General features: G+C 72.1%; 50 protein-coding genes and 1 pseudogene (1 of these 51 cut by a window edge). 35 read left to right on the top strand and 16 right to left on the bottom strand.

Going from position 1 to position 55,793, the window contains the following annotated elements; all coding sequences use genetic code 11:
* Positions 1–119 precede the first annotated feature (119 nt).
* A pseudogene (locus tag ACIQPR_RS24450) lies at positions 120–956 on the bottom strand (fructosamine kinase family protein); the annotation flags it as partial.
* 160 nt (positions 957–1,116) lie between these two features.
* Between ACIQPR_RS24450 and ACIQPR_RS24455 the strand changes: the two are divergent.
* On the top strand, positions 1,117–2,346 hold the full coding sequence (locus tag ACIQPR_RS24455; protein ID WP_403651761.1) for a PP2C family protein-serine/threonine phosphatase: 1,230 nt from the start codon (positions 1,117–1,119) through the stop codon (positions 2,344–2,346).
* A 21-nt stretch (positions 2,347–2,367) separates the two neighbouring features.
* Here ACIQPR_RS24455 and ACIQPR_RS24460 read toward each other — a convergent pair whose 3' ends face one another.
* Genes ACIQPR_RS24460 through ACIQPR_RS24470 form a run of 3 tightly spaced genes read right to left on the bottom strand, consistent with a single transcriptional unit; the run spans position 2,368 to position 8,123 of the window.
* Positions 2,368–5,367 (bottom strand): hypothetical protein, encoded by a 3,000-nt coding sequence (locus tag ACIQPR_RS24460; protein ID WP_403651764.1) that lies wholly within the window; start codon positions 5,365–5,367, stop codon positions 2,368–2,370.
* Between the two features lie 3 nt (positions 5,368–5,370).
* Positions 5,371–6,678 (bottom strand): hypothetical protein, encoded by a 1,308-nt coding sequence (locus ACIQPR_RS24465; RefSeq protein ID WP_403651766.1) that lies wholly within the window; start codon positions 6,676–6,678, stop codon positions 5,371–5,373.
* Positions 6,678–8,123 carry a hypothetical protein gene (locus tag ACIQPR_RS24470; RefSeq protein ID WP_403651768.1) on the bottom strand — a complete coding sequence of 482 codons (1,446 nt, stop codon included), beginning with the start codon at positions 8,121–8,123 and terminating at the stop codon, positions 6,678–6,680. The genes ACIQPR_RS24465 and ACIQPR_RS24470 overlap by 1 nt, the downstream gene beginning before the upstream one ends.
* 126 nt (positions 8,124–8,249) lie before the next feature.
* On the opposite strand from ACIQPR_RS24470, the gene ACIQPR_RS24475 reads away from it, so the two are divergent.
* The 5 genes from ACIQPR_RS24475 (at position 8,250) to mftR (ending at position 11,608) form a co-directional block, all read left to right on the top strand.
* A complete protein-coding gene (locus ACIQPR_RS24475; protein WP_403651771.1) occupies positions 8,250–8,672 on the top strand; it encodes a hypothetical protein in 423 nt (140 codons plus the stop codon).
* Positions 8,669–8,947 (top strand): hypothetical protein, encoded by a 279-nt coding sequence (locus tag ACIQPR_RS24480; protein ID WP_403651772.1) that lies wholly within the window; start codon positions 8,669–8,671, stop codon positions 8,945–8,947. The genes ACIQPR_RS24475 and ACIQPR_RS24480 overlap by 4 nt, the downstream gene beginning before the upstream one ends.
* A 1-nt stretch (position 8,948) precedes the next feature.
* The gene (locus ACIQPR_RS24485) at positions 8,949–9,425 is read left to right on the top strand and encodes a hypothetical protein (protein WP_403651775.1); all 477 of its coding nucleotides are present in this window, start codon (positions 8,949–8,951) and stop codon (positions 9,423–9,425) included.
* A 96-nt stretch (positions 9,426–9,521) separates the two neighbouring features.
* Positions 9,522–10,970, top strand: a complete 1,449-nt coding sequence (locus ACIQPR_RS24490) for a hypothetical protein (protein WP_403651778.1) — start codon at positions 9,522–9,524, stop codon at positions 10,968–10,970.
* Positions 10,971–10,978: 8 nt separating this feature from the next.
* Positions 10,979–11,608 (top strand): mycofactocin system transcriptional regulator, encoded by a 630-nt coding sequence (mftR, locus tag ACIQPR_RS24495; protein ID WP_403651781.1) that lies wholly within the window; start codon positions 10,979–10,981, stop codon positions 11,606–11,608.
* A gap of 6 nt (positions 11,609–11,614) precedes the next feature.
* Here the strand turns inward: mftR and mftG are convergent, their stop codons facing one another.
* Positions 11,615–13,159: a mycofactocin system GMC family oxidoreductase MftG gene (gene mftG, locus ACIQPR_RS24500; RefSeq protein WP_403651784.1), complete on the bottom strand. Its 1,545-nt coding sequence runs from the start codon at positions 13,157–13,159 to the stop codon at positions 11,615–11,617.
* Between the two features lie 136 nt (positions 13,160–13,295).
* Between mftG and mftA the strand changes: the two genes are divergently transcribed.
* The 9 genes from mftA (at position 13,296) to ACIQPR_RS24545 (ending at position 20,937) form a co-directional block, all read left to right on the top strand.
* Positions 13,296–13,433, top strand: coding sequence for a mycofactocin precursor MftA (mftA, locus tag ACIQPR_RS24505; protein ID WP_403651786.1), 138 nt, complete (start codon positions 13,296–13,298; stop codon positions 13,431–13,433).
* Positions 13,434–13,444: 11 nt separating this feature from the next.
* Complete coding sequence (gene mftB / locus ACIQPR_RS24510) at positions 13,445–13,720, top strand: mycofactocin biosynthesis chaperone MftB (RefSeq protein WP_403651789.1); 276 nt, start codon at positions 13,445–13,447, stop codon at positions 13,718–13,720.
* Positions 13,717–14,925 carry a mycofactocin radical SAM maturase gene (gene mftC, locus ACIQPR_RS24515; RefSeq protein ID WP_403651792.1) on the top strand — a complete coding sequence of 403 codons (1,209 nt, stop codon included), beginning with the start codon at positions 13,717–13,719 and terminating at the stop codon, positions 14,923–14,925. Before mftB ends, mftC begins: the two co-directional genes overlap by 4 nt.
* A gap of 34 nt (positions 14,926–14,959) precedes the next feature.
* Positions 14,960–16,174, top strand: a complete 1,215-nt coding sequence (gene mftD, locus ACIQPR_RS24520) for a pre-mycofactocin synthase MftD (protein ID WP_403651795.1) — start codon at positions 14,960–14,962, stop codon at positions 16,172–16,174.
* Positions 16,171–16,905 (top strand): mycofactocin biosynthesis peptidyl-dipeptidase MftE, encoded by a 735-nt coding sequence (mftE, locus tag ACIQPR_RS24525; RefSeq protein WP_403651798.1) that lies wholly within the window; start codon positions 16,171–16,173, stop codon positions 16,903–16,905. Before mftD ends, mftE begins: the two co-directional genes overlap by 4 nt.
* Positions 16,902–18,287 carry a mycofactocin biosynthesis glycosyltransferase MftF gene (gene mftF, locus ACIQPR_RS24530; RefSeq protein WP_403651801.1) on the top strand — a complete coding sequence of 462 codons (1,386 nt, stop codon included), beginning with the start codon at positions 16,902–16,904 and terminating at the stop codon, positions 18,285–18,287. Before mftE ends, mftF begins: the two co-directional genes overlap by 4 nt.
* A 119-nt stretch (positions 18,288–18,406) precedes the next feature.
* Positions 18,407–19,588 (top strand): hydroxylase, encoded by a 1,182-nt coding sequence (locus ACIQPR_RS24535; RefSeq protein ID WP_403651804.1) that lies wholly within the window; start codon positions 18,407–18,409, stop codon positions 19,586–19,588.
* A gap of 40 nt (positions 19,589–19,628) precedes the next feature.
* On the top strand, positions 19,629–20,147 hold the full coding sequence (locus ACIQPR_RS24540; RefSeq protein ID WP_403651806.1) for a flavin reductase family protein: 519 nt from the start codon (positions 19,629–19,631) through the stop codon (positions 20,145–20,147).
* Between the two features lie 46 nt (positions 20,148–20,193).
* On the top strand, positions 20,194–20,937 hold the full coding sequence (locus tag ACIQPR_RS24545; protein ID WP_403651809.1) for a hypothetical protein: 744 nt from the start codon (positions 20,194–20,196) through the stop codon (positions 20,935–20,937).
* A gap of 64 nt (positions 20,938–21,001) precedes the next feature.
* On the opposite strand, the gene ACIQPR_RS24550 is transcribed toward ACIQPR_RS24545, so the two are convergent.
* The 3 genes from ACIQPR_RS24550 to ACIQPR_RS24560 all read right to left on the bottom strand — a co-directional run bounded on the left by ACIQPR_RS24550 (position 21,002) and on the right by ACIQPR_RS24560 (position 23,771).
* A complete protein-coding gene (locus ACIQPR_RS24550) occupies positions 21,002–21,760 on the bottom strand; it encodes an SDR family NAD(P)-dependent oxidoreductase (RefSeq protein ID WP_403651812.1) in 759 nt (252 codons plus the stop codon).
* Between the two features lie 95 nt (positions 21,761–21,855).
* Complete coding sequence (locus ACIQPR_RS24555; protein WP_403651815.1) at positions 21,856–22,620, bottom strand: SDR family NAD(P)-dependent oxidoreductase; 765 nt, start codon at positions 22,618–22,620, stop codon at positions 21,856–21,858.
* 26 nt (positions 22,621–22,646) lie between these two features.
* Positions 22,647–23,771 (bottom strand): acyl-CoA dehydrogenase family protein, encoded by a 1,125-nt coding sequence (locus tag ACIQPR_RS24560; protein WP_403651818.1) that lies wholly within the window; start codon positions 23,769–23,771, stop codon positions 22,647–22,649.
* A 131-nt stretch (positions 23,772–23,902) separates the two neighbouring features.
* On the opposite strand from ACIQPR_RS24560, the gene ACIQPR_RS24565 reads away from it, so the two are divergent.
* Complete coding sequence (locus ACIQPR_RS24565; RefSeq protein WP_403651821.1) at positions 23,903–25,075, top strand: thiolase family protein; 1,173 nt, start codon at positions 23,903–23,905, stop codon at positions 25,073–25,075.
* Between the two features lie 15 nt (positions 25,076–25,090).
* Here ACIQPR_RS24565 and ACIQPR_RS24570 read toward each other — a convergent pair whose 3' ends face one another.
* Complete coding sequence (locus tag ACIQPR_RS24570) at positions 25,091–26,569, bottom strand: aldehyde dehydrogenase family protein (RefSeq protein ID WP_403651824.1); 1,479 nt, start codon at positions 26,567–26,569, stop codon at positions 25,091–25,093.
* 188 nt (positions 26,570–26,757) lie between these two features.
* On the opposite strand from ACIQPR_RS24570, the gene ACIQPR_RS24575 reads away from it, so the two are divergent.
* Positions 26,758–28,017 (top strand): amidohydrolase family protein, encoded by a 1,260-nt coding sequence (locus ACIQPR_RS24575; RefSeq protein WP_403651827.1) that lies wholly within the window; start codon positions 26,758–26,760, stop codon positions 28,015–28,017.
* Between the two features lie 77 nt (positions 28,018–28,094).
* Here ACIQPR_RS24575 and ACIQPR_RS24580 read toward each other — a convergent pair whose 3' ends face one another.
* The gene (locus ACIQPR_RS24580; RefSeq protein ID WP_403651830.1) at positions 28,095–29,099 is read right to left on the bottom strand and encodes an LLM class flavin-dependent oxidoreductase; all 1,005 of its coding nucleotides are present in this window, start codon (positions 29,097–29,099) and stop codon (positions 28,095–28,097) included.
* Between the two features lie 63 nt (positions 29,100–29,162).
* Positions 29,163–29,936 carry an enoyl-CoA hydratase/isomerase family protein gene (locus tag ACIQPR_RS24585; RefSeq protein WP_403651833.1) on the bottom strand — a complete coding sequence of 258 codons (774 nt, stop codon included), beginning with the start codon at positions 29,934–29,936 and terminating at the stop codon, positions 29,163–29,165.
* 156 nt (positions 29,937–30,092) lie between these two features.
* Between ACIQPR_RS24585 and ACIQPR_RS24590 the strand changes: the two genes are divergently transcribed.
* The 3 genes from ACIQPR_RS24590 to ACIQPR_RS24600 are packed head-to-tail and all read left to right on the top strand — an operon-like array spanning position 30,093 to position 32,959.
* Entirely contained in the window at positions 30,093–30,401 is a 309-nt protein-coding gene (locus ACIQPR_RS24590; protein ID WP_403651836.1) for a hypothetical protein, read from the top strand.
* Between the two features lie 18 nt (positions 30,402–30,419).
* On the top strand, positions 30,420–31,934 hold the full coding sequence (locus tag ACIQPR_RS24595; protein WP_403651838.1) for a class I adenylate-forming enzyme family protein: 1,515 nt from the start codon (positions 30,420–30,422) through the stop codon (positions 31,932–31,934).
* Complete coding sequence (locus tag ACIQPR_RS24600; RefSeq protein WP_403651841.1) at positions 31,931–32,959, top strand: phosphotransferase family protein; 1,029 nt, start codon at positions 31,931–31,933, stop codon at positions 32,957–32,959. The genes ACIQPR_RS24595 and ACIQPR_RS24600 overlap by 4 nt, the downstream gene beginning before the upstream one ends.
* On the opposite strand, the gene ACIQPR_RS24605 is transcribed toward ACIQPR_RS24600, so the two are convergent.
* Positions 32,956–33,735, bottom strand: a complete 780-nt coding sequence (locus ACIQPR_RS24605) for an SDR family NAD(P)-dependent oxidoreductase (RefSeq protein ID WP_403651843.1) — start codon at positions 33,733–33,735, stop codon at positions 32,956–32,958. The two genes, ACIQPR_RS24600 and ACIQPR_RS24605, sit on opposite strands and share 4 nt — an antisense overlap.
* Positions 33,732–35,051: an acyl-CoA dehydrogenase family protein gene (locus ACIQPR_RS24610; protein WP_403651845.1), complete on the bottom strand. Its 1,320-nt coding sequence runs from the start codon at positions 35,049–35,051 to the stop codon at positions 33,732–33,734. Before ACIQPR_RS24610 ends, ACIQPR_RS24605 begins: the two co-directional genes overlap by 4 nt.
* Before the next feature lie 113 nt (positions 35,052–35,164).
* On the opposite strand from ACIQPR_RS24610, the gene ACIQPR_RS24615 reads away from it, so the two are divergent.
* Genes ACIQPR_RS24615 through ACIQPR_RS24655 form a run of 9 tightly spaced genes read left to right on the top strand, consistent with a single transcriptional unit; the run spans position 35,165 to position 45,234 of the window.
* Positions 35,165–36,397 (top strand): CaiB/BaiF CoA transferase family protein, encoded by a 1,233-nt coding sequence (locus ACIQPR_RS24615; RefSeq protein ID WP_403651848.1) that lies wholly within the window; start codon positions 35,165–35,167, stop codon positions 36,395–36,397.
* Between the two features lie 40 nt (positions 36,398–36,437).
* A complete protein-coding gene (locus ACIQPR_RS24620; protein WP_403651850.1) occupies positions 36,438–37,637 on the top strand; it encodes a cytochrome P450 in 1,200 nt (399 codons plus the stop codon).
* An 8-nt stretch (positions 37,638–37,645) separates the two neighbouring features.
* On the top strand, positions 37,646–38,122 hold the full coding sequence (locus tag ACIQPR_RS24625; RefSeq protein ID WP_403651853.1) for a VOC family protein: 477 nt from the start codon (positions 37,646–37,648) through the stop codon (positions 38,120–38,122).
* A complete protein-coding gene (locus tag ACIQPR_RS24630) occupies positions 38,119–39,243 on the top strand; it encodes an acyl-CoA dehydrogenase family protein (RefSeq protein ID WP_403651856.1) in 1,125 nt (374 codons plus the stop codon). The genes ACIQPR_RS24625 and ACIQPR_RS24630 overlap by 4 nt, the downstream gene beginning before the upstream one ends.
* A gap of 29 nt (positions 39,244–39,272) precedes the next feature.
* Positions 39,273–40,817: a class I adenylate-forming enzyme family protein gene (locus tag ACIQPR_RS24635; protein ID WP_403651859.1), complete on the top strand. Its 1,545-nt coding sequence runs from the start codon at positions 39,273–39,275 to the stop codon at positions 40,815–40,817.
* Positions 40,814–42,064, top strand: a complete 1,251-nt coding sequence (locus ACIQPR_RS24640; RefSeq protein WP_403651862.1) for a MaoC family dehydratase N-terminal domain-containing protein — start codon at positions 40,814–40,816, stop codon at positions 42,062–42,064. The genes ACIQPR_RS24635 and ACIQPR_RS24640 overlap by 4 nt, the downstream gene beginning before the upstream one ends.
* A gap of 33 nt (positions 42,065–42,097) precedes the next feature.
* Positions 42,098–42,862: a crotonase/enoyl-CoA hydratase family protein gene (locus tag ACIQPR_RS24645; RefSeq protein ID WP_403651865.1), complete on the top strand. Its 765-nt coding sequence runs from the start codon at positions 42,098–42,100 to the stop codon at positions 42,860–42,862.
* Between the two features lie 60 nt (positions 42,863–42,922).
* Entirely contained in the window at positions 42,923–44,071 is a 1,149-nt protein-coding gene (locus tag ACIQPR_RS24650) for a CaiB/BaiF CoA transferase family protein (RefSeq protein WP_403651867.1), read from the top strand.
* Between the two features lie 17 nt (positions 44,072–44,088).
* On the top strand, positions 44,089–45,234 hold the full coding sequence (locus tag ACIQPR_RS24655; RefSeq protein ID WP_403651870.1) for a thiolase family protein: 1,146 nt from the start codon (positions 44,089–44,091) through the stop codon (positions 45,232–45,234).
* Between the two features lie 33 nt (positions 45,235–45,267).
* On the opposite strand, the gene ACIQPR_RS24660 is transcribed toward ACIQPR_RS24655, so the two are convergent.
* Both ACIQPR_RS24660 and ACIQPR_RS24665 read right to left on the bottom strand, forming a co-directional pair.
* Positions 45,268–46,509 (bottom strand): cytochrome P450, encoded by a 1,242-nt coding sequence (locus tag ACIQPR_RS24660; RefSeq protein ID WP_403651872.1) that lies wholly within the window; start codon positions 46,507–46,509, stop codon positions 45,268–45,270.
* Positions 46,510–46,626: 117 nt separating this feature from the next.
* Entirely contained in the window at positions 46,627–47,847 is a 1,221-nt protein-coding gene (locus ACIQPR_RS24665) for an acyl-CoA dehydrogenase family protein (RefSeq protein ID WP_403651875.1), read from the bottom strand.
* Positions 47,848–48,039: 192 nt separating this feature from the next.
* Between ACIQPR_RS24665 and ACIQPR_RS24670 the strand changes: the two genes are divergently transcribed.
* The 5 genes from ACIQPR_RS24670 to ACIQPR_RS24690 all read left to right on the top strand — a co-directional run bounded on the left by ACIQPR_RS24670 (position 48,040) and on the right by ACIQPR_RS24690 (position 53,753).
* Positions 48,040–49,512 carry a FadR/GntR family transcriptional regulator gene (locus tag ACIQPR_RS24670; protein WP_403651877.1) on the top strand — a complete coding sequence of 491 codons (1,473 nt, stop codon included), beginning with the start codon at positions 48,040–48,042 and terminating at the stop codon, positions 49,510–49,512.
* Positions 49,513–49,651: 139 nt separating this feature from the next.
* Complete coding sequence (locus ACIQPR_RS24675) at positions 49,652–50,800, top strand: acyl-CoA dehydrogenase family protein (protein ID WP_403651880.1); 1,149 nt, start codon at positions 49,652–49,654, stop codon at positions 50,798–50,800.
* A gap of 27 nt (positions 50,801–50,827) precedes the next feature.
* Complete coding sequence (locus ACIQPR_RS24680) at positions 50,828–51,595, top strand: SDR family NAD(P)-dependent oxidoreductase (protein ID WP_403651883.1); 768 nt, start codon at positions 50,828–50,830, stop codon at positions 51,593–51,595.
* Positions 51,592–52,779, top strand: coding sequence for an acyl-CoA dehydrogenase family protein (locus ACIQPR_RS24685; RefSeq protein WP_403651886.1), 1,188 nt, complete (start codon positions 51,592–51,594; stop codon positions 52,777–52,779). The genes ACIQPR_RS24680 and ACIQPR_RS24685 overlap by 4 nt, the downstream gene beginning before the upstream one ends.
* Entirely contained in the window at positions 52,776–53,753 is a 978-nt protein-coding gene (locus tag ACIQPR_RS24690) for an NADPH:quinone oxidoreductase family protein (protein WP_403651889.1), read from the top strand. Before ACIQPR_RS24685 ends, ACIQPR_RS24690 begins: the two co-directional genes overlap by 4 nt.
* A gap of 9 nt (positions 53,754–53,762) precedes the next feature.
* Here ACIQPR_RS24690 and ACIQPR_RS24695 read toward each other — a convergent pair whose 3' ends face one another.
* Positions 53,763–54,626 carry a mycofactocin-coupled SDR family oxidoreductase gene (locus ACIQPR_RS24695; RefSeq protein WP_403651891.1) on the bottom strand — a complete coding sequence of 288 codons (864 nt, stop codon included), beginning with the start codon at positions 54,624–54,626 and terminating at the stop codon, positions 53,763–53,765.
* A gap of 181 nt (positions 54,627–54,807) precedes the next feature.
* On the opposite strand from ACIQPR_RS24695, the gene ACIQPR_RS24700 reads away from it, so the two are divergent.
* Positions 54,808–55,793: the 5' portion of an amidohydrolase family protein gene (locus tag ACIQPR_RS24700; protein ID WP_403651894.1), read on the top strand. Its footprint extends 160 nt past the window's final position; 986 of the gene's 1,146 nt are visible here — the first part of the coding sequence; the start codon lies at positions 54,808–54,810; the stop codon falls past the right edge of the window.

Here is a 55,793-nt window from a genome sequence, read left to right on the forward strand (position 1 = left end):
CCGCGGGCGCGGGGGCGGGCTCCGCCCCCCGGGGGCCCCGGGGCCCCCCCCCCCCCGGCCCCCCGGGGGGGGGGGGCCCGGGGGGCCCCCCCCCCCCCCCCGGGGCCCCCCCCCCCCCCCGACAGTGCCCAGTCCGCGTAGCCGCGTCCGAACAGCACGACATGCACCAGCAGCGGAAACAGCTGGTGCAGTCCGACGCGGCCGGTCCAGCCCGGGGCGAGAGGGGCTGCCTCGTCGTAGGCGGCCAGTACCTCGGGCAGACCGGGGCAGCCGAAGAGGCGGAGCATGGCGAGGTCCGTCTCCCGGTGTCCGCCGTGCGCGGCCGGGTCGATCAGACGGACCTGGCCGTCCGCGCCCCACAACACGTTGCCGTTCCACAGATCGCCGTGCAGCCGGGCGGGCGGCTCGGCGGGACCGGCGAGTTCGGGCAGCCGTGCGCAGACGCGCTCCACCACCTCGGCCTCGGCGTGCTCCAGGGTGCCCGCGTCGACCGCCCGCCGCAGGTAGGGCAGCACCCGCTCGCCGGCGTACCAGTCGGGCCAGTCGGCGGCGGGAGCGTTGCGCATCGGGGCCGGCCCGATGTACGCCCGCGTCGGACCCCCGGGCGGCGGCGCGCCGAACGCCGGGGCGCCGGAGGCGTGCAGGGCGGCCAGCTCCCGGCCGAACCGCACTGCGGCTCGCGTACTCGGCGGCCCGGTGCGGACACGCTCGGTGATCAGCCACCGCTCGTCCAGCCCGCGCACGGCCGGCACACGGACCGCACCGGCGGCACCCAGCCACCGCAGCCCCGCCGCCTCCGCCCGCACCGCACCGACCGCCTCGGCCCGCTTCACCACCACCGAATGCCCATCGCCGAGGGCGACCTCGCTGACCGCCCCGGACAGGGGACGCACACCGCTCACCACGCACCCGGTCAGCCGGGCGGCGGCAGCGCCCGGAGTCTCGCTCTCGATCACGCGGACAGCGTATGACCGGCCGATCGGCCGACCGGCCCCTCGGGGCGAGCGGGCCACTGTCCGCGGAGTCACCGCGCGTGCACGGTACGTCTCCCCTGCCCCATCCACTCAACTCATATCGTGAGAAAATGGTGTGACAGCGGTGATGGGTGGCAGGGCCATGACGGACGCGGCGATCGACTACTCGGCGGTGTTCCAAGGGCTGCCCGGCATGGTGGCGCTGCTGACGCCCGACCTCGTGTACGCGGACGTCAACGAGGAATATCTGCGCATGTCGGGCCGCACTCGCGCACAGGTCGTCGGCCGCTTCCTCTTCGACGTCTTCCCCGACAACCCGAACGACCCCGCCGCCACCGGCATGCGCAACCTGGAGACCTCATTGCGCCGCGTGATCGCCACCGGCGAGCGCGACGCCATGGCCCTCCAGCGCTACGACGTCGAGTCCGCGGCCTGCCCCGGGGAGTGGGAGGAGCGCTACTGGAGCCCGGTCAACACCCCGCTCCTCGGACCGGACGGCAAGGTCGTGCTGCTGGTCCACCGCGTCGAGGAGGTCACCGAACTGATCCGGGCCCGAGGCCGCTCCGGCGGCGGTCGCGCCCGCGTGCTGGAGGCCGAGCTGTACACCCGCGCCCGCGAACTCCAGGAGGTCAACGAACGCCTGCGCGGCGCCCACGCCCGCGAACGCGAGGTCGCCCTCGCCCTCCAGGAAGCGATGCTGCCCACCCGCCGCCAGGGCGCGAGCCGTCAGATCGCCGTACGCTACCGGCCCGCGGTCGGCTCACTGAACGTGTGCGGGGACTGGTACGACGTCGTCGACCTGGTCGGCGGCAACCGCATCGGCGTGTCCGTGGGGGACGTCGTGGGCCACGGCCTGGCCGCCGCCGGCGTCATGGGCCAGCTGCGCAGCGCGCTCACCGCCACCTCCCGCGTCGCGGCCGGTCCCGCCCAGGCCCTCGACATCCTGGGCCGCTACGCCAACGTCGTCGACGGCGCCGAGTCCGCCACCGTGGTCACGACCTTCGTCGACTTCGACGACCACACCATCACCTACAGCAGCGCCGGACACCCGCCGCCCGTCCTGATCCGCCCCGACGGCGGCGTGGAGTTCCTGGACCTGGCCACCGACCCGCCCCTCGACGCCCGCCCCGACCCGACGCCCCGACCGCAGGCCGGCACCACGTTCGCACCCGGCACCACCCTGGCCCTCTACACCGACGGCCTGATCGAACGCCGTCACGAAGACATCGACCGGGGCCTGCTCCGCCTCGCCGACTCCCTCGTCCGCCACCGCCACACCGACCCCGAAACCCTCGCGGACGCCGTACTCCTCGAACTCCTCCCGCACGGCGGCGCCACCGACGACACGGCCCTGATCATCGTCCGCCTCTGACCACGGACAGAACCCGCCCGGTCATACGACGATGCAGGTCAGCGCCGCCCACAACAGCGGCGAGTGCTCGACGCGGCCCTCGGCGCGCCAGCGGTCGAGCTGCTCCCGCTGCCAGCGGCCGAGCCGGCACACCGGGTCCGCGTCCTCGTGCGCCGCGTCGACCGCGACGATCGCCTCCGTCAACGGGCGCACGGAATCCGGCAGTTGGGCCAGCCGATGGAAGGCGAAGCTGGTCGGCAGCACCCAGCGGGTGGCGGTGACCAGCTCGGCGCCGTTGTGAAGCATCGCCGTCGCGGGCCCGAACGACTCGGCGAAGCGCAGATCACCGCCGCTCTCACAGCCGATCAGGGCGACCCGGGCCGGCGCCGGCCAGATCCGCGCGCCCGGCTCGCCGTCCGCACGCAGCGGGAGCGTCCCCAGCAGCAGGTCCTTGGCCGACAGCGGCCGATGCGTGCGCAGGGGCGCGGCCAGGCCCGTGGTCCCCGCCGCGCAGGCCAGGTGCAGCGTGCCGTCCTCGCTCTGCCCGCCCTCGACCGGCGCACCGCTGACATGCCCCACGTACAGGAGCCTGCGCGCGCCCGCGCGGAGCGCGCCGCCCAGCCAGTCCCGGTCCAGGTCGGTACGGCGGAAGGCCTCCGCCGGGGTGGCGACGGACGGTACGACGGCACCCGCGTCGAGATGGCGGCCGACCAGCGACAGCAGTTCCGGGTCGGACCCGGGCGGCCCCAGCACCGAACCGAGCGGGGAGTCGGCGCGGAAGCCGGGCACGCGGGGGTCGAGGACGAGGACGACGGGGCCCGTGTCCGCGCTTCGGGTCGCGGCGGCCGACTCCTCTGGTTCCTTTGGTTCCTTTGGGACCTTGCGTGGTCGCAAGGACGCCGGTGCGGTGGTCACCACGTCCGCCAGCTCGATGAGCCGCACATCCTCGTCGTCGACGGCGAGCAGTTCCCAGGGGACCTGGGCGACCCGGGGCGACGGCTGGATCCGTACCAGCGGGCGGCCCGCGCGCTCCGCCACCTGACGGATCTGCGCCGTCAGTCCCTCCGGCCACAGCGCCTCGGCCAGTGTCCGCGCGAGCCGGCGCTCGCCGTCGTGGTCGGCCAGCGCGCCCGAGGTCAACGCCCGCCGCATCCCCTCCGCGCCGTCGCCCGCGCCCGGCAGCGCGTCGGCGAGTGCGCGGACCGCGCGGTCGACCTCGTCGCGGGGGCCGTGGCCGGTGCCGAAGCCCCGGGCCCCACCGGCCCAGGTCCAGGTCATGAACAGATCACCGGCATCGGCCAGCCGGACCTGGACCACCGGGCGGCTCGTCATGTCGTCGGTGACCCAGAACGGCACCTCCTCCTGATCCACGATCCGCCGCCCGTACCGGAACTCGGCCGCCTCGATGTACTCCTGGAGCGCCACGCGCCCCGGGCCCGACCGCGCCGACATCCGCACCTTCGGCGGCGGCGCGACCCGCAGCCCGGCGGAGGCGGCGGCCTCGGCGGCCACCCCGCCGAGCGTCGTCGTGCCGTCCGCGTGCCCGTACGTCTTCATCGCCGCGTTGGGGAAGACACCAGCGCGGTCCGCGACCGGGGCGGTGCCCGCCGGGACGGTGTCCGCGCTCGGAGTCAGCGCCAACGACGCGCCCGCGCAACGGTGTTCGGCCAGCTCGAAGAGCAGCCCCTGATCCTGCCGGCGCAGCACCAGACGGAACACCAGCTCCACGGCGTCCTCGGCGAGCCGCAGCCACTCGCTCCGCGCGTGGGCCGTGGCGAAGCCGTAGCGTGCCGCCTCCAGGGCCAGCGCGGCGGGCAGCGCGAGGGAGAGCGCGTTGTCGACGGACTCCCGCTCCCGCTCGCCGTGGTCCGCCCGGTTCAGGTTGTCCTCAAGCGTGCGCGCGAGCATGAGGTCGACCTGCGCGCACCGCTCGTACACCCCCCGCTCCTGGTACACGTCCCGGGCGCCCTGGGCCAGCCGCTTCATCTCCTTGATGTCGCCCTGGGCGTAGGCGTGCTGGGCGCCCAGCAGCATGCTGTCGGCGGCGGCGATCGAGGCACCGAGCCGCTCGAACCGCTCCAGGCTCGCCGCCAACAGGCTCTCCGCGCCGCTGTCGTCGCCGCGCCGACCGGCGAGGAACGCGCGTGCCTGCTCACAGACCGCGAGATCGCCCGACCACCCCTGCTCCTCGAAGAACGCCGACGCCTGCGCGAACAACCGCTCCGCGAGGTCGAGTTCACCCCGGTGCAGCGCCGCGTACGCGCGGTGCGCCAGCAGCACCCGCTGCTCACCGGTGTCGCCCAGCGACGTGAAGTGCTCCTCGGCGCGCGCGAAATGGTCCTCGGCCGCGTCGAAGCGCCCGGTCGACGAGCAGATCAGACCGAGGGCCACCAGCAGCCGCGGGACGGTCTCCCGCGCTGTCGGCGGTGTGGTCGACAGCAGTGCCGACGCCTGTTCCTCGGCGGCTCCCCACGCGCCCCGGTCCATCAGCAAGTGCACGCGGTTCAGGCCGAGTTCGGCGGTGCGCAGGCCCTCGGGGTCGTCGAACTCCGGCAGTCTGCGCGCCGCCTCGTCCAGACAGGCCAGCGCCTCGTCCAAGTGCCCGGTCCTGCGCAGCAGATCGGCCCGGGCGATCAGCGTCCGCAGCACCAGCTCCAGCCACAACTGACGGCCGCGCGGCCCCATCGGCGCCGCCGCGATGCCGTCGAGCAGGGCGTGGGAGCGGTCGAGGGCGTCCCGCGCCGCCACGAAGTCCGTGGCGGCGAGCTGGACGCTCGCGATGTTCGCCAGCAGGTGCGCGCGCAGGAACCGTACGTCGGGGGAGTCCTCAAGGGACTCGGCCAGTGCGAGCGACTCCGCGTAGACGGCGACCGCGTCGGCGATCTCGGCGTTGAGCTGATGCTCCTCGGCCCGGGCCAGAGCGCTGTCGAACGGTTCGCCGTAGAGCGGTGTCACCGCCTCGGCGCGGTCCGCCGTGCCGCCGTCCGTCGTGCTGTCGTCCGTCGTGCCGTCGTCCGTCGTGCCGTCGTTCTGGTCCCGCATCCGTCAGTAGTCCTCATCGGTGTCGGCGGCGATCTCGGCGAGGAAGGGGGCGCGGGAATCGGAGTCCGGTGCCGTGTCGTACGGGTCCGGCCGGGCCGCCGCCGCGAGGCGCCGCCGGACCAGCGCACGGATCGCCTCGCGTTCGGTACCGGTGTCGGGGCCCGGGCCGGGGTCGAAGCCGGGCAGCAGCACACCGAGTTCGACGCGCGGCCGGGTCTCACCGGGCGGCAGGTCCAGGTCCGTGCGGCCGGTCCAGACGTCGTCGCGTCTGGCGAGGGCGACCCGTTTGCGCGGACCGTCGTTCACCCGGACCTCCGCCGCGAGGGGTGCGCCGGTCGCGGGTGCCGTGCCGTGGGCGACGACATCGACCTCGAACTGGCGTCGCGCGCCGAGGGCCCGGGCGGTCCAGGACACCGCGGTCTCGGAGGCGTCGACGAGGCCGGGCGGATAGCGGCGCCAGTCGTTGGTCCCCGCGCCCCGGGCGATCAACCGGCCGCCGGTCACGAGCGGTTCGCCCGCCGCGAGGGCGTAGCCGCCGGACCGGGCGAACAGCGCGCCGGGCTCGGACGGAGCGGTGGCCGGACCGGGCCGGTCCAGGAGCGCGCGCAGCCGGCGCAGCTCGGGGCCGTCCAGCCCGGCGCAGTCCGCCGCGCCGTCGATCAGCCGCAGCACGCTCTCCAAGCGGCGGGCCGTGCCCGTCGAGGACTCCGCCGAGGCCCGCCACCACTGGATCAGCGGGTCGAGGGCGGTCAGGTGATCCTCGATCAGCTCGGCCGCACGGCTGTCGGGCTGATCGTCGAAGTCACCGAGATCATCGAATTCGCTCAAGGCGCCGAAGTCAGCGACGCCCTCGCCGCTCCCGTCGAACAACTGCTGGCACTGATGCGTCAGCGCAGCCAACTCCAGCCCGAGCAGGTCGGGTTGGAGCGCCGGTATGCCGTCCAGGTAGGAGGCGGGCCACCAGCGGGCCGCCCAGTGCCCGAGCCCGAGCCGGGCGGCGTCGGCGGCGAGCGCGGTCGGGACGACCGGCACACATGCCTCGGTCGGCTCGGCCGGCCGGCCCGTGGCGCAAGCCTGCACGGCGGCGGCGACACGCTCGCCGTGGACCGCCCACAGCCACTGCTGCGCCCGCGCCACGTCGTGGATCTCGGCGCTCGGCGGCACCGGCTCCCCGAGGACGGGCCAGGACAGCACCGCTCCGGCGACGTCGAGCACCGCCAGCGTGAAGTCGCGGCCGGTGCCCGGGGCCGCGACCCGCACGACGCCGTCGTCGTCCCGCGCGACGCGGACCTCCACGGGCTGCGGCGCCATCACGCGCTCCTCGGCTCGGACGCCGTGACCGCCCCGGCCGTCGCGGGTACGACGGACGGCGCCGCTGTGGGTGCCGCAGGAGCCGACAGCGCGCGCAGGGCCGACCGGACCCTGGCCCGGTGGTCCATCATCACCGAGCGGGCGACCCCGTCGAGCACCGCCCAGGCCGCCGCGGCGTCCGCCAGCGGCGCGTCGCGGACGTCCCGTCCGTGCAGCCGCACCCACAGCCGCCGCATGTAGGCGGCCCAGGGCGTGCGCAGGTCCTGGGCGAGGGCGTCCAGCACACCGCCGTCCGGATCGGGGCGGGGCGAGACGGTCATCCGGCGGGCGCGCAGCACCGATGCCTCGCGTCGCCAACGACTGTTGACCGCGCGGTGCGCCGAGGTCCGCCCCGACGCCGGTTCCCCCGTGCCCAGCGGGTCGAGGCCCACCGCGAGCCGCCCGCCGAGCACGACGGCGACGCGCAGGCTCTCGTCGTACAGGCCGAGCGGGGCGCAGCTACGGCCGACCTCGCGCCGGACGAGTTCCGGGACCGGCGGAAGTTCCTCGCGCCGGGCCGAGGACTGGAGCACGACGAAGAGCCGCTCGAAGAGGGTGCGGTCCAGCGGTGCGGGGAGCGTGGCCGTCGAGGCACCCCGACCGACCAGCGGACGTGACGGGGACCGCCGTTCCGTCAGACCGAGATGGACCGGCAGACCGGCCCGTCCCCAGAGCCCGCCCGTGCCCATGTCGGCTTCGGCGTCCGCGCCCGGGTCCGCCCACAGCGCGCGGCCGGTCAGCTCGCCGTCGCCCGTCTCGACCATGACCCCGTACTCCGGCGTGTCCCGTGGCCCGTCCGGTCCGCCGCAGGCTTCGAGCACCTCGGCCGCCCGCGCCGCCACCGCGGCGGTACCGTCGCTCGCGGCCCGCCCGCGACTCTCCCATGCGAGGGCCAACTCCCGCTCGACCCGAGCGTGTTGGGCGTCATCGGTCAGACAGCGCCTCAGGGCGTCCACCGTACGGCCGCCGTCCGCGTCCGCCACGTCCTGCACCACGGCCCTGGCCAGCGCGCCCGCGCCCGTACCCGGCGCCCCGTGCTCGGCGGCCAGTTCGAAGCACCGCTGGAAATACAGGTCCTGCGGATTTCCCGCCACCACGCCCAACGCCCGGCGGGTCCGCTTGAGCAGGGTGAACCACTGCGCCGTCGCGAGCAGCCGGGCGCCCGACTCCCGTATCCGCGCGTCGAGTTGGGCGGACTGCTCCGGCGCGAGGAAGTCGGCGGCGAGTTCGGGGTGCAGGCCGGGCCGTAGGACCAAGGGCAGCAGGATCAGCTTCACGGTCCGGGTCAAGGGGGCGCCACCGGGACCGCTGAGCGGTTCCAGGCCCGGTCCGAGGGCGCGCCAGGAGCCGTCGATGACCATGGCGCGCGGACGGCGCTCATCGGTCGGCTGGCTCGGAAGCGGCATGTCAGGAGGGTACGTCGTCCGGGATCGGGCGGTCGAACCTGGGATCGGTAGGCGAACGGGGCCCCGTAGCGTCCGCCGGGACAGCGGGAACCACGCAGTACCGACCGATCAGAAGGAGGAGCCGTCATGGGACTCTTCGGACGACGCAAGAGCCGCGCGGAGCGGGCCGCGGAGATCGCGGCGCAGGTGACCGAGGGCAAGGGCTTCTACGGCCGTGCCACCCGCGCCTTTCTCGGCAAGGAGGACTACGCCCGGGTCCAGGACTCGATGGGGGCGTACAACTCGGGCCTCGGAGCACAGCAGTTGCTCGCCGCGGGCGCGCCGACCACGTCCGCCGTCGTGCTCTCGATCGACGACACCGGCCAGCTCGTCAACCACGACCCGGTCGTCGACCTGGTGCTCCAGCCGTCCGGCGGCACCGAGCGGATCACCCTGCGGGCCATCGTCTCCAAGGTGCGGATCCCGCGCACCGGCGACGAGGTGCTGCTGGTCGCCGACCCTGCCCGGCCGGGCGCCTACCTCTACGCCGGACACGGAGCGACCCCGTGACACCGGCCCTGCCCTACGACGCCCCGGTGAGCGAGACCGCCCTGCTCTCCTTCGACGGACGGGTGCTGGAGGTGTTCGGCTACGCCGACGCGGCCCGGTACCACATCTGGGAGGAGCCCCGGATCGAGTTCCGCACCGGCCGGATCGGCCGGCTGACGATCATCACCAGGTCCGGCAGGAAGCACAGCGTCCTCTACGGCGAGCCCTTCCTCCCCGGGCTGCGCGTCCTGGCGGACCTGCTGGAACGGAGCCGGCCCCGGTCCCCGGAGCGCTGACATGGCGGACGACGGGGAAGGCGCCGCCGCTCCGGCGCGGATGTCCGGGGTCGACCGGGTCGGTCCGGGGGACGCCGTGATCCTGTACTCCAGCGCCGCGGCGCTGTGTCTGTGCGGCCCGGTCGTGCTGGCCTGCGCGGTCCTCGGCGGTGCTGAACTCCTGCTCCTGGGCGGTGTGTTCACGGTGGTCTTCCTGCCCGTGGGCCTCGGGCTGTGGCTGCACACGAACGTCGAGCGGGAGCACAACCGGCGGCTCGACGCCGTAGGGGTCCCGGCGACCGCGGAGATCCTCGACCTGACCGACCTGGAGGGGAACGGCGAGGAGTCCGGCGTCCTGGTCGAACTGCGGATCAGCGGGCCGGGGCTGCGGACATTCGAGACGACGTGGAAACGCTCGCACCACCCCTTCCTGCGCGTGGGCCTGCGGTGCGGGGCGGTGGTCGACCCGGCCGGCAGACGGTTCCGGGTCGAGTGGTGAGCGGTCGCGGCGAACCGGGCCCGCGGGGAGACGGAAAGACAGAGACGCAGAGACACAGAGAGACAGAGACACGGAGAGAGGAAGCGGGGAACGTCCATGCGTAGCCGTACCGGTGTGTTCATCGGCAATCTGTTGTTCGCCGCGCTCTGCTGTTGCACGGGCCCGCTGTTCCTCGCCGTCGGGTACTCCGCCTGGGCCGACGACCCGGGCTGGGGCTGGCCGGCGGCCGTGGCGGCGGCCGGGGCGGCCATCACGCTCACGATCCCCGTCGCCGCGATCAAGTCGACGCGGGCGGAGTTTCCCGGGATCACGCGAAGGGACCGCCTCAAGGGCGGCGGCTTCCCGTACCCGGACGACACCTTCGTGCTGTTGGCGCCCCGGTCCGGGCAGGGTTCGCCGCGGGCGCGGCTGACGCGGGCGGACGTACTGGAGGCGGCACTGCTCCGGTACAACCCGGACGGCGAATCGACCTTCACCACCCACGTGGGCAACTACACCCCCGACGAGTTCACCCCGCTGGTACGGCTGAGCCTGCGGGTGCGCGCCACCGAAGAAACCGAAGAAACCGAAGAAACCGAAGAAGCCGAAGAACCCGACGAGACCGACACGTCGGCGGAGTTCGAGGTCACCGGCGAGTGGCGGGTCCCGTCCGTGTGCCTGTCGGCGATCACGGCGGGCCGGCTGGTCGTCCTCGTCGAGCCGGCCGCTCCGGGAGAGCCGCCCGTCGTCGTCCCCGACTGGCCGCGCAGCGCCCTCCTGGCGGGCACGCGGACCAGCCGGCTGATCGACCTCGAAGGCCGCCCGGCGGAGGTGACCCGGCGCGTGGACCGCCAGCTCCGGCAGATGCGGATCTCACGGGAGGCCGGAGGCGTCGTCATGACCGGCGACACGATCGACCTGCGACGGCTCGACCCGTACACGGCGGCACGCTACGCCGCCCTGGCCGACCGGTACCGGGCCCACCCCGAGGAGCAGGCCCCCGTCAGCGAGCCGGGCGAGGAGAGGCGTCGACTGGCGGACCAAATGCCGGGTGAGGAGGGCGAGTTCGGCTGGGTCGGCCGCCGTTGGTCGCGGCGCGGCGGGGTGCTGGTGCGCGCCCGCTTCCTGGAGATGCGCGGCACGACCACCTTCCAGGACCACGGCCCGGTCCTCGACACGGTCCTGCGGGTCCGGCCGGCCGACGGCACATCGTCGTTCGACGCCGCCCGGCGGCTGACGGTGCCGATGAACTATCTGACGGCCCTGCACCGGACCAAGGAGGTGGTCCTCCTCGCCGCCCCGAACGGCCGCTCCCACGTGGTCGACTGGGCCCGCACCAACCTTCTCGCGGGCGTCACCGAGGCCAGGGTCATCACCCCGGACGGCCGGGAACTCCCCGTGGCGGGACGCCCCGAACTCGTCTGGGCCCTGATGAACCTGCTGGCGTCCCGGGGCCTGTCGGTCACGTCACCCGTCCTGGACCTTCGCAAGCGCCGCCTGCGCGCGGTGGCGGGCGAGGTGACGCGGGTGCTGGGGGAGCACACCGACGCCCGCACATGTGCATGATGTGCGCTGTGGATGGTGCGAACGGCGACAACGGACAGCGACCGACCCGAACGGGCCGGCCGCCCGCGACCTCGCGGGCCGTCCTCGAACGGGTGGGCTTCGAACTGTTCGCGCGGCGCGGCTTCGACCGGACGACCGTCGAGGACATCGCCGCCGCCGCGGGCATCGGCCGCCGCACCTTCTTCCGCTACTTCGCCTCCAAGAACGACCTGGTGTGGGGCGACTTCGCGGCCGAACTCGTCAAGCTGGACGCCCTGTTGGCGGCCACCGATCCGGCCGCCCCGATGATGGACGCGCTGCGCGGCGCGGTCGTCGAGTTCAACCGCTTCGACCCGGCGGTGGTGCCCTGGCACCGGCAGCGCATGGCGCTCATCCTGCGGGTGCCGACGCTTCAGGCCGACTCGACCGTGCGGTACGCGTCGTGGCGGACCCTGGTCACGGAGTTCGCCGCCCGGCGCACGGGCCGGGCCCCCTCCGACCTGCTGCCCCGGGTGATCGGCCACACCGTCCTGGCCGCGTGCATCGCTGCCTACGAACACTGGCTGACCGACGAACAGGCAAGCCTCGCCGACCTGTTGGACCAGGGACTACGGCAACTCGCGGCAGGCTTCGAGGGTCCGGCACCGGCCTCCGCCTGATCCCGGTCACGGCAGCCCGCGCCGCATGGCATCGGCGATCAGCTCGCCGATCAGGACGGCGGTGGCCGCGGGGCCGCGCGAGGGCGGGGTCGGCAGGATCGACGTGTCCGCGACGCGCAGCCCCGTCACACCGTGCACCCGCCCGTAGTGGTCCACGCCGGCCCCGGGGTCGTCGGCCGGGCCCATGGGAACCGTGCCGCAGGTGTGCTGCGCGGTGCCGAGCCGGGCCTCGATCCACCCGTCGAGCAGCCGGTTGTCCGCCAGCACTTCCGGCCCCGGCTCCATGAGCCCGCGCGACACCTTGGCGAACGCCTCGGTGGCGACCAACGCGGCGGTGGCGCGGGTCACTTCACGCAGCCGCCGCCGGTCCTCGCCGGTCGCCAGATAGCCGTAGTCGATCCGCGGGGGAGCAGCCGCGTCGGCGGAGAGTGTGCGCAGCCGCCCGCCGAGCCGGGGCGACTGGACGGAGGCCAGGAACGCGAGCGGTGCGCCGGGGACGGTCACGGTGCCGGCGGTCAGACCGGCCATCGGGACGAGTGACTGGAGGATCTCCAGGTCGCCGTCGTGCTCGCCGTCCGACGCGGACAGATGGAGACACCCGCCGAGCCAGGAGCCGGCGGGGGCAGGCAGCTCCCGCCGGGGCAGCCACTCCAGGACCAGCTGCGGATGGTCGCCGAACCGGGCTCCCACGGCGGGGGAGTCGACGGCCACCGGAATGCCGAGGCGCGCCAGCTCCGCGCCCGGCCCGATCCCCGACAGTCGCAGCAGCTGCGCGGAGCCGAACGCCCCCGCGCACAGCACGACTTCGCCGCACTCCACCGTCGTACGACACCCGTCGCGCTCGACGACGACACCGGTCGCCCGGCCCCGCTCGACGACCACCCGGGTCACCGAACTGCCGCCGCTCACCGTCAGGTTGGGGCGGTCGAGCGCGCCCAGCAGATAGCCGATACCGGTGTTGACCCGTATCCCGTCCACGGAGTTGGACGGCACCGGACCGAACCCGGGCGCGCCCTCGGCGTTCTTGTCGGGCTCCTCCGGATAGCCCAACTCCCGCGCGCCGGACCGGAACGCCCGGGCGGCGGGGTGCCGCAGGTCGCCGCGCCGGATCCGCACCGGACCCTCGCCGCCGTGCGTCTCGTCGGCGCCGTGGTCGAGGTCGGTCTCCAGGGAGCGCAGCAGCGGAAGGACCCGCTCGTAGGACCAGGCCGCACCTCCCGCCGCCGCCCACCGGTCGAAGTCCGCGCGCCGAGCCCGGACGAAGTAGCCGCCGTTGACGGTGGTCGATCCGCCGAGGAAGCGTCCCCGGACGACTGTGTAGGGCCGCCGGGGGGTGAGGTGGACGGCGTACGGCTGGACGGCGGGATGCCCGGACCGCGCGCCCGGCACGAGGCGTGCGTCCAGCAACTCGGCGCCGAAGTCCCGCTGTCGGCGCGGTACGGGTCCCGCTTCCAGCAGCAGCACATCGCGGTCGGGGTCCTCGCTCAGCCGGGCGGCCAGCGGGGCCCCGCTGCCGCCCGCGCCCACGACGACGACGTCCGGGCGGCTCAACCTGACCCCGGCACCGATATAGACCGACTGGTCGAAAGAATCATGGTGGCGTCCTCTTCACTTTCGGCACCCGGTGCCATTACTGTCGACCGCGCAGCCGTCCCGTATGCCCAGCCGGATGCCCAGGGAGAGTCGCATGAACGAGCTCCACTCCGTACAGACCGTCCCGGCCAACGAGAACCGGGCCGAAGAACCCGTCGCGGAAGCGCAGTTGATCGAGACCGACGACCTCATCGAGGAGATCTCCATCGACGGCATGTGCGGCGTCTACTAGGCCGCCGCCGTATGCCCGCGCCGACCCTCGACCGCGCCCTCGGTCTGCACCCCCAGGTCTCCGTGCGCCCCGAACCCTTCGGCGCACTGCTCTACCACTTCGGGACCCGCAAGCTGACCTTCCTCAAGGACCGCAGACTCCTGGCCGTCGTCCAGTCCCTCGCGGACGCCCCCACGGCCCGCGCCGCCTGCCTCGCGGCCGGGATACCGGAGGGCGAACTGCCGCGCTACGACAAGGCGTTGGCAGCCCTCGCCGAGTCCTCGATGCTCGTCGGAAGGACCCCATGACCGCCACCGCCGCCGGAACCCGGCTGGTCGACCTCTTCGAATCCGGCCTCGACGCGCCGATCTGCCTCACCTGGGAACTGACCTACGCCTGCAACCTGGCCTGCACGCACTGCCTCTCCAGCTCCGGCCGCCGCGACCCGCGCGAGCTGTCCACCGCCGAAGCCAAGGCGGTCATCGACGAGTTGGAGGCCATGCAGGTCTTCTACGTCAACATCGGCGGCGGCGAGCCCACCGTCCGCGCCGACTTCTGGGAACTCCTCGACTACGCCACCGCCCACCACGTCGGCGTCAAGTTCTCCACCAACGGCGTCCGCATCACCCCCGAGGCCGCCGAGCGGCTGGCCGCCAACGACTACGTCGACGTGCAGATCTCCCTCGACGGCGCCACCGCCGACGTCAACGACGCGCTACGCGGCCCCGGTTCGTACGCCACCGCGCTCAAGGCCATGGAGCACCTCGCCGCCGCCGGAATGCGCGACTTCAAGCTCTCCGTGGTCTGCACCCGCCACAACATCCCCCAATTGGACGCGTTCAAGGCCCTCGCCGACCACTACGGCGCCCAGCTCCGCCTGACCCGGCTGCGCCCCTCGGGCCGCGGGGCCGACGTCTGGGACGAACTCCACCCGACCGCCGACCAGCAACGCGCCCTGTACGACTGGCTGCTGGCGCACGGCGACAAGGTGCTCACCGGCGACTCCTTCTTCCACCTCTCCGCCTACGGCGAGCCGCTGCCCGGCCTCAACCTGTGCGGCGCCGGACGCGTGGTCTGCCTGATCGACCCGGTCGGCGACGTCTACGCCTGCCCGTTCGCCATCCACGACGCGTTCCTCGCGGGCAACGTCCGCACACCCGGCGGCTTCACCGAAGTGTGGCGCGGCTCGGAGCTCTTCACCCGGCTGCGCACCCCGCAGCACGGCGGAGCGTGCGCGTCCTGCGCCTTCTACGACAGCTGCAAGGGCGGCTGCATGGCCGCCAAGTTCTTCACCGGCCTGCCGCTGGACGGCCCCGACCCCGAATGCGTGCAGGGCTACGGCGAACAGGAACTCGCCAAGCGCCCCGCCGACCGGACGAACCTCCCCAAGCCCTCCGCCGACCACTCCCGCCGGACACCCGTGGACCTGGTCCTCACCCGGCGCCGGGACCTGGAACGCCCCCCGGTCGGCGACTGCGCCGAGGACCCCCTGGCCGGCCTGCGCCTCACCTAGGACCCGAGCGGGACTCAAGAGAAGAGAACACCTCATGGGCAGGAACCCCTGGTTCGAGACGGTCGCCGAAGCCCAGCGCCGGGCGAGGAAACGACTGCCGAGCACGGTCTACGGCGCACTCGTCGCCGGCTCGGAACGCGGCCGTACGATCGACGACAACACCGCGGCCTTCGCCGAACTGGGCTTCGCGCCAAGGGTGGTGGGCCATCACGCGGAGCGGGACCTGTCCACCACCGTGCTGGACGTGCCCATCTCCTTCCCGGTGTTGATCTCGCCGACCGGGGTGCAGGCGGTGGATCCCGAGGGCGAGGTCGCCGTGGCCCGCGCGGCGGCGAGCCGGGGTGTCGTCATGGGCCTGAGTTCCTTTGCCAGCAAGCCTGTCGAAGAAGTCGCCGCGGCGCAGCCGGACCTCTTCTACCAGCTGTACTGGAGCGGCACGCGCGCGACGATGGCGCAGCGCATGGACCGGGCGAGGGCGGCCGGTGCCAAGGCGCTCATCGTGACCCTCGACTGGTCCTTCTCCCACGGGCGGGACTGGGGCAGCCCCGCCATCCCGGACAAGCTCGACCTGAGGACCATGCTGAGGTTCGCACCCGATGTGCTGCCCCACCCCGGCTGGCTGCTCCGGTTCGCCAAGTCCCGCCGCCTGCCCGACCTTTCGGTCCCCAACCTGCGGCCCCCGGGCGGCGAGGCACCCACCTTCTTCGGCGCCTACGGAGAGTGGATGCAGACCACACCCCCGACCTGGGAGGACGTGGCCTGGCTGCGCACCGAGTGGGGCGGGCCCTTCCTGCTCAAGGGAGTCACCCGCGTGGACGACGCCAAACGGGCCGTCGACGCCGGGGTGTCCGCGCTCTCCGTCTCCAACCACGGCGGCAACAACCTCGACACCACCCCCGCCACCATCCGCGTGCTCCCGGCCGTCGCCGAAGCGGTCGGCCACCAGATCGAAGTCCTGCTGGACGGCGGTGTCCGCAGGGGCGGCGACGTCGCCAAGGCGCTCGCCCTGGGCGCCCGCGCCGTGCTGATCGGCCGCGCCTACCTGTGGGGCCTGGCGGCAGCCGGGCAGGCCGGGGTCGAGAACGTCCTGGACATCCTCCGCGGCGGACTCGACTCGGCGGTCCTGGGCCTGGGCCACTCCTCCGTCCACGAGCTGTCGCCCGACGACCTGGTGATACCGCCGGGCTTCCGCCTCGACCTGGGCGCCCGCTCCGGCCACGACACCCCGGCCCCGGCCGCCCGGGCATGACCGACGACACGGCGACCGAACTGGCCCGCGCCGCCTGGCCGGACGTGCCGTCCGACGCGCTCGTCCTGCTGCCGATCGGCTCCACCGAACAGCACGGCCCGCACCTGCCGCTCGACACCGACAGCGTCATCGCGCAGGCCGTCGCCCGGCGAACCGCCACTCACCTGCCCGACGCTCTGGTCGCACCGACCCTGCCCTACGGCGCCAGCGGCGAACACGCCGGCTTTCCGGGCACCGTCTCGATCGGCCACGAAGCACTGCGCGCCGTCCTCGTGGAGTCGGTGCGCTCACTGTCCCTGTGGGCCGCGCGCATCGTCCTCGTCAACGGCCACGGCGGCAACACCGCCACCCTCGGCGCCACCGTCCGCCTGCTCCGCGCCGAAGGCCACGACGTCGCCTGGACCGACTGCTCCGCACCCGGGGGCGACGCGCACGCCGGCCGTACGGAGACCTCGGTGATGCTCCATCTCGCCCCGGAACACGTGCGGTTGTCGGCCGCCGTCACCGGTGACACCCGGCCGCTGTCCGCCCTCCTCCCCGAGCTGATGGCCCACGGCGTCCGCGCCGTCTCACCGTCCGGCGTCCTCGGCGACCCGACCGGCGCCACGGCGACGGAGGGCCGTACGACCGTGGACGCCATGGTGGCGACGGCGGTACGCCGGATCTCGGCCTGGGGCGTGGACGACCGGGGCCGCCTCATAGAACCCGCCCACCGGGCCGTACGGCCATGACGCTCCCCGTCGGCTTCCTGGTCGAACTCGACCGGCACACCCGGGCGGTGGACGGCGGCCGGGCCCTCGTCGGCGGCTTCCCGACCCGCCTGATCCGGCTCACCCCGCGGGCCCGACGGCTGTTCACCGGGCGGACGTTGAGGGTGCGGGACGCGGCGGGCGCGCTGCTCGCGGACCGGCTGCTCGACCTCGGCATGGCCAACCCGGTGCCCGGCGCACTGCCCCTGCCCGCGGACCCCCGCTGCACGGTGGTCGTCCCGGTCCGCGACCGGCCGCGCCAACTCGCCAGGCTGCTCGGCAGCATCGGCGAGGGACGGCCCGTGATCGTGGTCGACGACGCGTCACGGCACCCGAGTGCCGTGGCCGCCGTGGCCGCCCAACACGGCGCCGAACTCCTACCGTTGACCACGAACGTCGGCCCGGCCGCCGCCCGCAACGCCGGACTGCGGCTCGTCACCACCCCCTTCGTGGTGTTCGCCGACTCCGACATCGTGCTGGACCCCGACACCGTGCCCACCCTGCTCCGGCACTTCGCCGACCCCGCCGTCGCCATGGCCGTACCCCGCATCACCGGACTGCCCTCGCCCGCCCCCACCTGGATCGAACGCTACGAGAACGCCCGCTCCTCCCTCGACCTGGGCGCCCACCCGGCCGCGGTACGCCCCGGCAGCCCCGTCTCCTGGGCCTCCACGGCCTGCGTCGTGGCGCGCACCGACGCCCTCGCGGACGGGTTCGACGAGGACATGCGGGTCGGCGAGGACGTCGACCTGTGCTGGCGACTGGTCGAGGGGGGCCGCCGGGTCCGCTACGAGCCGGCCGCCGAGGCCGCCCACGAGCACCGCACCCGATCGGCCGACTGGCTGCTGCGCAAGGCCGTCTACGGCACCGGCGCCCACCCCCTCGCCGAACGCCACCCGCGCTTCATCGCCCCCGCCGTGTTCGCCCCGTGGAGCGCGGCACTCGTCACCGCCCTGCTCGCCCAGCGCCGCTGGTCGGCACCCGTCGCCGGGGCCGTCCTGGCCGGCGTGACCTGCCGGATCGGCCGCAGACTCGGCGACACGCGGGACCGGCACCGGATCGCCGCGCGGCTCACGGCCAACGGGGCGCTGGCCGCGCTGGCCCAGACCTCGGCCCTCCTCAACCGGCACTGGTGGCCCCTCACCGTCGTCGGCTGTGTGGCCTCCCGCCGGGTGCGGCGCGCGGCGGCGGTGGCCGCGCTGGCCGACATCGCCCTGGAGTACCGGCGCGACCGGGCCGAGCTGGACCCGGTCCGCTACGGCGTCGCCCGCCGCCTCGACGACCTCGCCTACGGAGCCGGTGTGTGGCTGTCCGCCCTCAAGGGACGTTCCACCACCGCCCTCCGGCCTCGGGTGACCCGCTGATCCACTGTCCCGGTCAGCGGAAACCGGCCAGCGGGCCCAGGCAGCGGAAATGACACTGGGATCATCCCGCCGCGTGTGCGCGGCACTTGCGAGGAACCAGCCAGCAGGAGGTGTGCGGCGTGACGCACGAAGTGGTCGACCGTGTCGAGGATCTCGGGCCCGAACTGGCAGCACTCGCCGAACAGAACGAGAAACTCGGCAAGTTGAGCGACCGTACCGTCGAACTCCTGCGCTCCGCGGGGGTGATCCGGCTGTTGCAGCCCAAGGAGTTCGGCGGCTACAGCGCCCACCCCCGCGACTTCGCCGAAGCGGTGATGGCGGTCGCGCGGTACGACGGAGCGGCGGGCTGGGTGTCCGGTGTCGTCGGCGTACACCCTTGGGAACTGGCCCAGTTGGACCCCCGGCTCGCGCACGAGGTGTGGGACGAGGACCCGGACACCTGGATCGCCTCGCCGTACATGCCCAACGGCATCGCGGAACCCGTGGACGGCGGATACGTGCTCAGCGGTCGCTGGCCCTTCTCCTCCGGGAGCGACCACTGCAAGTGGGACTTCCTCGGCGCGCTCGTCGGCGACGGCAAGGGGAAGCCGGCCGGCCCGATCTCCGTGCTCCACGTCGTGCTGCCGCGCTCGGACTACGAGATCATCGACGGTACCTGGGACGTCGTCGGACTGGCCGGTACCGGCAGCAAGGACGTCGTCGTCGACAAGGCGTTCATCCCGACCTACCGCACCATCCGGCAAGAAGTGGTCCAGGAGGGCAAGGCCGCCGAGGCGGTCGGACTCACCGACACCCTCTACAAGCTGCCCTTCAGCTCCATGTTCCCCCTCGGGATCACCGCCGCGGTCGTCGGCATCTGCGAGGGCGCCCTCGCCCTCCACCTCGACCAGCAGCGGGACCGGGTCGCCGTGACCGGCGTCCAGGTCCGCGACGACCCCTACGTGCTGTACGCCGCCGGGGAGGCCGCCGCCGAGATCGCCGCCTCCCGCGTCCAACTGATCGACGGCATCAGCCGGTTGTACGACCAGGTCGAGGCCGGAAAGCCCATCACCGTCGAGGACCGGTCCAACGTCCGCCGCAACCAGGTGCGTTGCGCCTGGCGGGCCGTCGCCGCGCTGGACGAGATCTTCGTGCGCTCCGGCGGCAACGCCATCCGCCGCGGCAACCCGCTCCAGCGGTTCTGGCGGGACGCGCACGTGGGGCTCCAGCACATGATCCACATCCCGGGAGCGGCGTACCACGCGAACGCCCTCGCGCAGATGGGACTTGAGCTGCCCGAGCCGATGCGCGTCCTGATCTGACGGACGGGACGTCATGAGCGTGCGAGAGCAAGGAGGGGCCGTGTCGGACGCGGTCGAGGGGCGCACCTTCCGTGAGGTGCTGGGGCACTTCCCCACCAGCGTGGTCGCGATCACCACGACGGACGCCGACGGGCAACCTCAGGGAATGATCGTCGGAACCTTCATGTCCGTGTCCCTGGAACCGCCCCTGGTGTCCTTCCTGGTGGACAGTTCCTCCAACACCCTGCGGACGATCCGCACCGCCGGGCGGTTCTGCGCCAACGCGCTCGCGGGCAACCAGGAACGCCTGTCCCGGCGGATGGCCGGCGGCCCGAACCGCTTCGAGGGAACCGAGTGGGAGGAATCCCCGCTCGGCAATCCCGTACTGGGCGGAATCGTCGCATGGGTCGACTGCACCGTCGAGAAGATCGTCGAACTCGGCGACCACCACCTGGTCGTCGGACGGGTCCGCACACTCCGAGTCGAGTCGATGAAGACCCCGTTGCTCTTCTTCCGAGGCGGATACGGCGACTACCTGTCCAGCGCGGGACTGCTGCTGGACAGGCTCGTCGGCTGGTGAGAGAGCGAAGAACAAGAAGAGCCGCGAGATCAAAGGAGATCCACAGATGCGCCAGGACCTGCATTTCAGATTGGAACGCATCTCCGCGTGGTGCGGATTCGTACTGCTGCTGGGATTCGCCGTGGCATTCACCGTCGGCCATCTCATCACGCCGATGGACCCGACGAAGGACGCGCAAGGCGTCGTCCAATTCCTCACCGACCACCAGACGGGCATCCTCGCCTGCGCCGCGATCATGGTCCTCGTCGTACCGTTCGAGTACCCGTTCGTCGTCCTGACCAGCATGCAGATGCGCCGTATCGAAGGCGGCTGGGGCCTGCTGTCCATGGTCCAGCTCACCACCGGTGTCGTCGCACCGATCGGCTTCTTCTTCCCGATCGCGATACTCGCCGCCGCCGCGTACCGACCGGAAAGCCACTCGGCCGACGTGCTCTACGCGATGTCGGACATCTACTGGCTCATGCTGGTCGGCAACGCCTGCATATTCGTGCTCCAGGTCTGGTCGATCGGTTACGCGGCCCTCGTCGACGACCGCGAAAAGCCGGTGTTCCCGCGCTGGTTCGGCTATCTCAACCTGGTGCTCGGAGTGCTGCTCATCCCGGGCGCGTTCGTCTTCCTCACCAAGACCGGACCGTTCGCCTGGAACGGTCTCCTCGCGAACATGCTGCCCACGCTGGTGTACTTCATCTGGAAGATCGCCACACCGATCGTGCTGCTGCGCGCGGTGAAGTCCGAGGAGGAGGAAGCGACGGCGAAGGCCGCCGAACCCTCCGCACTCGCGAGCACCTAGCCGGAACCTCCCGGCCACGGGGGGAAGTAGGAGTTTCTAGGGTGACCCCGGCTTCGGGGTCACCCTAGATCGACAGCGCGAACCCGCCCGTCACCCGCAGCGTCTCACCCGTGACGAACGACGCCTTCGACGAGACCAGATACAGCAGCGCCTCGACGATGTCCCGCTCCTCGCCGTTGCGTTGGAGAATCTGCTCGCCCAACACCCGCTTCGCCTCGGCCTCGGAGAGCTGGGCGCGCACGGTGTCCGTGAGGATCAGCCCCGGCGCTATCGCGTTCACGCGGATCCCGTCGTCGGCGAACTCCCGCGCGAAGGACACCGTCAGACCGCGCACGGCGAGCTTGGACACGCCGTAGACACTTCGGTTGGCGTAGGCGGCCGACGAGGAGATGTTGACGATGCTGGCACCGGCCCTGCCCTGCATCGCCCGGCGCGCGGCGAGGGAGCAGATGACGACGCCCATGACGTTCACGTCGAGCACGCGTCGCACCTTGGCGAGGCCCAGTTCGGTGAACGGCCGGTTGTAGGCGGCGTGCAGGCCCGCGTTGTTGACCAGGATGTCGAGGCCGCCGTGGCGTGCGACGACCTCGTCCAGCGCCGCCTCGACCGCGACCTCGTCGGCCACGTCGCACTCCACGCCCGTCACGCTGCCGCCGGCGGCGGCCAGTTCGGCCGCGGCGGACCGCGCGGCGGCGCCGTCGACGTCCGCGAGCACGACATGCGCACCCCGCGCGGACAGCGCGGCGCCGAACGCCTTGCCGAACCCGCGCCCGCCCCCGGTGATGAACGCGACCTTGCCCTGGTGTTCCTCAAGCCCCGGCATACGTCTGCTCCTGTCGTCGTCCTGGTCCGAATGGCCGTACCGCGCCTGCCACTTGGGCTGCATCGGCGCCGCTCAAGCTGCTCGGGTTACTCGGGTTACTTGGGTGCGAAGCGCTGCCCCGCGTCGAGCCGCAGGCACTGGCCGTTGAGCATCGGGTTGTCGACGATGGCGAGCGCGAGCTTCGCGTACTCCTCCGGCCGGCCGAGGCGCTTGGGGAACGCCGCGTCCTCGACCAGGGACGCGCGCACCTCGTCCGGGATCTTCTCGACGGCACCCGTGTCGAACAGGCTGGGCGCGATGGCCAGCACCCGGATGCCGAACGGGCCGAGGTCGCGCGCCATGGTGAGGCACATACCGGCGATCGCGGCCTTCGACGCCCCGTACGCGACCTGCCCGATCTGCCCCTCGAAGGCCGCGATCGACGAGGTGTTGACGATGACACCGCGCTCGCCGTCCGGTTCTTCGGGCTCGTTGCGGCTCATGTGCGCGGCGGCGAGCCGGCTGATGTTGAAGGTCGCGACGGCGTTGAGGTCGAGGACGGCGCGGAACGTGTCGAGGTCGTGCGGACCGCTGCGGCCGAGAGTCCGTTTCGCCTTGCCGCCGCCGGCGGTCGTGATCGAGACGTGCAGCCCGCCCAGCGCCTCCACGGCGGCGGCGAGCGCGCTCTCCGTCGCCTCGAAGTCGGTGACGTCGACCGGCTCGAAGCGTCCGCCCAGCGCGGCGGCGACCTCGGCACCGGCCGACGCGGGACGGTCGAGTACGACGACCTCGGCACCGCGTGCCGCGAGCAGCTCGGCGCTCGCCCGGCCCATGCCGGAGGCCCCGCCGAACACCACGGCCTTCTTGCCCTTGATCTCCATCGCTTTCGATTCCCTTTCGCTTGCGCTCAGACCGGCGCGGCGGACCGCTGGAGCAGCGTGCAGAGCCGGTCGCGGTGGACGGCGGTGTCCCCGTACAGCACCCGGTCGGCCCTGGCCCGGCGCAGATGGAGGTGGAGGTCGTGCTCCCAGGTGAAGCCGATCCCGCCGTGCAACTGGAGGGCCCGCGCGGCGACTTCACCGCTGCCGGCCGTGGCGTAGGAGGCGGCGGCGCAGGCCGCCCGCGCGGTGTCGTCGGCCCCGGCGTCGGCGGCCATCGCCGCGTAGTACGTCGCGGCCCGGGTGGCGTGCACGAAGAGCGCCATGTCCGCGCAGGCGTGCTTCACGGCCTGGAAGCTTCCGATGGGCCGCCCGAACTGCACCCGGTTCTTGGTGTGTTCGACGGTCAGCTCCAGCATCCGTTCCATCACGCCCAGCACGTCGGCGCACCGCAGGACCGACGCCTCGTCGTGCAGCACCTGGATGTCGTCCGGCCCGCCATTGAGCCGGGTGTACGGCGGTACGCGTACGGCGTCGAGGCGGACCTCGTGGAAGGCGCGCGTCGGATCCAGGACCCGCTGCCGCCGGACGGTGACACCGGGAGCCGCGCGGTCGACGAGGAAGGACGCCGGCGCACCGTCGTGGAGCGCGGTGACGAGCAGCCAGCGGGCACCGCCGGCGTCCTGCACCAGGGTCTTGACGCCGTCGAGGACGACCTCGGTCCCGTCCGTGCGCGCGGTGGCGTGGATCCCGTCCAGCGTCCAGGGCGCGTGCGGTTCGGCGAAGGCCCAGGTCGCCCAGCTCTCCCCGGCGGCGAGCGCGGGCAGCACCTCGGCCCGCAGCCGCTCGGCACCGCCCCGGTCGACGGCCCGGCCGACCAGTGCGGTCGGCAGGAAGGGGCCCCGGCCCAGTGCGCGTCCGATCTCCTCGGCGACCAGGGCGAGTTCGACCAGTCCCTGACCCGACCCGCCGTACTCCTCGGGCAGCGCCAGACCGGGCCAGCCGAGGTCGGCCGTCAGCCGCCACAGTTCGGGGTCGACGTCCTCGGAGCGGTCCATCGAGGCTCGTACGACGGTCAGGGGGGCCCGGTCGGACAGCAGGTCGCGGGAGGCCTCGCGGAGCATGGCCTGCTCCTCGCTGAGCTCGAAGTTCACCAGCCACCACCCGGTCCGCAGCGGATCAATACCTTCAAGAAGGTATCCTCTTTTGCGCCGCTGGTCGAGATCAAGTGCCGTTTCAGGGGCATCCTTTCCCGCCCAACGCCTAGTTGAGTATCATCAATTCCATGACTGATGCCGTTCTGCTCGCCGCCTGCCGCACCGCGATCGGTACCGCCCGCAAGGGAACGCTGCGGGACACCAGCGCCTTCGACCTCGCCACCGTCGTCGTACGCGAGGCCGTACGGCGCTCGGGGCTGCCGCTCGACCTGATCGACGACGTCGTCCTCGGGGAGACCCTGGCGGGCGGCGGGGACATCGCCCGGTACGCGGCACTCGAAGCGGGGCTCACGCATGTGCCGGGGCTCGCCCACAACCGGCACTGCGCGTCGGGGCTGGCCAGTGTGGCGACCGCCGCCGCGGGCGTGCTCGCCGGCATGGACCGCGCGGTCGTCGCCGGCGGCACCCAGTCCTCGTCCACCAACCCGCAGGCCCGGCGCCGGATTCCGGGCACCGACGACTGGCAGGACCCCTGGATGTCGCCCTCGCACGCGCCGACCCGCGAGGCGCCCAACGACGACATGGCCACGCTCGTGGGGTGGAACACCGCCCGGCTGACCGGCATCTCCCGCCAGGACATGGACAGTTGGGCGCTGCGCTCGCACCGGCGGGCCGTCCGGGCGATCGACGAGGGGCGGTTCGCCGACGAGATCGTCCCCGTCGAGGTCACCGACCGCAGCGGTGGCGTCCGCGTCTTCGACACCGACGAACACCCGCGCCGCGACACCAGCATCGAGCGGCTCGCGGCACTGAAGGTGCTGCGCCCCGAGATCGAGGGCTACTCCATCACCGCGGGCAACTCCAGCGGGGTGAACGACGCTTCGGCCGCGGTCGTCGTGGCCTCCGCCGAGGTCGCCGCCCGTCATGGGCTGACCCCGCTCGCCACCGTACGGTCGTGGGCGAGCGTCGGCGTCGATCCCGTCGAGACCGGACTGGCCCCGGTCGCCGCCATCCGCAAGGCACTCGACCGGGCCGGGCTGCGGATCCAGGACGTCGATCTGTTCGAGGTGAACGAGGCCTTCGCCGCGGTCGCCGTCGCCGCCACCCGCCAACTGGGCCTGGACCCCGAGCGGGTGAACCCCTTCGGCAGCGGATGCAGCCTCGGCCACCCGATCGCGGCCACCGGCACCCGCATGATCGTCACCCTCGCGCACGAGCTGCGCCGCCGTGGGGGAGGCACGGCGGTCGCGGCCATGTGCGCGGGCGGTGGCATGGGATCGGCCATGGTGCTCACCGCCTGACGCGCTGGGCACCCGTCAGCGGGCCGCCCAGCTCACGGTCTTCGTCTGGAGGTACTCGTCGAGCCCGAACTCGCCCCATTCCCGGCCGAGTCCACTCTGCTTGTAGCCGCCGAACGCGGCGCGCGGGCTCACCCCGGCGCTGCCGCCGTTGATCGTGACGCCGCCGGTCCGCAGCCGGGCCGCCAGCTCGTACGCGGTCACGGTGTCGGCGCTCCACACGGCGCCGCCCAGACCGTAGGGACTGTCGTTGGCGATGCGCACCGCCTCGTCGTCGGTGCGGAACGGGATGACCACGCCGACCGGCCCGAAGAACTCCGTCCGGGCGACGGTCATCGCGTTGTCCACGGCGGCGAAGAGCGTCGGCTCCACGAAGTAGCCCCGGTCGAGCCCGGCCGGCCGCTTGCCGCCGCACACGATCCGGGCGCCCTCCTCCTCGCCGACCCGGATCAGCTTCTCCACCTTGTCCCGCTGGGCCGCGCTGATGAGTGGCCCCATCGTGGTGGCCGCGTCGGCGGGGTCACCCACCTTGACCCCGGCGAGGGCGGCACGCAGCCGGTCGACGAACTCGTCGTGCACGGACTCGTGCACGAGGGTGCGCGTCAGCAGCGAACACCCCTGCCCGGCATGGGTGGTCATGCCGGAGAACGCGGCGCGGACGGCGCCGTCGAGGTCGCCGTCGGCGCGCACGACACTGGCGGACTTGCCGCCGAGTTCCAGCACGACCTTCTTCATGGAGGCCGCGGCCTGGGCGTACACCGCGCGGCCCACCGTGTCCGACCCGGTGAAGCTGACGAGGTCCACCATCGGGTGCGTGGTCAGCTCGCGGCCGGCCTCCACATCGCCGGTCACGATGTTCAGCACCCCCGGCGGCAGCCCGGCCGCGTCCGCGAAGTCGCCGAGCAGCAGGGAGTCGAGCGGGGTCTGGGGCGCCGGCTTCAGGACGACGGTGCAGCCCGCCGCGAGAGCGGGGATCACCTTCATCATGCTGAGGAAGAAGGGGAAGTTGTACGCCGAGATCAGCGCGCACACCCCGAACGCCTCGCGGCGCAGCACCCCTTGGAAGACACCGGCGCCCGGCGCGATCGTCGGATCCATCGGCCGCTCCCACGCGAACGCCGGGATCACCCGCTCGGCCATGTCCCGCAGATGCGCCACCGGCACCCGGGTCTGCAAGGTCTCCGCGAGCCCGCGCACCGAACCCGCCTCGGCCATGTTCACGGCGACCAGCTCCGGCAGCCGCCGCTCCAGCTCCTCCGCCAGGCGCAGCAGCACGGCACCCCGCTCGGCGGGCCGCAGCCGTGGCCAGGGCCCCTCGTCGAAGGCCCGCCGCGCCGCCTCCACCGCCCGCCGCACATCCCCGGGCGAGGAGTCCGGAACCTCGGCGACCGTCTCCTCCGTCGCCGGATTGCGTACGACGATCCGCGCGTCCGAGGTGCCGTCGGTGTGCCGTCCGTCGATGTAGAGCCGCGAAGAGAACGAGTACGTCGTCGTCATGAGCCGTCTCCTCATCAAGTGTGTCCCGTGTTGAGTGTACTGAATTAGGGAGGGCGGGGCAGGAGTGTGCCAGTTTTATTGACTCGACCGGTCGGTACAGCTAACTTCGCAGATATCTGGGGGTCGGCCTGATGGCTACGAACGACGGAGTTCGAAAAGAGGTACCGCCTGTGTTCAAGGAATTTGTCGTGTCCGGCGACTCACACATCATCGAGCCGGTCGATCTGTTCAAGACCCGCCTGCCCAAGGAGCTGCGTGAACGCGCGCTGTGGGAGGAGGAGTTCACCCTCGACGAGCCGATCGTCCCGGGTGGCCACACGGAGTTCAAGAAGCTCCACACGATCGGGTTCGACGGCTGGACGATCTCCAAGTACCGCCAGACCGGCGGGGAGACCCCGGACGGCGATCCGGACCACATCATCCGGGACATGAACTTCGACGGCGTGGACGCCTCGGTGATGTTCCCCAACCTCTCGCTCTTCGTCCTGTTCACCGACGACCACGAGCTGTCGATGGCCCACGCGCGCGTGTGGAACGACTACCTCGTCGAGCGGTACCTCCCCTACAAGGACCGGCTGCGCCCCACCGCCGCGATCCCGATCACGGACGTCCCCGCCGCCGTGGCCGAGATCGAGCGCTGCGCGGGCCTCGGCCTGGGCGCGATCCTGCTGCCGGAGATCCCGCCGCTGCCGTACTACGCCCGGGAGTACGACCCGATCTGGGCCGCCGCCCAGGCGCACGGGATGCCGGTGTTCATCCACGTCGCCACCGGCGGGGTGAAGGTCAAGGAGGAGATCTCCGGGACGGCGCGGACCGTCCGGGGTCTGATGACCGCCATGAACATGGGTAAGGGCAACCTGACCGACGACATGGTGGCGGGCCGGACCATGGGCTTCGCGGCCGGCGCCGGGGTGGCGGGCCCGCAGGGCATCATCGCCAGCCTGGTCGGCGGCGGGGTGTGCGAGCGCTTCCCGGACCTGCACTTCAACCTGATCGAGTACACGGCCGGCTGGCTGGTCTCCTTCATGGGGTACATGGACAAGGCGTGGAAGACGGGCACCGGCCAGGACCCCGACTGGTGGCTCGGCTTCTGGGACGACAGCCGTCCGCCGAACGAGCAGCCTTCCATGGGGCGGCTGTTCGCGATCAACGACAAGTGGCCCTACCCGCTCAAGCCCACCGAGTACGTCCGCCGGCAGATCCACGTGCAGTTCGCCGACGACCCCACGGCCGTCAAGGCCCGGCACATCACCGGCCTGTCCACGGTCATGTGGGGCAACGACTACCCGCACGCGGAGGGCACCTTCCGCAGCAGCGCGGAGTGCATCGCGGAGAACTTCGAGGGCGTGAACGACGAGGACCGCGCGGCCATCCTGGGCGGCACCCTCGCCGATGTCGTGCACTTCGACAAGAGCCGCAAGCTCGCTCCGGTCACCGAGAGCGCCTGACCGGCGGAACGGCGTTTCAGGGCACTGGGACGCGATGGCAGCGGCGGGCGGTCCGAGGGTGCCGCCCGCCGCTTCTCTCATGGCGTGGGCAGCTCGCCGACCAGGGCGAGCGAGGCACGGGCGTAGGCCGCCCGGCGCCGCCGGCCCACCAGGAAGCTGGGCGGGGCGAAATAGCCCACGTCACGGGGGAGCGCACCGGCGCGAGCGGCCAGCATGCCCTTCGCGTCGGCGGTCGTCCCGCACACGGCGATGGCGCTCAGCATCTCGTCGGTGACGGCGGCGGCCATCGCGTCCGTGTCACCGGCCCGGAACGCCTTGCGCAGCTGGTCCACCGGGCCCTCCCAGCCGTGGTGGGCGACGAACGGGTCGTACGTCTTCACCGTGAGGTAGAAGGCGATCATGCGGCGGGCGTCGGCCACGGCGCGCTCCGGGGCCAGGTCGTCCACCGCCGTGATGATCCAGCCGTGCTCCAGCGGCGGTCCGACGCGTCCGGCGCCGGCGGTACCGCGCTCGACGGACGGCCGTACGACGTCGTCCCACCAGGAGCGGGTGAACAGCCCGTGCCCGATGACGCCGTCGGCGACCCGGCCCGCGGTGGCGGCCATCCGGGTGTTGAAGGCGGCGAGCAGCACGGGGATGTCGAGCCGGCCGAGCACGGGCGCGCGCACATCGGCGTCGAGCGAGTAGAACTCTCCGGAGTAGTGGACCTTCTCGCCGTTCTCCGCGTGCAGCCACGCGCGGACGGCGCCGACGGTCTCCGCGATCCGGTCCACCGGACGGTCGGCGGGTACGTCGAGCCAGTCGCGGTTGATCCGGAACGCGGCGCTGCCGAGGCCGAGGAAGAGCCGCCCCGGAGCCTGGGCGTGCAGCTGGCGCAGCGCGGTCGCGTGGGCGTAGGGGGTGCGGGCGAAGGCGTAGGCGATGGCGGGTCCCGCCAGGGCGCGTTCGGAGTTCGCGACGATCTCGGCGAGGGTGAGGTAGGCGTCGTGGTCGACGAACTCCCCGGCGCAGAAGGCGCCCGCGCCGGCTTCCTCCGCCTCGTGCGCCACTTCACGGCCCGGCCAGGGCATGCCGAATCGCATCAGAGCCAGCCCTTCATGGAACCTCGTAAAAAAGGATACTGTTTTATGGAGCGTAGGGGAGTGTCAGCGCAGTGTCCACCGTCCCCGGGGCACCGCGGCGCGGTCCACCTCCGCCTTCCCGACCGGGTTTCCGATCTGCGTGTACGACAGACCGGTACGCAGCGCCTGTGTGCGGGTCGAGTCCAGGGACTCCCAGATCGCGCGGACCGTGCCCTGGATCGCGGCCGGCGGTTTGGCGGCGATGACGCGTGCGATCTCGTCCGCCCGGTCCCAGAGTTCCCCGTCCGGGAGCACCTCGCTGACCAGGCCGATCTGAAGTGCGCGCGCCGCCGAGACCCGCTCATCCAGGCCGAGCAGGGCGATGCGCAGGGTCTCGCCGAGCGGGATGCGGCGGGCCAGCCCGATCGGTTCGAGGGCGGCGGTGAGTCCGTAGCTGACGTGCGGGTCGAAGAAGGTCGCGTCCTGCGAGCAGATCAGGATGTCGGCCTCGTTGAGCCAGTAGAAGGCGCCGCCCGCGGCCATCCCGTGCACCGCGCAGACCAGCGGTTTCCACACCTGGTTCAGCTTCGGCGACAGGAACTCCCCGGGGTCGGTCTGCGACCAGACGTTCGGGTGCCGGTCGATGCCCTCCTTGACGTCCATGCCGGTGCTGAACGCGCGCTCGCCCGAACCGCGCAGCACGACGACGCGCACGTCGTCGTCGGTCTTCACCCGCTGCCAGATGAGCGCGAACTCCTCCAGCATCTCCTGGTTGAAGCTGTTCATGGCCTGCGGTCGGTTCAGGGTGAGGGTGGCGACATGGTCGGTCACCTCGAACAGCACGGTCTTGAGGTCCATCCGGCGACTCCGCTCGTCGACTCGGTTCGTGATCCCGGGTTGATGATCCCGGCTCATGATCTCGGTTCGTCATCTCGACGTGATCGAGGTAAGTAGTATACTTTTTTCTGGTCTTCGGGCGCCCGGAACGGAACGAGATCCGCGGAGGAACCTGCGATGAGGCCACGAGTGGGACAGATGCTCGGCAGTACGGTGGACACGACGGCGGTGATCGTCGTACGCAGTCCCGACCATGATCTGGACATCACCTGCGGCGGTGCCGCGATGGCCGAGGGGCCCGCGACCGGGACCCCCGCCGGCGTCGCGGACCCCGACCCGGCGGGCGGTTCACTCCTCGGCAAGCGGTACGCCGACGAGGAACTCGGCCTCGAACTCCTCTGCACGAAACCGGGACCGGGCACCCTCGCGGTGAACGGGGTCCCGCTGCCGGTGAAGACCGCGAAGCCGCTCCCGGCCTCGGACTGACAAGGAGCAAGCGCGCCGATGAACGTGTCGATGATCCTGGACATGGCCGCCGAGGGCTTCGGCGACCGGATCGTGATCGGCCGCGCACAGGACGGGCTCACCCCCGTGCGGCTGCGCGAACTGGCCCTCGGCGGAGCCCGGACGATCCGCGCGGCCGACGCCGACGCGCTCGTGTACCTGGCCACGAACGGCCCCGCCTTCGCCGTCGCGCAGTTCGCCGCGGCCCACGCCGGGGTCCCGCTGGTCCCGGTCAACTACCGCCTGGGCGACCAGCAGTTGGACGCCCTGCTCGCGAACCACCCGCACGCCCTGGTGATCGCCGCCGCCGACCAGGACGCGGCCCCGCGCCGGGCCGGACTGCCGGTCCGCAGCCCCGCCGAGTGGCTCGTGGAGGCCGCCGCCCACGCGGACGGCGACACCGAACCGGCCCCGCCGACCGACGCCCCCGCCGTCCTGATCTACACCAGTGGAACCACCTCGGCCCCCAAGGGCGTGGTCCTGCGCCACCACAACCTGGTGTCGTACGTGCTCGGCACCGTGGAGTTCGCCGCGGCGGACCCCGCCGAATCGGCCCTGATGAGCGTGCCGCCGTACCACATCGCCGCCGTCTCGAACGTGCTGACGAACCTCTACGCCGGCCGGCGCACCCTCACCCTCGACCAGTTCACCCCGGAGGGCTGGCTCGGCCTCGTCCGGGAGCAGGCGGTCACCCACGCGATGGTCGTGCCGACCATGCTCGCCCGGATCATGGACACGACCGGCCTGGACCGATCAGTGCCCTCAATGCGCTCGCTCGCCTACGGCGGTGCCAGGATGCCGGTGCGCGTGATCGAGACGGCGCTGCGCACCTGGCCGCAGGTCGACTTCGTCAACGCCTACGGCCTGACCGAGACCTCGTCCACCATCTCGGTGCTCGGCCCGGCCGAACACCGGGCCGCGGTCGCGAGCGACGACCCCGTCGTACGGGCCCGGCTCGGCTCGGCCGGACTCCCGGTGCCGGGCATCGAGATCGAGGTGCGCGAGGTGACCGGGGAACCCCTCGGCGCGGGCGGGACCGGCCAGATCTGGGTGCGCGGCGAACAGGTCTCGGGGGAGTACGCCGGTCAGGGCTCCGCCGTCGACGAGCGCGGCTTCTTCCACACCCGCGACCGGGGCCGCCTCGACGCCGACGGCTACCTCCACATCGAGGGCAGGACCGACGACACGATCATCCGCGGCGCGGAGAACATCGCCCCCGCCGAGATCGAGGACGTCCTGCTGCGCCACCCGGACGTGCTCGACGCCGTCGTCGTCGGCATCCCCGACGAGGAGTGGGGCCAGCGCATCGAGGCCGTGGTCGTACCCCGCGACGGCGCCGAGGTCGACGCCGGAGCACTGCGCGCGGCCGTGCGCGGCACCCTGCGCGGCTCCAAGACCCCCGAGCGCATCACCTACTGGACCGAACTCCCGCGCACGGTGACCGGCAAACTGGTGCGCCGCGACATCGTGGCGGCACTCACCGCACCCGAGCACGGGACCAAGGGGCAGTCATGAGCGTCGTAGCCACCAACAGCCCTGCCCTGCTGCGGGAGTTGACGGTCCGCACGGCCGCCGCGGTCGGCGGCTGGACGCCCGGCGCCGGCGTCGACGCCGTCGAGCCGCTCACTGGCGGCACGTCGAGCCTCACGTACGTGGCCACCCTGTCGGGTGTTCCGGCCGGCCACGAACGTGTCGTCCTCAAGCTGGCCCCGCCCGGCCTGCCCCCGGTCCGCAACCGGGACGTGCTGCGCCAGGCGCGCCTCATGGCGGCCCTGGCCGGACAGCCGGGGGTACGGGTGCCGAAGGTGCTGTTCTCCGACGCGGGCTCGCCGCCGGACGTCCAGCCCTTCGTGGCCATGGAGCTGGTGCCGGGGGAGTGCGTCGAACCGGTGCTGATGCCGCGCGGCACACTCACGGCGGGGGAGGTGCGCTCCCGGGCCCTGGACGCGGCCCGGATGCTGGCCGACCTGCACCGCGTGGACCCGGGGCGGACGGCGCTCGCGGCGGAACCGGCCGTGTCGCTCGCCGCCGAGATCGACCGCTGGACCCGGGCGTTCACCACCGTCTCCGAGGACCTGAGCGCCGGGTACGAGGCGGTCGCGGCCCGGCTGCACGCCACCGCCCCCGCCCCGATGACACCGGTGTTCACCCACGGCGACTACCGGCTCGGCAACACGCTGTGCGCGGGCGGCTCGGTCACGGCGATCATCGACTGGGAGATCTGGTCGCTGGGCGATCCCCGCGTCGACATGACCTGGCTGACCTTCTTCACCGACGAGGCCCGCCACCCGGCCGCCGCGTCGGACGAGCCCACCGGCATGCCCGGGAAGGCCGAGCTCGTCGACGTCTACCAGGAGTCGCGCGGTGAGGCGCTGCGGGACCTGGCGTGGTTCGAGGCGCTCACCAAGTACAAGGAGTCCGCCGCGACCGCGCTGCTGATCAAACGCGGCCGGAAGTCCGGGCAGTTGAACGGCATGCACCAGCGCATGCTGCCCGCACTGCCCGTACTCCTGGACGAGGCACGGGAGTTGCTCGGCTAGTACAGTCCGCCGTCCACCCGGATCAGCGCCCCCGTCGTATAACTCGACGCGTCGCTCGCGAGATACAGCGCGGTACTGACGATCTCCTCCGGCTGCCCCGGACGTCCGGCCGCGCTGCGTGTCGTCTGCCGCTTCTCCGGTGCCCAGGCCTTGGAGATGTCCGTGAGGAACGGCCCGGCCGAGATCGTGTTGACCCGGACGTCCGGGCCGTACTCCAGCGCGAAGACCGTCGTGAGCGCGTTGAGCGCGGCCTTGGCACCCGCGTAGGGGCCGAAGCGGGGCTGTGGCATCAGCGCGCCGGACGAGGAGACGTTGATGATGGAGCCCCCGTGGCCCGACTCGGCCATCCGCTGCCCCACCAGCGAGGCCAGCCGGAACGGGCCCTTGAAGTTGACGCCGATCACTTTGTCGAAGAGCTCTTCGCTGGTGTCGGCCGAGGAGGGGGCCAGCGGCGACATGCCGGCGTTGTTGACCAGCACGTCGACACGGCCGAACTCCTCGTAGGCCGCGTCCGTGAGGCGTGCCAGGTCGTCCCAGTGGCCGACGTGGGCGGCGACCGGCAGGGCGCGCCGGCCCAGGTCGCGCACCTCGTCCGCCACCGCCTCGCACGCGGCGAGCTTGCGGCTGGCGACGACGACGTCCGCGCCCGCGGTCGCGAAGGCGCGGACCATCGCCAGCCCGAGTCCGCGACTGCCGCCGGTGACGAGCGCGACCTTGCCGGACAGGTCGAACAGGTCCGCCGGAGCGAGGGACTTGGTGTCGCGGGTGCCGCTCATGCCTGCACCCGGCCGGTGAGGCTGTCGTCCTCGACGATGTGGGCGTACCGCTTGCGGGCGGCCTCCAGCCTGGGCGGGATGTGCTCGCTGGGGAACAGCCCGTCGGCCGGACGCCGGTTCCTGAGCAGCTGCTTGGCGATCGTGGTGCGGTGCACCTCGGTGGGGCCGTCGGCGAGCGCGAGGTTCGGGGCGGCCATCCACCATTTGGCGAGCGGGAGTTCGTTGGTGGTGCCGAGCGAACCGTGCAGATGCAGGGCGCGTTGGATCACGTCGTGCAGCACCTTGGCCGTCTGCACCTTGCACATCGCGATCTGGGTGCGGGCCGCGCCGTGCGGCTGGGTGTCGATGATCCAGGCCGTGTGCAGCACCAGCAGCCGGAACTGCTGCAACTCCACCCAGGAGTCGGCGATGAACTGCTGCACGGCCTGCTTCTCGGCGAGAAGAGTGCCCTGAGTGCGGCGGGACAGCGCGCGCTCGCACATCATGTCGAAGGCGCGCGTGCACTTGCCGACCGTGCGCATCGCGTGATGCACCCGGCCCCCGCCGAGCCGCGCCTGGGCGACCTTGAAGCCCTCGCCGGGGCCGCCGAGCATGGCGTCGAGCGGGACCCGCACCTGGTCGTAGCGGATGTAGGCGTGGATGCCCTCGTCGAGGGCGTCGCGTTCGTCCATGGTGCCGACGTTGCGCTTGATCTCGATGCCGGGGGTCTCGGCCGGGACGATGAACATCGACATCCGGGCGTGCGGCGGCGCCTGCGGGTCGGTGACGGCCATGACGATGAGGAAGGCCGCGTACCGGGCGTTGGAGGAGAACCACTTCTCCCCGTCGATCACCCACTCGTCGCCCTCGCGCCTGGCCCGGCACACGAACTCCTTCGGGTCGGCCCCGGCCTGCGGTTCCGTCATCGAGAAGGTGGAGACGATGTCCCCGTCGAGCAGCGGCTGGAGATAGCGCGCCTTCTGCTCCTCGGTGCCGAACATGGCGAGGATCTCCGCGTTGCCGGTGTCCGGCGCGGCGGTGCCGAACACGGTCGGCGCCCAGTAGGAGCGGCCGAGGATCTCGTTGAGGTAGGCGAGCTTCACCTGTCCGTAGCCCGCGCCGCCGAGCTCCGCGCCGAGGTGGCAGGCCCACAGCCCCTGGGCGCGGACCTGGTCCTGGAGCGGCTTGAGGATCGCGCGGGCCTTCTCGTTGCGCGTGTCGTACGGGTCGCCGCCGTGCGGGAACAGCAGGTCGAGGGGTTCGACCTCGTCCCGTACGAAGGCCGCCGCCCAGTCCAACTTGGCCTGGAATTCGGGTTCGATCGAGAAGTCCAGCATCGGCCCTCCGGAAGGTGCTCGTTGGTCGGCGACAGCAAAACAGTATACTTTTTAGCGAGGTTCGGTCCATACTCGGAGGGTGTGACGGCACATTGAGTATGAGGAGTTGGTCGATGCGCAGGCCGATGGAGGGCGTACGCGTTCTCGAAGTAGCCCAGTTCACCTTCGTCCCGGCGGCGGGCGCCGTACTCGCCGACTGGGGCGCCGATGTGATCAAGATCGAACACGCCGAACGCGGCGACGGACAGCGCGGGCTGGTCCGGGTCCTCGGCTACGACGCCACCAGTGAGGGGACGTCGTTCTTCCCGATCGTGGAAGGACCCAACCGGGGCAAACGCAGCGTCGGTCTGGCCCTGGAGAAGCCCTCGGCCCGCAAGGCCTTCGAGGAACTGGTCCGCCGCAGCGATGTGTTCCTGACCAACTTCCTGCCCGAGGCGCGCGCGAAGCTGCACATCGACGTCGAGGACATCCGGGCCGTCAACCCGGACATCATCTATGTGCGCGGCAGCGGTTTCGGCCAGCGCGGCGCCGAGGCCACGAAGGGCGGCTACGACTCCACTGCCTTCTGGGCACGCGGCGGCAGCGCGGCCGGTGTCACACCGCCGGACGCGGACCGGATGATCCGGATGCCCGCCGGGGCCTACGGCGACTCGATGGGCGGCATGACGATCGCCGGCGGCATCGCCGCCGCCCTCTACTCCCGCGCGACGACCGGCGAACCGTCCGTGGTGGACGTGTCGCTGCTGGGCGTCGGCGCCTGGGCCACGCAGTTCACGGTCAACATGGCGCTGATGAACGGCGGCCCGCTGCCGCCGAACGCCCAGCCCCGGCACGGCTCGCGCACCAACCCCCTCATCGGGGCGTACCTGACCTCTGACGGACGCTGGCTCGAACTGTCGATGCTCCAACCCGGCCGCTACTGGGCCGAGTTCTGCAAGCTCGCCGGACGCGGTGAACTCGGCACCGACGAACGCTTCGACAGCACCGAGAAGTTGATGGCCAACGCGGCCCAGGCGGCCGACATCGTCGCCGAACTCATCGCCTCCCGCCCCCTGGCGGAGTGGATCGAGATCCTCTCCCGCGGCGAGGGCCAGTGGTCGGTGGTGCAGAACGCCTGGGAGGTCGGCCAGGACCCCTCCCTGCGCGCCAACGGACTCATCGCCCCGGTCGTGGACGCGGACGGCGTCGACCGCGAACTCGTCGCCAACCCCGTCCAGTTCGACGAGACACCCGTCGACATCACCCGCGCACCGCAGTTCGCGGAGCACACCGACGAGGTCCTGCGCTCACTCGGCCTCTCCGACGAGGAGCTGATCGCGCTGAAGATCGACGGCGCGGCCACGTGAGAGCCGCGGGCCCCCCGCACACCGTACGAAAGGAGCCGTGATGAGCGCGACCCTCGAACCCGACGGGACCCACCAGGGCGTCCCCGCCTACCACTTCGACAACCGGCTCGGCGGCCCGGTCCTCAGCCATCAGGAACGCTGGGACGAGATCGCCCGCACCCACTCCGGTTTCCGCAGCACCGTCGCGCGCGGATACTGGGTCGTCACCGAGGGCGAGGCCGTCCAGCAGGCGCTTCAGGACTGGCGGACCTTCTCCAACCAGTCCGTGACGGCGCTCGACCCGGACCCCAGGTTCCTGTGGATCCCGGAGATGCTCGACCCGCCCCAACACACCGCGTGGCGGCGCCTGTTGGGCAGCGCCTTCTCGCCCAAGACCGTCGCCGCCCGCGAACCGGAGATCCGCCAGGTCGCCTCCGCCCTGATCGACGAGCTGAAGGACAGCGGCTCCGCCGACGTCCTGGACTCCTTCGCCCGCCGCTTCCCGACCCTGATCTTCATGCGCCTGATGGGCCTGCCCGAGCAGGACCTCCCGCAGTTCCTCGACTGGATCCACGACCTGCTGCATCTCTCGCACGGCGAGGACCCGCACGGCGAACGGCAGTTGAGCGCCATGAACGCCGTGTCGGAGTACTTCGAGCAGCAGATCGCGCTCCGCCGCGAAGCCCCCCGCGACGACCTGCTGTCCCGGGCCATGACCTGGACGATCGACGACGAGCCGATCAACGACCGGGACATGCACGCGTTCTGCATCCTGCTGTTCCAGGCCGGCTTCGACACCGTGCCCATCTCCATAGGCTGGGCCCTCTACCACTTCGCCACCCACCCGGAACAGCGCAGGGCGATCGTCGACGACCCGTCGCTGATTCCCACGGCGGTCGAGGAGATCCTCCGCGTCTACTCGTTCGTCGTGCCCGCCCGCAAGGCGACCCGGGACGTCGAGATCGGCGGCTGCCCGGTCGGCGCCGGGGAGATGGTGATGCTTCCGCTCGCGGTCAGCAACCGCGACCCCGAGCGCTTCGACCGCCCCCTCGAAGTCGACCTCCGGCGCAGGACCACCAACCACATCGCGTTCGGCTCGGGACCGCACCGCTGCCTCGGCTCCCACCTCGCCCGCCTCGAACTCACCGTCGCCGTCGAGGAATGGCACCGGCGCATCCCCGACTACGGGATCACCCCCGGCCAGGACCTCGAACAGCACGGCAACATGTACGGCATCAAACAGCTGCGGCTGGAGTGGTGAGCGACGCCATGACGACGCCCCTGCTCAGTGCGAAGGACCTGTACCACACGGGAATCGTGGTGCCCGACATCGAGGAGTGGAAGACCCGGCTGACCCGGCTCGCCGGTCACCACTGGACCGAGACGATGGCCGCGGACCTGCCGGTTCGCACGGCGGACGGCGAGCGCGTACTCCCGCTGCGCTACGCGTACTCGCTGGAGGCCCCGCACCTCGAACTCGTCCAGGAGATACCGGGAACACCCTGGACACCGGCCCCGCAGCTGTCCGTCCACCACCTCGGCTACTTCTGCGACGACCTGCGGGCGACCTCCGCGCGCCTGGAGGCGGCGGGCTTCCCGCTGGAGGCCTGCGCGCTGGTCGACGGCACCCCGGCCCTCTTCGCCTACCACCGCAACCCGTACGGCCTGCGCATCGAGGTCGTGGACCGCACCCTCATCCCGGACTTCGACACCTATCTCCGCACCAAGGCACCGCAGTGGACATGACGTTCACCGAGGAACAGGAGGAACTCCGCAGCACGCTACGGCGCTTCCTCGCCGAGAAGGCGCCGAGCGCGGCCGTGCGCGCCGCGATGGACTCCGCCGAAGGCCACGATCCCGGGCTCTGGCGCCGGATGGCCGACCAACTCGGCCTGCACGGGATCGCCCTGCCCGAACGGTACGGCGGATCCGGCGGCGGGCCGGTCGAGTTGGGGATCGTCCTGGAGGAGACCGGACGGGTCCTGCTGCCCTCGCCGTACTTCGCGACCGTGGCCCTGGCCGGCCAGGCCCTCACGGCCTCCGTCGACGAGACGGCGAAGGAGCGCTGGCTGCCGGCCATCGCCGCCGGAACCCTGCGGGCCACCCTCGCGCTCGCGGAGGAACGCGGCTCCTGGCGGCTGGAGGACATCGAGACCTTCGCCGAGAACGGCACGCTCCGCGGCACGAAGATGTTCGTCGTCGACGGCCACACCGCCGACCTGATCCTCGTCGTGGCCCGCACCGGCGAGGGCCTCGGGCTCTTCGCCGTCGACGGTGACGCGCCCGGAGTGACCCGCTCCCGGCTGGAGACCCTCGACCCGACCCGGCGGCTGGCCCGCCTCGACCTCGACGGCGCGCCCGCCCGGCGGATCGGCCCGGCCGAGGACGCCTCGCCGTATCTGCGCACCGTGCTCGACCTCGTGGCGGTGGCGCTCGCCGCCGAACAGGTCGGCGGAGCACAGGCATGCCTCGACGCGGCCGTGGCGTACGCGAAGCAACGCCTGCAGTTCGGGCGTCCTATCGGCTCGTTCCAGGCCGTCAAGCACAAGTGCGCCGATCTGCTGGTCGACGTGGAGGGCGCCCGGTCGGCGGCCTACCACGCGAGCGCCGTCGCCGCCGCCGAACCGCCGCCGACCGGTGCGGAGCCGGTGTCCGCCGAACTGCCGGTGTCCGCCGCCCTGGCCGCCGTCTGCGCCGGGCAGGCCTTCACCCGGGCGGCCAAGGAGAACATCCAGATCCACGGCGGCATCGGCTACACGTGGGAGCACGACGCCCACCTCTACCTCAAGCGCGCCAAGTCGTCGGAGCAGTTGTTCGGGGCCCCGGCGGCGCACCGGAGCCGACTGGCCGACCTGGTCGGAATCTGAGACCGACGTCCCGTCGAAAGGTTCATCACGTGGGAATCCGCGACCGGCTGTCCCGCCTGCTGGCGGAGGCGCCCGAGGCCGCCGAGGCGATCGAGTACGACCGGAACTGGTGGACCTGGGGACAGGTCCAGCGGACCGCGCGCGGGCTCGGCGACGCGCTCGACGCGCTGGGGCTGCCTGCCGGCGCCCGCGTCGGAGTCGTCCTGGAGAACCGGCCCGAGCATGTCGCCGTGGTCGTCGCGGTGATCGCCTCCGGCCGCTGCCTGGTCATGCTCAGCCCGCTCCAGCCCGCCGCCCGGCTCGCCGCCGACATCGGCCGCTGCACCCCGCCCGTCGTGGTGTCCGGGGCCGAAGTCCTGGCCCGCGAGGGGGTGTTGGACACGGTGACCGCGCACGGCGCGGCCCTCGAACTAGACACCGACGGGTCGCTGCGACCCGCGGGCGGCACGGCACCCGACGCGGCACCGACGAGTCCGGGCATCGCCGTGGAGATGCTCACCTCCGGCACCACCGGCCCCCCGAAACGCGTCCACCTGCGCATCGGCCAACTCGACCAGGCCCTCGTCTCCGGCGGCCAGACCCGCAAGGACGACCGGCTCCTGTCGGACTCGGCGTCCCTCGTGGCCACCCCGCTCGTGCACATCGGCGGCCTGTGGCGGGCCCTGGCCTGCCTCGCCACCGGCCGCCGCATGCTGCTGATGCCGAGGTTCGCCGTCGAGCCCTGGGTGAGCGCCGTCGAACGCCACCGGCTGCGCGCGGCCAGCCTGGTCCCGGCCGCGATCCGCGCCGTCCTCGACGCACGGGTGCCCCGGGAGCGCCTCGCCACCCTCCAGGTCGTCACCTCCGGCACGGCCCCCTGCCCGCCGGAACTCGCCGACGCCTTCTTCCGCACCTACGGCATCCCCGTCCTGATGACCTACGGCGCGACGGAGTTCGCCGGCGCGGTCGCGGGCTGGAGCCTCCCCCTGCACGAGCGCTGGTGGCAGCGGAAGGCGGGCAGTGCAGGACGCGCCCTCGCGGGCGTCGAGTTGCGGGTGACCGGCGAGGACGGCACCGAGGTCCCGCCCGGCCGGACCGGCCGGCTGGAGGTCCGCACCGAGCAGAGCACCCACGGCGGCCGGACCTGGACCAGGACCAGCGATCTGGCCCGGATCGACGCCGACCGGTTCGTGTGGATCGAGGGCCGGGCCGACGACGCCATCATCCGCGGCGGCTTCAAGGTGCAGCCCGAGACCGTCCAACGCGTCCTGGAGACCCACCCGGCCGTACGCGAGGCCGCCGTCGCCGGACTGCCCGATCCACGGCTCGGCGAAGTCCCGGTCGCGGCCGTCGAGTCGGAGCCCGGACGGCCCGTACCGGACGCGGCGGAACTCACCGCCCTGTGCCGCACCCAGCTCACCCCCTACGAGGTGCCGGCCCACATCCTCGTCCTCGACGCGCTGCCCCGCACCCCGTCCAGCAAGGTCAGCCGCGTCGAACTGCTCGACCTGGTCAGGGCCCGGCTCGCCGGGCCCACCGAGGCGTACGTACCCGGCGCGGCAACCGCCGTGTCCAGCAAGGAGGCCGACCGATGAGCGACACCGAGCAGCAGCCGGCCGAGCGGTTCGGCGTCCTCACGGACGAGGCGGTCGAACGCTCCCGGCGGCGCCTGGGCGTCCCCCAGCCGCAGCACAACCCGCCGCACAACTACGAGGTGACGTGGGACGGTTCACGCCACTTCGCCTACGGCTACGGCGACGCCAACCCCCTGTACTGCGACCCGGAGTACGCGGCGAAGACCCGCTGGGGCTCGCTCGTCGCACCGCCGACCTTCCTCTACACGATGGGGGAGGACGCGGCCCCGAAGCCCGACCCGGAGACCAAGGCGCTGCTCAAGGGCGACCCCTTCGCCGGCCTCGGCTCCTACCAGGCGGTCATGGAGTTCGAGTGGTGGCGGCCCCTCCAACTGGGCGACCGCTGCCGGGTGTTGCAGACCCAGGTCGGCGTCGAACTCAAGCGCAGCAGCTTCGGCGGACGTACCGCACACGTGGTCCGCGACTACTTCTACGCCAACGGACGCGGCGAGCTGCACGCCCTGCGGCGCGGCACCTGGATCAACGCCGAGCGGCACACGTCCAAGAAGCGGGCCAAGGAAGCCCTCGAACAACAGCCGTACCCACCGGCCCGACTGGCGGAGATCGACGCCGCGTACGCCGCCGAGACCAGACGCGGCGCCGAACCCCGCTACTGGGAGGACGTCGAGGTCGGCGAGGCCCTGCAACCCCGCGTGAAGGGCCCGTTGACCACGACGGACGTGGTCGTCTGGCACCTCGGCTGGGGCATGCAGCTCACCCCGCCCGGCGCCTTCGGCATCGCGGCGGCCGTACGGCGCAAGGCCCCCGGCCTCTACCCGCCCAACCGCCTGGGCGTCCCCGACACCGTGCAGCGCCTGCACTGGGAGCCGGAGCGGGCCCGTGAACTCGGCCTCCCCAACCCCTACGACTACGGCGGTATGCGCGAGACCTGGCTCTGCCATCTCCTCACCGACTGGATCGGCGACGACGGCTGGCTGTGGCAACTGCGCTGCGAGCACCGCAAGTTCAACTACCTCGGCGACACCACCTGGGTGCACGGCACGGTCGTCGACAAACGGTGGGTGGACGGGCGCGGCGAGGTGCACATCGACGTCCGCTGCGAGAACCAGCGCGGCGAGGTCACCACGCCCGGCCGGGCGGTCGTGCTGCTGCCGACCAGGGAGCGGGCCGTCGAACTGCCCACGCCGCCCGCCCAGGACCTGGACGGCATGGTCGCCCACGAACTTGAGCGGTTCGCCGTCAGGTGAACGGCCATCGAGCACGAGAACTCAGGAGGCAAGGTGTCGGACGAGGTACTGGTGGAGCGCCGGGGCGCGGTCCAGGTCATCACGATCAACCGTCCCAAGGTCAAGAACGCGCTGGACGCCGGGGTGGCCGCCGGGATCGCCGCCGCGGTGGACGAGCTGGACGAGACGGACGAGCTGCGGGCCGGCGTCCTCACGGGAGCGGGCGGCACGTTCTCGGCGGGCATGGACCTCAAGGCGTGGCTGCGCGGTGAGAGCCCCGCGATCGAGGGCCGCGGCCTGTGCGGGATCACCATCACCCCGCCGCGCAAACCGCTGGTCGCGGCGGTCGAGGGCTGGGCACTGGCCGGCGGCTTCGAACTGCTGCTCGCCTGCGACCTCGTCGTGGCCTCCCGAACGGCGCGGGTCGGCGTACCGGAGGTGAAGCGGTCGCTGGTCGCCCGCGCCGGTGCGGCCCTGCGGCTGCCCGGGCGGGTGCCGTACGCCATCGCGCTGGAGCTGCTGCTGACCGGCGAGCCCATCACCGCCGAACGCGCGGCCGAGGTCGGACTCGTCAACCGCCTCACCGACGAAGGCGGTGCGCTCGACGGCGCGCTGGAACTCGCCGCGACCATCGCGGCGAACGGCCCGCTCGCCGTCGCCGCCACCAAGCAGATCGCGCAGTCCGCCGCCGACTGGACGCTGGCGGAGGGCTGGATCCGGCAGGCCGAGATCGCCGCCCCGGTGTTCTCGTCCGAGGACGCCCGGGAAGGGGCCGCGGCCTTCGCCGAGAAACGGCCGCCGGTGTGGAAGGGACGCTGAGCGCGTCGTAGGACAGGTGTCGGGATCCGATCCCCGACGCAGGCTGCCAGGGAGGGTGTTGTGAGCACAGGACCGCTGTCGGGCTGTCGTGTGGTCGAGCTGGGCGGTATCGGGCCGGGCCCGTTCGCCGGGATGCTGCTCGCCGATCTCGGTGCGGAGGTCGTGCGGGTCGACCGGCCCGAGCGGGCGGCCGAGCCCGACGCGGGCGGACCCGCGGACGTCCTCAACCGGGGGAAGCGGTCGGTCGCGCTCGACCTCAAACACCCGGCGGGACCCGCCACCCTCCTCCAACTCGCCGCGCGGGCAGACGTGTTGATCGAGGGATTCCGCCCCGGCGTCACCGAGCGCCTGGGCGTCGGACCCCACGAGTGCCTGGCCCGCAACCCCCGCCTGGTGTACGGCAGGATGACCGGCTGGGGCCAGACCGGCCCCCTCGCCGCGACCGCCGGACACGACCTCACCTACATCGCCCTCACCGGCGCGCTCGGCGCGATCGGCGACGCGGCCGGCCCGCCGCAGATACCGCTCAACCTCGTCGGCGACTTCGGGGGTGGCGGCTGCTACCTCGTGATCGGCGTGCTCGCCGCCCTGCACGCCGTGGGGCGCACGGGAGCCGGCCAGGTCGTCGACGCGGCCATCGTCGACGGGACGGCCCATCTCCTCGCGAGCACCTTCGGCAAGCTCGGGCGCGGGGCATGGACCGACGAACGCGGAATCAACCAACTCGACGGCGGCTGGCCCTTCTACGCCGTCTACGCGACCAAGGGCGGCGGCCATGTGGCGGTCGGCGCCCTCGAAGCCAAGTTCTACCGGCGCCTGATCGAGCTGCTGAAGCTCGACGTCGATCCCGGACGTCAGCACGACCGGTCGACCTGGCCGGAGTTGCGGCGCCGACTGGCCGAGCGCTTCGCCGAGCACACCCGTGACGAATGGGCCGCCCTGTTCGAGGGCACCGACGCCTGTGTCGCCCCCGTCCTCGGTCTCACCGAGGCGGCGGCACACCCCCAACTGGCCGCGCGCGGCAGCCTGTTCACCCGGGAGGGCGTGGTCCAGCCCGCCGCCGCCCCGCGCTTCTCGGCCACACCGTCGAGCCCCGGCTCCGCCGCACCACCCGTGGGTGCCGACACCCGCGCCGTCTTCCGGGACTGGGAGATCGCCGATGCCGACGCACTCGTCGACAGCGGCGCCGCCGTCCAGTTCCCCCACTGACCGAGAGGACCCCTGTCATGCCCGAGGCCGTCATCGTCGACGCCGTACGGACCCCCATCGGCAAGCGCAACGGCTCCCTGGCCGCCGTGCACGCGGCCGACCTGTCGGCGCACGTGCTCACCGCGCTGGTGCGGCGCACCGGCATCGACCCCGGCACCGTGGACGACGTGATGTGGGGCTGCGTCACCCAGATCGGCGACCAGTCGAGCAACATCGCCCGCTTCGCGGCACTGGCCGCCGGCTGGCCCGAGCATGTGCCCGGGGTGACCATCAACCGCGCCTGCGGCTCCAGCCAGCAGGCCGTCGACTCCGCCGCGCACGCCGTCATGGCCGGGCAGTACGACCTGGTGGTGGCCGGGGGAGTGGAGACCATGACCAGGGTCCCGCTCGGCTCGCACCGGACCACCGGCCAGCCGTACGGCCCCGCCGTCCTCGCCCGCTACGACGGGTTCCAGTTCAGCCAGGGCATCGGCGCCGAACTCATCTCCGAACGCTGGGGGTTCAGCCGTACCCGGCTCGACGAGTTCGCCTCCGAGTCGCACGCCAAGGCCGCCGCGGCGATCGACTCCGGGATCTTCGACGACCACATCGTGCCCATCGATGTCGACGGCACCAAGTTCACCGTCGACGAGGGCCTGCGGCGCGGCACTTCGGTCGAGACCCTCGCCAAGCTCAAGCCGTCGTTCAAGGACGACGGGGTGATCCACGCCGGGAACTCCTCCCAGATCTCCGACGGCGCCGCCGCGCTCCTCATCACCACCCCGGAACGGGCAAGGGAGTTGGGACTCAGGCCGATCGCGCGCTACCACTCGGGCGCGGTCAGCGGAGCCGACCCGATCATGATGCTGACCGGCCCGATCCCGGCGACCGAGAAGGTGCTGCGCCGGTCCGGTCTCGCCATCGGGGACATCGGGGCGTTCGAGGTCAACGAGGCCTTCGCCCCCGTGCCGTTGGCGTGGCTGGCCGAGACCGGCGCCGACCCCGAGCGGCTCAACCCGCTCGGCGGAGCCATCGCCGTCGGCCATCCGCTCGGCGGCTCCGGAGCCATCCTGATGACCCGGCTGCTCGCCCGGATGCGGCAACGCAACCTGCGCTACGGCCTCCAGACCATGTGCGAGGGGGGCGGCACGGCCAACGCCACGATCGTCGAACTGCTGTCGTGACCCGCCGGACGCCCCCGCTCCGCTAGGACCGGCTCACCAGGCGACCGGCAACTCGTAGATGCCGTAAGCCTGGGAGTCCTCCTTGAACTTCAACTGCGCGAAGTCGACGGCGAGTCGGAGCGTCGGCACCCGGCGGAACAGGGTGCTGAAGACGACGTGGAGTTCGATGCGGGCGAGCTGCTGGCCCACGCACTGGTGCGGGCCCCAGCCGAACGCGTGGTGGTGCGCGGCGGGGCGGGTCAGGTCGAGCTTCTCGGGGTCGGGGAAGGCCTGCGGGTCCCAGTTGGCGGCCGGCAGCGAGGCGATGACACCCTCGCCTGCGCGAATGATCTCCCCGTCGATCTCGATGTCCTCGACGACGGCCCGGCGCGCCAGCAGATGCGGGATGGTGAGGTAGCGGAGCAGTTCCTCGACCGTGCTCGTCACGTACTTCGCGTCGTCCGAGTGCGCGCGCAGCTCCGCGAGCTGCTCGGGGTTCTGGAGCAGCAGCGCGGTGCCCAGCGTGATCATGTTGGCGCTGGTGTCGTGCCCCGCGACGAGCAGGATGTGGCCGAGCGGCGCGGCCTCCTCCATCGACAGCTCGCCGGCCTTGATACGCGCGCCGAGGTCCGAGAGGACGTCCTCGCCGGGGTTGTCGATCTTGCCCTCGATGAGCCCGGCGATATAGCGGCGCACGGTGGCGGTGCTCTCCGCCGCCTGCTCCGGGGTCTTGAAGCGCGCGTTGGTGACGCCCGCGTGCTCCTGGAAGAAGTCGTGGTCCTCGTACGGCACGCCGAGCAGCGCGCAGATCATCAGCGACGGCAGCGGGAGCGACAGCGCCTCGTTCAGCTCGGTCGGGTTGGGACCCGCCAGCATCTTGTCGATGAGGTCGTCGGTGATCCGCTGGATCTCCGGGCGGATCTTCTCCATCCGGTGCCGGGTGAACGAACTCGTCAGCATCCGTCGCCACCGCGTGTGCTCGGCTCCGTCGGTGTTGTTGATCGACGGCTGGATATGCGCCGCGTGCGCCTTCATCGCCTCGGTCGTGTGCGGATATCCGGGCGCCCCGATGTTCGCGCTCAGCCGGGGATCGGTCAGCAGTTGCCGCTGGGCCGCGTGGGTGGTGACGACCCACGGGGTCGTACCGTCCCAGGTCCTGGCCCGCACCAGCGCCTTGCCCGAATCGTGCAGCTTCAGCAGCCCCGGCGGCGGTGCGAACGGGCACTCGCCCGATCGGGGCGACGGGTACTCCGGCAGCTCCTCGGAGACGTCGGTTCCGGCCACGCTCTCGGTCATGGGTGTGTCGTCCTCTCGTCGGCCCCGCACCTGACCGCACCATACGTCGACCGATCGGTACAATCAATCTTCGAGAGGTCGTGAAGAAATATGCGACGCGGGTATTGACCGATTGGTCTATTCGGCTTCGGGAGCGGGCCGGCGAGGTTCCCGAGGCATCCCGAGCCCGCGCTCGGCCACCTGCGTCCGCAGCACCTCGTTCGCCCCGCCGGCGATCGTGTACGCCCGCGAGTAGAGGTGCGCGTCCTGCCACCAGCCGTCCGCCACGGCGTCCTCGTCCCCCTCGACCAGCAGTCCGTCCGTGCCCTGGAGGGTGAGGCCGAAGTCGACCAGATCGTGGTTCAGCTCGCTGAAGAAGATCTTGCCGAGCAGGGCGTCGGTGGGCCCTTCCGTGCCGTGCACCATCCGGGACTGGGCGAGCCCGATCAGCGCGGCGTTCACCTGCACCCGGGTGGCCAGTTCGCCGATCGCCTGCCGGGTCGCGGAGTCCTCCGGCGCGGGCCGGCCGTCGACCTCGGTCCGTTCGGCCAGACGCAGCAGGTCGTCCAGGACGGCGACCAGTTCCACACCGCGCGCCGCCACCCCGGAACGTTCGTGGCCGAGGCTGCTCATCGCCACCCGCCAGCCGTCGTTCACCCGCCCGATGACATTCGCGGCCGGGATGCGGACACCGTCCAGGAACACCTCGTTGAAGTCGGTCGTCCCGGTGATCTCCCGCAACGGGCGGATGTCGACGCCGGGGCTGCGCAGATCCAGGGCGAACGCCGTGATGCCCTTGTGCTTCGGGGCCTCGCGGTCGGTGCGGGCGAGCAGATAGCCCATGTCGGCGTGCTGCCCGTTGGTCGTCCACACCTTCTGGCCGTCCACGACGAACACCGCGTCCTCGCCCTCGCCCTCGCGGACCGCGCGCGTCCGCAGCGCCGCGAGGTCGCTGCCCGCCTCCGGTTCGCTGAACAGCTGGCACCAGATGTCCTCGCAGGAGCGGACGCGGGGCAGGAAACGCGCGCGCTGTTCGTCGGTGCCGAACTCCAGCAGCGCGGCCGAGGCCAGGGAGGCGGCGCCGATCGGCTGCCAGGTCCGGGCGCGGGCGATCTCCTCCGCCACGACCGAGGATTCGAGGGGATGTGCGTCGGGCCGGCCGCCGTACTCGGCCGGCCAGTCGATGCCGAGGAAGCCCGCCTCGTACAGCTTCGCCGTCCACGCCCGGATCGCCGGCATCAGTTCGGGCTCCGGTGCGCGCACTCCCGTACGGGTCTTGACGCCGGGGGCGTGCTCGGCGACGAAGGCGCGCACCTTCCGCCGGAACGCTTCGAGCTCGGGCGTGGACTCAAGTCGCATCGCTGTCGGCTCCCTGTTCTCGTGCCGCGGCCCATAAATGAGGTTACTCTAACCAGGTCGATCACTCGCTTGCCAGGGCTCGGTGCCAGAAAAAGTGGCCTCATCTTGGTTCCAGGTGCCCGAACGGCACGCCTCTTGCCCAGGTGGCGAATAGACTGGGGATCCGCAATATCCGCCCCAGAGGAGTTGGCCATGGCGACTGCCGTCGACCGCGAGCCCGCCGACGGTGAGGCCGGCGTCCCGGTCGGCAAGCTGGCCGCGCAGACCGCCCGCCGCATCGAGGCGGCCGTGATCCGCCAGGGCTGGCCGGTGGGCGAGTCGCTGGGGTCCGAGGTGGACCTCCGGGAGCGGCTGGGGGTGAGCCGGGCCGTGCTGCGCGAGGCGGTGCGGCTCGTCGAGCACCACCAGGTGGCCAGGATGCGGCGCGGCCCGAACGGCGGCCTGATCGTCTGCGCGCCCGACGCGGGACCGGCCACCCGCGCCATGGTGATCTACCTCGAATACGTCGGCACGAGCGTCACCGACCTGCTCCAGGCCCGGCTGCTGCTGGAACCGATCGCCGCCGGACTGGCCGCCGAGCGCATCACCGAACAGGGCATCGACACGCTCCGCAGCACGCTCGACGCCGAACTCGACCACTGGGACGACCCCGGCGTCCACTCCCAGGACCCCCTGCACCCCGTACTCGCCCAGCTCTCCGGCAACCCGGTCCTGCACCTCTTCGTCGACGTGCTCACCCGGCTCACCGCCCGCTACGCGCACACCTCCCGCCGTGTCTCCAAGACCGAGATGCACGCGGCGAAGGACACCTCGCACCGCGCGCACAAAGCCGTCGTCGACGCGGTCATCGCCGACGACGGGGCCCGCGCGCAGACCGAGTTGACCGCGCACCTGGAGTCGGTGGCCGGCTGGATCGAGAAGCACCGGGTGCGGCGCGGGCAGCGGATCGCCGGCAACGTCGTCGAGCCCGAACTGGTCGAGGGGCCGCGCGCCAAGCTCGCCGAGGTCGTCGCGGCGCGCATCCACGACGACATCGCGGCGCGCGGCTGGCAGACCGGCATGGTGCTCGGCTCGGAGTCCGATCTGCTCGCCCGCTACTCGATCAGCCGGGCCGTACTCCGGGAAGCCGTACGGCTGTTGGAGTACCACTCGGTGGCCCGGATGCGGCGCGGACCGGGCGGCGGCCTGATCGTCACCGAGCCCGAGCCGCAGGCCAGCATCGACACCATGGCGCTGTTCCTGGAGTACCAGGGCGTCACCGCCGACGACCTGCGGATCGTCCGCAACGCCATCGAACTGGGCATCGTCGCCCGGGTCACCGCCCGAGTCGCCGAGGGCGACAAAGAGGTGACCGAACGGCTCGGCAACGCGGTGCGCTGGAGCACCGAGGGCCCCGCCGACGACCCGCGCAAGGCCGACCTCTTCCACACCGAACTGGCCGCGCTCTCCGACAACCCGGTGCTGTCGCTATTCCTGTCCATCATCACCGAGCTGTTCCGCCGCCATGCCTCCGGCCACGACCGCCCGCTGCCCGGCGACACGGCCGCCGAGGAGGTCCAACACGTCCACCAGCGGATTCTCGACGCCATCGTCGAGGGCGACGCGGGCGTGGCCCGGCACCGGATGCGCCGTCACCTGGACGCGCTGATCCCCTGGTGGCACTGACCTCCTGAAGGTCGACCGACAACGCCCCCGCGCGGCCCCCGGGCCCGCGGGGGCGTCGTGCTGTACGGGTCTGCCGTACCGGGCTGTGTCAGGCCAGGGTAATTAGGTATACTGAATAGGCCGAGTCGAAGGAGATCCGATGCGCCGGACCCTGTTCGAAGAGACCCATGAGGACTTCCGTCTGCTGGTCCGTGACTTCATCGCCCGCGAGGTCGTCCCCTCATACGAGGACTGGCGACGCGCCGGACTCGTCCCCCGGGACCTGTTCACCGCGCTGGGCAAGCTGGGCATCATCGGCACCTCGATCCCGGAGGAGTACGGCGGGGGCGGCCAGGACGACTACCGCTACAACGCCGTGATCCAGGAGGAGTGCGCGCGGGCCTGCGTCACCCTCGGCGGTCTGCGCACCCACCTGGACATCGTCGTCCCGTACTTCACCGGCCTGGCCGACGCGGAGCAACGGGCACGCTGGCTGCCGGGGTTGGCCTCCGGCGAGCTGTACAGCGCGATCGCGATGAGCGAGCCCGCCACCGGCTCCGACCTCGCCGGCATCACCACCCGGGCGGTCCGCGACGGCGACCACTTCGTCCTCAACGGCGCGAAGACCTTCATCACCGGCGGCCACCACGCCGACCTGGTGATCGTGGTCGCCCGCACCACCGTCGACCCCGACAACCGGCGCGCCGGTCTCTCCCTGCTCGTCGTGGAGCGGGGCACCCCCGGCTTCACGGTGGGGCGCAAGCTGGAGAAGATCGGACTGGCCGTCCAGGACACCGTGGAACTCGCCTTCGACGACGTCCGCGTGCCCGCCGCCAACCTCCTCGGCGAGGAAGGCGCCGCCTTCACCCTCCTCGGCCGCAACCTCGCCCAGGAGCGCCTGGCCATCGCGGTCGGCGCGGTCGCCCAGGCCCGCACCGCGATCGACCTGACCGTCACCTACGTCCGCGACCGGCACGTGTTCGGAAAGCCACTGGCCCAGTTCCAGAACACGAAGTTCGAACTCGCCGCCCTGGACGCCGACCTGACCGCCGCGCAGGCCCTGCTCGACGCGTCGATCGGCGCGCTCGTCGCGGGTGAACTGGACCCCGTGGACGCGGCCCGTACCAAGCTGGTGTGCACCGAGACACAGGGCCGGGTGGTCGACCGCTGCCTCCAACTGCACGGCGGCTACGGCTACATCCTCGAATCCCCGATCGCCCGCCTGTACGCGGACGCCCGCGTGACCCGCATCTACGGCGGCACCAGCGAGGTCATGAAGCTCATCATCAGCAAGTCCCTGGGCCTTTAAGACCGTTTAGACCATGAGGAGTTGGGTGTGAACATCGACGGTTCAGCGGCACTCGTCACCGGCGGCGCCTCCGGGCTCGGCCTGGCCACCGCGCGCCGCATCATCGAACGCGGCGGACGCGTCGTCCTCGCCGACATCTCCGAGGAACAGGGCGTCAAGGCGGTCGCCGACCTCGGCGAGGCCGCCCGCTTCGTGCGGGCCGACGTCACCGACGCGGCCGAGGTCACCGCCGCCCTCGACGCCGCCGAGCGACTCGGCACCCTGCGCGCCGTCGTGCACTGCGCCGGACGCGGCGGTGACCGCACCCGCATCATCGACCGCGACCGCAACCCCGGCGAACTCGACACCTTCGCCGAGGTCGTCCGCGTCAACCTGATCGGCACCTACAACGTGCTGCGCCTGTCCGCCGCCCGCCTCGCCGGCAACGAGGCCGTCGACGGCGACCGGGGCGCCGTCGTGCTCACCGCGTCGGTCGCGGCCTTCGACGGCCAGATCGGACAGACCTCCTACACCGCGGCCAAGGCCGGAGTCCACGGCATCACCCTCGTCGCCGCGCGCGACCTCGCCAGCTGGCAGATCCGGGTGAACACCATCGCCCCCGGCATCATGGACACCCCGATGCTCGGCCGCCTGCGCGCCGACATCCGCGACGGCCTCGCCGCCTCCGTCCCGCACCCCAAGCGCCTCGGCGACCCGGACGACTTCGCCCGTCTCGCCGTGGAGATGCTGGAGAACCCGTACCTCAACGGCCAGACCGTCCGCCTCGACGGCGCCATCCGCATGGCCCCGCGATGACAGCGGACGAGACCGACGAGACGGACGGCCGATTCCGCGCCGGCCTGCGGGACTTCCTCACCGAGCAGCACCCCGGCCGCCGCCCCAAGGACCCCGTCGAGCGCGTCGCCTGGCAGAAGAAATGGCTCGCCACGCTCTACGACTCCGGCTGGGCGGGCCCGAGTTGGCCGCGCGCGTACGGCGGCATGGACCTCTCCTTCGCACGCCAGGTGATCTATCAGGAGGAGTACGCCCGGGCCCGCGTCCCCGGCCCGCTGGGCACCGGCCTCGGTATCGCCGCCCCCACCCTCATCAAGTACGGCACGCCCGAGCAGAAGGAGCGCCATCTGCGCCCCATGCTGCGCGGCGACACGGTGTGGGCCCAGGGCTACTCCGAACCGGAGGCGGGTTCGGACCTGCCCGCGCTGCGCACGACGGCACGGCGCGAGGGCGCGGAGTACGTCGTCAACGGACAGAAGGTGTGGAACAGTTCGGCCGACATCGCCGACATCCTCTTCACCCTCGTGCGCACCGGACCGCCCGACTCCCGCCAGGACGGCATCAGTTACCTGCTGATCGACGCCCACGCCCCGGGAGTGACCGTACGCCCGCTGCGCGACCTGACCGGTGACGCGCACTTCTGCGAGATCTTCTTCGACGACGTCCGCGTCCCGGTCGCCGACCGCGTCGGCGAGGAGAACGGCGGCTGGCCGCTGGTGCGCACGAGCCTCGGGCACGAACGGGCGGCCGGCGCGATGAACCAGGCGGCTCTGTACCGGCGGGTGCTGGACGAGCTGATCGCACTCGCCCGCGAGCGCGGGGCGAGCGCCGACCCGGTCGTCCGCGACCGGCTCGCCGACTTCGAGGTCCGGGTGCGTGTCATGCGGCTCACCGGCATGCGCACCATCGCCGACATCATGGCCAAGGGCGAGCCGGGGCCCGCCTCGTCGACGGCCAGGCTGTCCATCGTGACCTTCGAGCAGGAACTGCACGAGTTCGCGGTCGACCTGCTCGGACCGTACGGCATCCTCGACCGCCGCGACCCGCACGCCGTCCAACGCGGGCGCTGGGTATGGGGGTTCCTGCGCACCCGCGCCTCGTCGATCGGCGCGGGCACCGCCGAGATCCAGCGCAACACGATCGCCGAGCAGGTGCTCGGCCTGCCCCGTGACCCGGCGATGCCGACCGTGGAGAGGACCCGATGAAGGCCGCGCGCTGCACGCAGTACGGACCGCCCGGCGGTCTCTCGGTCGTCGAACTCGACGACCTGCGGCCCGGACCCGGTGAGGTCCTGGTCCGGGTGCACGCCGCCGCGGTGAACTTCCCGGACGTGCTGATCGTGGCCGACCGCTACCAGGTCCCCGCGCCCCTGCCCTTCACGCCCGGCAGCGAATTCGCCGGTGTGGTGGCCGAGTTGGGCCCGGGCGTCACCGGACCGCCGGTCGGCTCACCGGTCGCCGGGGCGGTGCTCACCGGCGCGTTCGCCGAACAGGTCGTGGTGCCCGTCGCGGGTCTGCGCCAGGTGCCCGAGGGGCTCGACATGGTGCACGCCGCCGCCTTCCATGTCACGTACGCCACCGCCTACCACTCCCTCGTCACGGTCGGACAGGGCAGCGCGGGCGAGTGGGTGGCGGTGCTCGGCGCGGCCGGCGGGGTCGGCTCGGCGGCGGTCGACATCGCGACCCGGCTCGGGATGCGGGTGGTCGCCGCCGCGTCCAGCCAGGAGCGGCTGACCATCGCCCGCAAGCTCGGCGCGGAGGCCGGCGTCGACTACGTGCACGAGGATCTCAAGCTGCGCACCCGGGAGTTGACCGGCGGCGAGGGCACCCACCTGGTGATCGACCCGGTGGGCGGCGAGCACGCGGAGGCCGCCCTGCGCGCGCTGCGGCGGGGCGGCCGGTTCGTCACGGTCGGGTACGCGGACGGCGAGATCCCGCGCATCCCCTTGAACCTGGTGCTGCTCAAGGACCTGGTCGTACGGGGCTTCGAGATCCGTACGGTGCGGCAGTACGCCCCGGACGCGGTGGCCGCCGCGGACCGTGCCCTCGCCGCGCTGGTCCGGGACGGGATGCGCCCGTTGGTCTCCCGGGTCCACCCGCTCGACGAGGTCGCCGCCGCCCTCACCGAGGTCGCCGAGCGCAGGACCACCGGGAAGGTGGTCCTGGATCTCGTGTCGTAGGACGTGCCGTCAGAACGTGGGGAGTTGGGGGCGCTTGCGGACATAGCCGCCGGCGTCCACCCGCATCTGCATGCCGGTGACATAGCGGGACTCGTCCGAGACCAGGAAGAGCACCATGTCGGAGACGTCCTCCGGCTCGACGTAGGGGATGTCCATCCCGGTCGTCGCGGGGAAGGACAGCAGCGCGTCCTCGCGGGTCGGGTTCTCCAGGTCGGGGCGGAAGGAGCGGTACATGATGTCGCTGTTGAGCATGTCCGTGTTGACGTTGGTGGGGTGCAGGCCGTTGACCCGGATCCGCCGGGACAGCAGCACCGTCGCCAAGTCGTGGACGAACGCGGCGACTTGGCGCTTGGCGAAGGAGTAGCCCAGGCCGCCGGGGCCGTTGGAGGGGTTGTCGACGGTCGCCGGGGTAAGGGCCGCGATGGACCCCGTCGCCACGATCGAGGCGCCGTCCGGCAGATGCGGCAGGGCCGCCTCCACGGCGTGCACGACCCCGTTGAAGTCGACGGTGACGGCGTCGATGAACGCCTGGACGCCCTGCTGCGGACCGAGCGGCGCGATTCCGGCCTGCGCCACCACGGCGTCCAGCCGGCCGAGTTCGGCCACGCCGTCGGCCACGGCCGCCTTCAGCGCCGCCGGGTCCCGGACGTCCGCCTTGCGCGCCACGATCCGCCGCCCGAGCTTCTCCACCTGGCGCACGGTCTCGTCCAGGTCGTCCCGGGTGGCCAGCGCGTACGCGTTGGTGGCGATGTCCTCGCACAGGTCGACGGCGATGATGTCGGCGCCCTCCGCGGCGAGCCGGAGCGCGTGGGCGCGGCCCTGCCCGCGGGCCGCCCCGGTGATGAACACGACCTTGTCCTGTACTCGGCCCATCCTGGGGCTCCTTCCGTCGGAGATAAAAGAGTAGCCTGAATGCTGTCCGGTGGTGTGGTTCGTGATCCATGATCGGTATCAAGTCCACGGACAGCTGGCCGATTTCCATTCAGTGAGACCTGAACAGTGCACACAATTCGGCCGGTGCTAGAGAGTCCATGAGATTCGAGGGAGCACATCGATGCCATTGCAGCCATGGATGAAGTTGCTGTCGACCGACGACCACCTGATCGAGCCGCCACGCCTGTGGACGGACCGCCTGCCGTCGAAGTACCGGGACCTCGGGCCGCGGATCGTCGAACAGTCGCGGGGCGAGGGCCAGGCCCCGGCCGAGGTGTGGAACTACGAGGGGCGCATCTACCCCTACATCGGCCTGAACGCCGTGGCCGGCAAGTCGCCCGAGGAGTTCGGCCTCGAACCCACCCGCTACGACGAGATGATCCCGGGCTGCTACGACCCGAAGGCCCGGCTGCGGGACATGGACCTGGACGGCGTCTGGGGCGCGCTGTGCTTCCCGTCGTTCCCGCGCTTCGCCGGCACCGTCTTCCTGGACGGCCAGGACCGCCGGCTCGCCCTGCTGTGCGTACAGGCGTGGAACGACTTCGTGATCGACGAGTGGTGCGCCACCGCGCCCGGCCGGCTCATCCCGCTGGTCATCCTCCCGCTGTGGGACGTCGACGCCTGCGCCGCCGAGATCCGGCGCACGGCGGCCAAGGGCGCCAAGGCGATCTCGTTCCCGGAGAACCCGGTCCCGCTGGGCCTGCCGTCGTTCCACACCGACCACTGGGACCCGGTGTTCACGGCGGCCGAGGAGACCGACATGCCGCTGTGCCTGCACTTCGGCACCTCTGGCGCGGCCCCCAAGACCGCCCCGGAGGCACCGTTCGCGGTGACGATCACCCTGTTCGCCACCAACTCCATGTACGCGGCTGCCGACCTGCTGTTCTCCCCGGTCCTGCACAACCACCCGCGGCTCAAGATCGGCCTGTCCGAGGGCGGGATCGGCTGGATCCCGTATCTGCTGGAACGCGCCGACGGCACCTGGGAGCGGCACCGCTTCTACCAGAACGTCAACCAGACCGTGCGGCCCTCGGACCTGTTCCACAAGCACTTCCACGGCTGCTTCATCGACGACCGGTTCGGCGTCGAGGTGCGCCACCACATCGG

Origin of the sequence: Streptomyces sp. NPDC091280 (assembly GCF_044768565.1) — a bacterium.
GTDB lineage: Bacteria > Actinomycetota > Actinomycetes > Streptomycetales > Streptomycetaceae > Streptomyces.

Excerpts from the sequence above, each read along its gene's own strand:
- mftB (WP_403651789.1), top strand. The coding sequence starts at position 13,445 with ATGCCCGCGCCGACCCTCGACCGCGCCCTCGGTCTGCACCCCCAGGTC.
- ACIQPR_RS24600 (WP_403651841.1), top strand. The coding sequence starts at position 31,931 with ATGAGCGTCGTAGCCACCAACAGCCCTGCCCTGCTGCGGGAGTTGACG.
- ACIQPR_RS24585 (WP_403651833.1), bottom strand. The coding sequence starts at position 29,936 with ATGGACCTCAAGACCGTGCTGTTCGAGGTGACCGACCATGTCGCCACC.
- ACIQPR_RS24470 (WP_403651768.1), bottom strand. The coding sequence starts at position 8,123 with ATGCCGCTTCCGAGCCAGCCGACCGATGAGCGCCGTCCGCGCGCCATG.
- ACIQPR_RS24690 (WP_403651889.1), top strand. The coding sequence starts at position 52,776 with ATGAAGGCCGCGCGCTGCACGCAGTACGGACCGCCCGGCGGTCTCTCG.
- ACIQPR_RS24685 (WP_403651886.1), top strand. The coding sequence starts at position 51,592 with ATGACAGCGGACGAGACCGACGAGACGGACGGCCGATTCCGCGCCGGC.
- ACIQPR_RS24570 (WP_403651824.1), bottom strand. The coding sequence starts at position 26,569 with ATGACGACGACGTACTCGTTCTCTTCGCGGCTCTACATCGACGGACGG.
- mftE (WP_403651798.1), top strand. The coding sequence starts at position 16,171 with ATGACCGACGACACGGCGACCGAACTGGCCCGCGCCGCCTGGCCGGAC.
- ACIQPR_RS24620 (WP_403651850.1), top strand. The coding sequence starts at position 36,438 with ATGAGCGCGACCCTCGAACCCGACGGGACCCACCAGGGCGTCCCCGCC.
- ACIQPR_RS24475 (WP_403651771.1), top strand. The coding sequence starts at position 8,250 with ATGGGACTCTTCGGACGACGCAAGAGCCGCGCGGAGCGGGCCGCGGAG.
- ACIQPR_RS24565 (WP_403651821.1), top strand. The coding sequence starts at position 23,903 with ATGACTGATGCCGTTCTGCTCGCCGCCTGCCGCACCGCGATCGGTACC.
- ACIQPR_RS24695 (WP_403651891.1), bottom strand. The coding sequence starts at position 54,626 with ATGGGCCGAGTACAGGACAAGGTCGTGTTCATCACCGGGGCGGCCCGC.
- ACIQPR_RS24545 (WP_403651809.1), top strand. The coding sequence starts at position 20,194 with ATGCGCCAGGACCTGCATTTCAGATTGGAACGCATCTCCGCGTGGTGC.
- ACIQPR_RS24630 (WP_403651856.1), top strand. The coding sequence starts at position 38,119 with ATGACGTTCACCGAGGAACAGGAGGAACTCCGCAGCACGCTACGGCGC.
- ACIQPR_RS24455 (WP_403651761.1), top strand. The coding sequence starts at position 1,117 with ATGACGGACGCGGCGATCGACTACTCGGCGGTGTTCCAAGGGCTGCCC.
- ACIQPR_RS24485 (WP_403651775.1), top strand. The coding sequence starts at position 8,949 with ATGGCGGACGACGGGGAAGGCGCCGCCGCTCCGGCGCGGATGTCCGGG.
- ACIQPR_RS24490 (WP_403651778.1), top strand. The coding sequence starts at position 9,522 with ATGCGTAGCCGTACCGGTGTGTTCATCGGCAATCTGTTGTTCGCCGCG.
- ACIQPR_RS24640 (WP_403651862.1), top strand. The coding sequence starts at position 40,814 with ATGAGCGACACCGAGCAGCAGCCGGCCGAGCGGTTCGGCGTCCTCACG.
- ACIQPR_RS24675 (WP_403651880.1), top strand. The coding sequence starts at position 49,652 with ATGCGCCGGACCCTGTTCGAAGAGACCCATGAGGACTTCCGTCTGCTG.
- mftC (WP_403651792.1), top strand. The coding sequence starts at position 13,717 with ATGACCGCCACCGCCGCCGGAACCCGGCTGGTCGACCTCTTCGAATCC.
- mftA (WP_403651786.1), top strand. The coding sequence starts at position 13,296 with ATGAACGAGCTCCACTCCGTACAGACCGTCCCGGCCAACGAGAACCGG.
- ACIQPR_RS24625 (WP_403651853.1), top strand. The coding sequence starts at position 37,646 with ATGACGACGCCCCTGCTCAGTGCGAAGGACCTGTACCACACGGGAATC.
- ACIQPR_RS24665 (WP_403651875.1), bottom strand. The coding sequence starts at position 47,847 with ATGCGACTTGAGTCCACGCCCGAGCTCGAAGCGTTCCGGCGGAAGGTG.
- ACIQPR_RS24615 (WP_403651848.1), top strand. The coding sequence starts at position 35,165 with ATGCGCAGGCCGATGGAGGGCGTACGCGTTCTCGAAGTAGCCCAGTTC.
- ACIQPR_RS24610 (WP_403651845.1), bottom strand. The coding sequence starts at position 35,051 with ATGCTGGACTTCTCGATCGAACCCGAATTCCAGGCCAAGTTGGACTGG.
- mftF (WP_403651801.1), top strand. The coding sequence starts at position 16,902 with ATGACGCTCCCCGTCGGCTTCCTGGTCGAACTCGACCGGCACACCCGG.
- ACIQPR_RS24605 (WP_403651843.1), bottom strand. The coding sequence starts at position 33,735 with ATGAGCGGCACCCGCGACACCAAGTCCCTCGCTCCGGCGGACCTGTTC.
- ACIQPR_RS24595 (WP_403651838.1), top strand. The coding sequence starts at position 30,420 with ATGAACGTGTCGATGATCCTGGACATGGCCGCCGAGGGCTTCGGCGAC.
- ACIQPR_RS24660 (WP_403651872.1), bottom strand. The coding sequence starts at position 46,509 with ATGACCGAGAGCGTGGCCGGAACCGACGTCTCCGAGGAGCTGCCGGAG.
- ACIQPR_RS24460 (WP_403651764.1), bottom strand. The coding sequence starts at position 5,367 with ATGCGGGACCAGAACGACGGCACGACGGACGACGGCACGACGGACGAC.
- ACIQPR_RS24580 (WP_403651830.1), bottom strand. The coding sequence starts at position 29,099 with ATGCGATTCGGCATGCCCTGGCCGGGCCGTGAAGTGGCGCACGAGGCG.
- mftD (WP_403651795.1), top strand. The coding sequence starts at position 14,960 with ATGGGCAGGAACCCCTGGTTCGAGACGGTCGCCGAAGCCCAGCGCCGG.
- ACIQPR_RS24655 (WP_403651870.1), top strand. The coding sequence starts at position 44,089 with ATGCCCGAGGCCGTCATCGTCGACGCCGTACGGACCCCCATCGGCAAG.
- ACIQPR_RS24670 (WP_403651877.1), top strand. The coding sequence starts at position 48,040 with ATGGCGACTGCCGTCGACCGCGAGCCCGCCGACGGTGAGGCCGGCGTC.
- ACIQPR_RS24550 (WP_403651812.1), bottom strand. The coding sequence starts at position 21,760 with ATGCCGGGGCTTGAGGAACACCAGGGCAAGGTCGCGTTCATCACCGGG.
- ACIQPR_RS24555 (WP_403651815.1), bottom strand. The coding sequence starts at position 22,620 with ATGGAGATCAAGGGCAAGAAGGCCGTGGTGTTCGGCGGGGCCTCCGGC.
- ACIQPR_RS24465 (WP_403651766.1), bottom strand. The coding sequence starts at position 6,678 with ATGGCGCCGCAGCCCGTGGAGGTCCGCGTCGCGCGGGACGACGACGGC.
- ACIQPR_RS24590 (WP_403651836.1), top strand. The coding sequence starts at position 30,093 with ATGAGGCCACGAGTGGGACAGATGCTCGGCAGTACGGTGGACACGACG.